Origin of the sequence: Streptomyces sp. NPDC050422, assembly GCF_044458665.1 — a bacterium.
Taxonomy (GTDB): domain Bacteria; phylum Actinomycetota; class Actinomycetes; order Streptomycetales; family Streptomycetaceae; genus Streptomyces.
In genome coordinates, this window is the sequence record NZ_JBITIE010000015.1 from 1 (window position 1) to 56,568 (window position 56,568).

Sequence of the window (56,568 nt, forward strand, 5' to 3'; positions counted from 1 at the left end):
GATGATGACCGTGGTGGGCGTCCGAGCGGTGGGTTCGAGCGTCGTGACGACCGGCCGCGCGGGCCCCGTCGCGACGACGACAACCGCGGCGGTACGTCCGGTGGTGGCTTCCGCCGTGACGACAACCGCGGTGGTTCGTCCGGCGGTGGCTTCCGGGGTCAGCGGGACGACCGGGACAGGGGCGGCTACCGCGGGCGTGACGACCGCGGTGGTTACGAGCGGCGGGACGACCGGGAGCGTGAGCCCATCAAGCGGCTTCCGATTCCTGAGGACGTCACCGGTCACGAGATCGACAAGGACGTCCGCCAGGAGCTGATGAGCCTCCCGAAGACGCTCGCCGAGGACGTGGCCAGGAACCTGGTCATGGTCGCCCGCCTCATCGACGAGGACCCGGAGCAGGCGTACGCGTACTCGCGTATCGCCCTGCGGCTGGCCTCGCGTGTGGCCGCCGTGCGGGAGGCGGCCGGCTTCGCTGCCTACGCCACCCAGAAGTACGCCGAGGCCTTGGCGGAGTTCCGGGCGTCCCGGCGGATGACCGGGTCCGTGGAACTGTGGCCCGTCATGGCCGACTGCGAGCGCGGACTCGGCCGGCCCGAGCGGGCGATGGCCATGGCCGGTGAGCCCGAGGTCCAGAGGCTGGACAAGGCCGGTCAGGTCGAGATGCGTCTGGTGGCCGCCGGGGCCCGCAGGGACATGGGGCAGATCGATGCCGCCATCGTGACGCTGCAGAGCTCCGAGCTCGCTTCCAGCGCCGTGCACCCGTGGACGCCGCGTCTGCGGTACGCGTACGCGGACGCACTGCTGGCAGCGGGGCGCGAGGACGAGGCGCGTGAGTGGTTCGGGAAGGCCCTGGAGGCCGACAAGGACGGCTCCACGGACGCGTCGGACCGCCTTGCCGAGCTGGACGGTGTCGAGTTCGTCGACGCCCTTGGTGACGACGATGGCGATGCCGCCGCTCCCGCGGGCGTCGAGGCACCGGTCGTGGCCGATGCCGACGACGATATCGACGAGGACGACGACGAGGACGAGGACGACGACGGTCCCGTCAAGGCGTAACGCATAGGAAGAGGGCGGCACCCCCGGGGTGCCGCCCTCTTCTGCGTTCGGGAGGTTCAGCCGAGAGTGAGGCTGCGCAGGACCAGGCCCGTGGCGGGCTTGGGGCCGAAGGAGGTCGACTTGCGCGGCATGGTGACGCCCTGCCGGGCCAGGTCCCGTACGACTTCTTCGCGCACCGGGTGCATCAGCACCGCCGTGGAGCCGTGGCGCTCGGCCTGTTCGACCGCCGCCTCCGTGTCGTGGATGTAGGCGATGCGGGCCGGGTCGTCGGGGATCCGCCAGACGTGGTCGAGCAGGACCGAGTGCAGGACCGTCGCGTCGAGGGTGCGCCAGGCGGCCGGCCGGTCCGAGGGGACGGTACGGGCCAGGAGGGCCTCGTCCGGGCGGTCGACCAGATGGAAGCCGCCGTCGCCCGCGAGCAGGAAGGCGTTGCCCTCGGCCACCGCGTCGGCCAGAACGTCCAGGGCGTGGGGGAGCGGCCCTGCGACGGCGCGGACGCGGAACAGACCGCCCAGTGAGTCGAGCGCGTCGGCGACGGGCAGGCCGTGCAACAACCGGTGGATGGAGCGGACCCGGAGCGGGTAGCGGGTGGTGTCGACCAGAAGGACCAGACCGTAGTCCCAGGGGCCGGGGTCCGTGTGCTCCCGCTGGAGCCGCAGATAGGTGGCCCAGCGGTGGTGGCCGTCGGCGATGAGGGCCTGGCGACCGGCCAGGTCCGTTTCGATCTCCGTACGGTCGGTGAGGTCGGTGATCGCCCACAGGCGGTGGCTGTAGCCGTCCTCGGTGGTGGTGGCGAGAAGCGGCGGGCGGTGGACGGTCCGCTCGATGACCGCGGTCGCACCCGTCGCGCTGCCGTCGCTGCGGTAGGTCAGCAGGAGTGGCTCGAGATGGGCCGCGGTGGTCCGCATCAGGTCGGCGCGGTCCTCGACGACATGGGCCATCACGTCCTCGTGCGGGAGCACGATGCCGTCGGCGGGTTCCGAGAGCGCGAGTGCGCCGATGACGCCGCGCTGGAGGGTGTCGCCGTTTCGCTGCTCGTACACGTACAACGCCCGTTCGGGGTCGGGGGCCAGGACTCCCTCGGCCAGCCAGCGGTTCAGCGTCGCGGCGGCCTGTTCGTGCCGGGCGGCCGCGGAGTCGGCCTGGGGCAGGATCAGACGCACGATGTTGTGCGGATCCGCCGACTCAAGGTGGTGCAGCCCGTCGGGGCGTACGACGACGTCGTACGGGGGCGAGGTCACCGCGGCGAGACTGCCGACCTGCTCGGGGACGTAGCGCAGTCCACGGAACGGAATCAGACGCAGTCCCTGGTCCGCAGGGCCTCGTTCGTTCATCTTTTCCTCCTGTGTGGATACCCCGTGCTTTGGCCTGGGATTCGCCGCCAGGGCGGATCCCAGTGCTGTGACCCGCAGTTTTGATCCTAAGTCGCAGCCCCGCCAGCTCGTGAGCGTGATCACGAATCGGGTGAAGCGGGCGTTCAAGTACCGCTTCGTCAACTACAACGCGACCTCCGCGATGCTCACCTCGTGGAAGAAGTCCGTGCCGTTGCAGCAGACGCTGCGGCATCTGCAAGGCGCGTTCGGGAACTTCTGGCAGAAACGGGCCAAGTACCCGACCTTCAAGTCCCGGAAGAAGTCCGGAAGTCCGCTGAGTGCACCACCAGTGCTTTCCGCTTCCGCGACGGCAAACTGACCCTCGCCAAGATGCGTGCACCGCTCGACATCGTCTGGTCCCGTTCCCTTCCCGGAGGTGCGACGCTCTCAGGACGCGGCCGGGCGCTGGTTCGTCTCGCAAGATGCCACTGCACGTCCGGGGGGCGACCCACGACCGGGACGTGAACGCCGCGGAGAATGTGCCGGCCGAGGTGCTCTCGGTGACAGTCTGTGGAGCCGGTGTAAGACCTCAACGGAGTTCTCCGGGCGGGCAGTCGGCGACGAAGCAGAAAACCCCACGGCGCGAGCCGTGGGAATCCGCCTCCCGCGGGAGGGGGAGGACGTCGATTCCGCATCGTATGCGCATGTCCGGGATGCGCGATGATCGGGGGATACGCAGGCAATGAGGAGCGCGGGATATGAGTCAGGCGAGCAGGACCAGGCCGAGCGGGAGCAGCACCGCGCTGAGCGAGGCGTACGACACGGCGCTGCTCGATCTCGACGGGGTGGTGTACGCGGGCGGGCAGGCGATCGACCATGCCGTCGACGCCCTCGGCACCGCGAGGGACGGCGGGATGCACCTGGCGTACGTCACCAACAACGCGCTGCGGACCCCGGCCGCGGTGGCGGAGCACCTGACCGAACTGGGGGTGCCCGCCGAGGCCGCCGACGTGATCACGTCGGCGCAGGCCGTGGCACGGCTGGTCGCCGATCAGCTGCCGGCCGGGGCGCGGGTGCTCGTGATCGGGGGCGAGGGGCTGCGGGTGGCGCTGCGTGAACGCGGGCTGCAGCCGGTGGAGTCGGCGGACGACGACCCGGTCGCGGTGGCGCAGGGATACGGCGGGCCCGACATGACGTGGGGCCGGTTCGCCGAAGCCTCGTACGCGATCAACAGCGGGCTGCCGTGGTTCGCGTCCAACACGGATCTGACGATTCCGGGCGCCCGGGGCATCGCGCCGGGCAACGGGGCGGCCGTCGAGGTCGTACGGATCGCCACCGGGGCCGAGCCGCAGGTGGCGGGGAAGCCGCTGCCGCCGATGCACCGCGAGACGGTGCTGCGGACGGGGGCCGAGCGGCCGTTGGTGGTCGGGGACCGGCTCGACACGGACATCGAGGGGGCGTTCAACGGGGGAGTGGACTCCCTGCTGGTGCTCACCGGGGTGACGGACGCGGCGCAGTTGGTGGCCGCGGTGCCCGAGCACCGGCCGACGTACGTGGACGCCGACCTGCGCGGTCTGCTGACGGGTCAGCCCGAGGTGACGCGGACGGACGAGGCGTACGCCTGCGGCGGCTGGACGGCCTCCGTACGCGGCGAGGCGCTGGTGCTGGAGGGCGACGGGGACGCGCTCGACGGTCTGCGGGCGCTGTGCGGGGCCGCGTGGTCGCACGCCGGGGACGGCTCGTGCGCACTGGACGCGGGGAAGGCGGTGGCCCGGCTCGGGCTGTAGACCGAAGCGGCGGGCCGGCTCCGTCGGCTCGACCGTTTACAGGTCCCTGGAAGGCCGAGCTCATAGTTGGCTAGGCTAACCTAACCACGTGTTGGTTGAGAGTCCTCCGAACCCGAGCGCAGGCCCGATAGCCGCGCCGGACAGTGCCGCGCCCCCCAGGCGCCACGCGGTACGTGCCGCAGGGCTCCTGGTGGCGCTGGCCGCCCTGGTGCTCGTGTGCCTGGCGAGTATCGCGATCGGGGCCAAGGGGCTGCCGCTCGCCGATGTGTGGCACGGCCTGTTCCACTACGCGGGGAGCGGCGACGACGTCCTCGTACGGAAGGTGCGGATCCCCCGGACCGTGCTCGGGCTGATCGTGGGCGCCGCGCTCGGGCTCGCCGGGGCCGTGATGCAGGCCCTGACCCGCAACCCGCTGGCCGAGCCGGGGCTGCTCGGTGTCAACGCGGGGGCCTCGGCGGCCGTCGTCTCCGCCATCAGCTTCTTCGGCGTCACCTCGCTGACCGGTTATGTCTGGTTCGCCTTCGCCGGAGCCGCGATCGTCTCGGTCGCCGTGTACCTGCTCGGCGGGAGCCGGTCGGCGAACCCCGTACGTCTCGCGCTGGCCGGGACGGCGGTCACCGCCGCCCTGTACGGCTACGTCAACGCCGTACAGCTGCTGGATTCGGCGGCGCTGGACCGGCTGCGGTTCTGGACCGTCGGCTCGCTGGCCTCCGCGAACACGGAGACCGTCGGCAAGGTGTGGCCGTTCATCGCGGTCGGCGTACTGCTCACCCTGCTCATCGCGCGGCCGCTCAACGCCCTGGAGATGGGCGACGACACGGCGCAGGCCCTCGGCGCCCATCTGACCCGGACCCGGGTCCTCGCGATGCTCGCCGTCACCCTGCTGTGCGGCGCCGCGACGGCCGCGTGCGGGCCGATCGTCTTCATCGGGCTGATGATCCCGCACCTGGTGCGCTCGATCACCGGCCCCGACATGCGGTGGATCCTGCCGTACGCGGCCGTGCTCTCCCCGGTGCTCCTGCTCGGCGCGGACGTGGTCGGCCGGATCGTCGCCCGCCCGGCCGAACTGCAGGTCGGCATCGTCACCGCGCTGATCGGCGGGCCCGTCTTCATCCACCTCGTACGACGCAAGAGGATGTCCCAGCTGTGAAGGCCACCAAGGACGAGACGGCTGGGATCGTGGGGACGGCGCGGTCGGTGCGGGCCGTCCGGACGGCCGGCGGGTACTCGTTCCGGATGAACGTCCGGGCCTCCCTCGTCATCCTGCTGCTCGCAGCCGTGGCCGCGGGCGTGGCCGTCGTCCTCATCGGCAGCGGCGACTTCTCGATGACGCCGGGCGAGGTCGTCACCACGCTCTTCGGACACGGCACCTTCCAGCAGGAGTTCATCGTCACGGACCTGCGCCTGCCGCGGGTGCTCGTCGGACTCCTCGTCGGCGCGGCGCTCGGTGCCGGAGGCGCCGTCTTCCAGACCATCTCGCGCAACCCGCTCGGCAGCCCCGACGTGCTCGGCTTCGGCCAGGGCGCGACCGTGGGGGCGCTCACTGTGATCGTCCTGTTCCAGGGCGGTGCGGCGGCGGTCGCGGGCGGTGCGGTGGCCGGCGGTCTGCTCACCGGGGTCGCCGTCTACCTGCTGGCGTGGAAGCGCGGGGTGCACGGATTCCGGCTCGTCCTGGTGGGCATCGGCGCCGCCGCCATGCTCACCGCCGCGACCCAGTACCTGATCACCAAGGCCAACCTGGTCGACGCGACCCGCGCCGTGGTCTGGATGACCGGCTCGCTCGACGGCCGGGACTGGGCGCAGGTCTGGCCCCTGCTCGCGGTCTGCGCCGTGCTACTCCCGCTGGTGTTCGGGCACGGGCCCGCGCTGCGGGTGATGGAGATGGGCGACGACGCCGCGTACGCGCTCGGGGTACGGGTCGAGCGCACCCGGCTCGTCCTGATGGGCTCCGCCGTGCTGCTCGTCGCCGTGGCCACGGCCGCCGCCGGGCCGATCGCGTTCGTCTCGCTCAGCGCTCCGCAGCTCGCCCGCCGGCTCACCCGCTCCACCGGCCCCAACCTGGTGGCCGCGACCTTCATGGGGGCGGCGCTCCTCCTCGTGGCCGACTGGGTCTCGCTGGAGGCGTTCGGCGACCGGCAACTGCCCGTCGGCGTCGTCACCGGGGTGCTCGGTGGCTGCTACCTGCTGTGGCTCCTGGTCTCCGAGCGCAAGGCGGGCCGCATATGAAAGCCGGAGCACGGGGCGCGGCGCGGGCGCCCGGCGCCGTTCCCGCCCCTCGTTCGCTCACCGAAACCGATTCGACCCACCTCCGGAGTACGACCATGCAGCGCCTCACCGCCGACTCGGTGACCCTCGGCTATGACCAGCGGGTCATCGCGGAGAACCTCTCGGTCGAGATCCCCGACCACTCGTTCACCGTGATCGTAGGCCCCAACGCCTGCGGGAAGTCGACACTGCTGCGGGCACTCTCCCGGATGCTGAAGCCGGCCCGTGGCCGGGTGCTGCTGGACGGGGAGTCGATTCACGGTCTGCCCGCGAAGAAGGTCGCCAGGACCCTGGGGCTGCTGCCCCAGTCCTCGATCGCACCGGAGGGCATCACGGTGGCCGATCTCGTGGCCCGGGGGCGCTACCCGCACCAGGGGCTGCTGCGGCAGTGGTCGCCCGAGGACGAACGCATTGTCGAGGAATCGATGGCGTCGACCGGTGTCGGAACGCTGGGTGATCGCTATGTCGACGAATTGTCCGGCGGTCAGCGCCAGCGCGTCTGGATCGCGATGGCGCTCGCCCAGCAGACGCCGCTGCTGCTGCTCGACGAGCCGACGACGTACCTCGACATCCAGCATCAGATCGACGTGCTCGACCTGTGCGCCGAACTGCACGAGACGCAGGGGCGCACGCTGGTGGCGGTCCTGCACGATCTGAACCATGCCGCGCGGTACGCCACACACCTCATCGCCATGCGGGAGGGCGAGATCATCGCGGAGGGCGCGCCCGGGGAGATCGTCACCGCGGAGCTCGTGGAGCAGGTGTTCGGGCTGCGGTGCCAGGTGATCTCCGATCCGGAGACGGGGACGCCGCTGGTGGTTCCGGCTGCGCGGGTGCGCGGTGCGCGTGTTGCGGGGGCGGGGGCGAGCGCGTGACCTGCGGCCACGCCGTGTCCTCAAGCGCCGGTCGGGCTTGGAATGACGTCGTCAAGCGCCGGACGGGCTTGATTCGACTACAGCAGCGATCTGAGTTTCAGCAGGTCGCGGAAGCCGGCCTCCAGGCGGACCCGGCCCGAGCCCCACGCCTTGCCGAAGTTCAGTTCGCCGTCCACCATCGCCACCAGATCGTCCCCGGTCATCGCGAGGCGGATCTCCGCCTTCTCCCGGGGCGGTCCCTCGACCGTGTCCAGGACCTGGATCCGGCCGTCGGCGAGGCGTCCGGTGAACGTCACGTCGAGGTCCTTGATGTGGCAGCTGAGCGAACGGTCGAGCGCCGCCGCGCCGCGCACGTCGCCGTCGGCCCCCGCGAGGTTGTCGGAAAGTTTGTCGAGTGCGCTGCGGCACTCCGCCATGGTCGCCATCGCGAACGACGGTACCCCAGCCCTTCGCGGTAGCGTTTCCCACATGAGCGACTCGACGCCGGGGCCGGACACGGCCGCCGCGACCGCGCCCGGTCAGATGCCGGAGGACTCACCGCAGGAGCCGTCCCCCGCGGTGTCGCACGAGCCCGCGGGCCCGGCACCCCTCGGTGTCGTACGCACGCCCACGGACGACGCCGACGTGGACGCGCACCTGGAGCGTCTGGCCGATGCGGACCACCTCCCGGCGGACGGACACATCGAGGTGTACGAGGATGTACACCGTGGCCTGCGCGAATCGCTGACCGCGCTGGACGACTCGTACGACAACAGGAGCTGAACCGAACGTGGCAGGAGTGGCCCGTCGCCGCCTCGACGCCGAGCTGGTACGCCGAAAGCTCGCCCGCTCACGCGAGCATGCGAGCCAGCTGATCGCCGCAGGACGGGTGACCGTCGGCGGCAACACCGCGACCAAACCGGCCACCCAGGTCGAGACGAGCGCCGCCGTCGTCGTCACCAAGGACGACAGTGACCCCGAGTACGTCTCCCGGGGCGGCCACAAGCTGGCGGGCGCCCTCGCCGCCTTCGTCCCTCTCGGGCTGAAGGTGGAGGGGCGGCGGGCGCTGGACGCCGGGGCGTCGACCGGTGGCTTCACCGATGTGCTGCTGCGGGCCGGAGCGGCCCGCGTCCTCGCCGTGGACGTGGGTTACGGGCAGCTCGCCTGGTCGCTCCAGTCCGATGAACGCGTCACCGTCAAGGACCGTACCAATGTGCGGGAACTGACCCTGGACGCGATCGACGGCGAGGCGGTGGACCTGGTGGTGGGCGATCTGTCGTTCATCCCGCTCGGTCTCGTGCTGCCCGCCCTGGCGCGCTGCGCCGCCCCCGACGCGGACCTGGTCCTCATGGTCAAGCCGCAGTTCGAGGTCGGCAAGGAGCGCCTCGGCAGCGGCGGGGTGGTGCGCAGCCCCGATCTGCGCGCCGAAGCGGTACGGGAAGTGGCGCGCCGGGCCTGGGCACTGGGCCTGGGCGTCCGGGGTGTGACGGCGAGCCCGCTGCCCGGGCCGTCGGGGAACGTCGAGTACTTTCTGTGGCTGCGGGCCGGAGCACCGGAACTGGATCCCGCAGATGTCGACCGTGCAGTGGCGGAGGGGCCTCGTTGACGACGAATGCGGCACGAACAGTCTTTCTTTTGGCGCACACCGGCCGGCCGGCCGCGATCCGCAGCGCCGAGCTCGTCGTCCAGGGGCTGCTCCGCAGCGGCCTGGGCGTACGGGTCCTGGCCCATGAAGCGGCCGATCTGCCGCTGCCGCCCTCGGTGGAGACGGTCACCGATGCCACCCCCGAGGCGGTCAACGGCTGTGAGCTGCTGATCGTGCTGGGCGGCGACGGGACGCTGCTGCGGGGCGCGGAGCTCTCGCGCGCCTCCGGGGTCCCGATGCTGGGCGTCAACCTCGGCCGGGTCGGCTTCCTCGCCGAGGCCGAGCGTGACGACCTCGACAAGGTCGTCGACCGGGTCGTCACCCGGGCGTACACCGTCGAGGAACGCATGACGATCGACGTCCTCGTGCACAGCAACGGTGACGTCGTCCACACCGACTGGGCGCTCAACGAGGCGGCCGTGCAGAAGGTGTCGCCCGAGCGGATGCTGGAGGTCGTGCTGGAGATCGACGGCCGGCCGGTGACCGGGTTCGGCTGCGACGGCATCGTGTGCGCGACACCGACCGGCTCGACCGCGTACGCCTTCTCGGCCGGCGGCCCCGTCGTCTGGCCCGAGGTCGAGGCGCTCCTGATGGTCCCGATCAGCGCCCACGCGCTGTTCGCCAAGCCGTTGGTGACCTCGCCGACCTCGGTGCTCGCCGTCGAGGTCCAGCCGCACACCCCGCACGGGGTCCTGTGGTGCGACGGGCGCAGGACCGTGGAGCTGCCCGCGGGCGCACGGGTCGAGGTGCGGCGCGGTGCCGTGCCCGTACGGCTGGCGCGGCTGCACCAGGCGTCGTTCACGGACCGGCTGGTGGCCAAGTTCGCGCTGCCGGTGTCGGGGTGGCGCGGCGCCCCGCACTGACCCCCGGGCGGCTCCCGCACCGGTGGATCCGACGGCCCCGACCGCGACCCGTGTGCGCGCGGGCCACGAAACCTCGTATGGTCATGTCCGTGTTGGAGGAGATGCGGATACGGTCGCTCGGAGTCATCGACGACGCGGTGGTGGAACTGTCACCCGGTTTCACCGCGGTGACCGGTGAGACCGGCGCGGGCAAGACCATGGTCGTCACCAGCCTGGGGCTGCTGCTCGGCGGACGCGCCGATCCCGCCCTCGTGCGGATCGGGGCCAAGGCCGCGGTCGTCGAGGGCCGGATCACGGTGGCCGAGGGCGACGCGGCGGCGTTGCGGGCCGAGGAGGCCGGGGCCGAGATCGAGGACGGTGCGCTGCTCATCAGCCGTACCGTTTCCGCGGAGGGGCGCTCCCGGGCCCATCTCGGCGGCAGATCCGTGCCGGTGGGCGTGCTGGCCGAACTCGCCGACGAACTCGTCGCCGTGCACGGCCAGACCGACCAGCAGGGACTGCTCAAGCCCGCCCGGCAGCGGCAGGCCCTGGACCGGTTCGCGGGCGACGGCGTCGCCGTGCCCCATGCCACGTACGCGGCGGCCTACCGGCGGCTGCGCGAGGTCGCCGGTGAGCTCGACGAGCTGACGACGCGCGCCCGGGAGCGGGCCCAGGAAGCCGATCTGCTGCGCTTCGGCCTGAACGAGATCGCCGCCGTCGAACCGCTGCCCGGCGAGGACACCGAGCTCGCCGCCGAGGCGCAGCGCCTCGGCCACGCCGATGCGCTCGCCTTCGCCGCCGCACTCGCGCACACCGCGCTGGCCGGCAATCCCGAGGACCAGGAGGCCGTCGACGCGACGACCGTCGTCGCCGCCGCCGGGCAGGCCCTGGACGGGGTACGCGCTCACGACCCGGCGCTCGCCGCGCTGGCCGAGCGGGTCGGCGAGATCTCCATCCTGCTCGCCGACGTCGCGGGCGAACTGTCCGGGTACGCCGACCAGCTGGACTCCGATCCGCTGCGGCTCGCCGCGGTCGAGGAGCGCCGCGCCGCGCTCACCGCACTCACCCGCAAGTACGGCGTCGACATCGCCGCCGTGCTGGCCTGGGCCGAGGACGGGGTGGCCCGGCTGACCGAACTGGAGGGCGACGACGACCGGATCGGCGAGCTGACCGCGGAACGGGACGCGCTGCGCGCCGAACTCTCCGGCCTCGGCCAGGCGTTGAGTGATGCCCGCACGGAGGCCGCCGCCCTCTTCGCCGAAGCGGTGACCGCGGAACTCGCCTCCCTCGCCATGCCGCACGCACGCGTCTCCTTCGACATCCGGCAGACCGAGGCGGCGGACGAGGCGTCCGGCATCGAGATCGGCGGACGCAACGTGGCCTACGGGCCGTCCGGCGCCGACGAGGTCGAACTCCTGCTGGCCCCGCACCCGGGCGCCCAGCCCCGTCCGATCGCCAAGGGGGCGTCGGGCGGCGAACTGTCCCGGGTGATGCTCGCCGTCGAGGTGGTCTTCGCCGGTTCCGACCCCGTACCCACCTATCTCTTCGACGAGGTCGACGCGGGCGTCGGCGGCAAGGCGGCCGTCGAGGTCGGCCGGCGGCTCGCGAAGCTCGCCAGGTCGGCCCAGGTCGTGGTCGTCACCCACCTGCCCCAGGTGGCCGCGTTCGCCGACCGGCAGCTGCTGGTCGAGAAGACCGTGGACGGCTCGGTCACCCGGAGCGGCGTCACGGTCCTGGAGGGCGAGGACCGGGTACGGGAACTGTCCCGGATGCTCGCGGGCCAGGAGGACTCCGAGACGGCCCGGGCGCACGCGGAGGAGCTGCTGGCCACGGCACGGGCCGACGGATAGGGCCTGTGCGGGGGCGTCCCTTCCCGGCGTCCGGGGCCGTTCCGGTCCTTCACGGATTTCACCCGTGCGGGTGGTGCGCCACGCCCGGTTTGTCGCGGTGCGCACCGGCGTATCGGGCCGGCCGTGCCGGAACGTGCGTACGGACTGGCATCCTTGGCCGTGTACGTACGGTCGCGGGTGACCCCGTTACCCCCGACTCGGGAGCCCCGGGAGCCAATCAACGTGTCACAGCTGCGTACGGTCCAAGTGCTGGGCGGCGGCAGCGCGGGCAGCAGCGCCCATGTCGGTTCGCTGGCCGCCGGACTGATCGCGCGCGGTGTGCAGGTCACGGTCTGCGCGCCGGCCGCGCTGGACCGTGCCTACGCGTTCTCCGCCACGGGGGCCCACTTCGCGCCGGTGCCGCGGCGCGGTGACCCCGCCGCCGTCGCCGCGCTGCGGGCCGCCTGCGCCGGGGCCGACGTGGTGCACGCGCACGGGCTGCACGCCGCGGTGCGGGCCGCCCTTGCGCTGGGCGGCCGCCGGATCCCGCTGGTCGTCACCTGGCACACCCGGGCCCAGGCCGAGGGCGCGCGCCGACGGCTGCTGCACCTGCTGGAGCGAAGAGCCGCCCGATCGGCGTCGGTGGTGCTCGGCGCATCGTCGGACCTGGTCGACCGGGCCCGGCGCCGCGGCGCGCGCGACGCCCGCCTCGCGCCCGTCGCCGTACCCGCCCCGCACGACCCCCTGCCGGTGCCCGACGGTAAGGTGCGGGCCGAACTGGGCGCCGTGGAACGGCCGTTGATCATGGCCGTGGGCAGTCTCGTGCCGCATCACGGGTACGGCACGCTGCTCGACGCGGCACGGATGTGGCGCCGGCTCGACCCCGTACCCCTGCTGGTCATCGCGGGCGAAGGGCGGGAACGGGCGGCGCTGCGGCGCCGGATCAAGGCCGAGGACCTGCCCGTCTCGCTGATCGGCAGCCGCACCGACATCCCCGAACTCCTGGCCGCCGCAGATCTGGTCGTGCTGCCCAGCCGCTGGGAGGCGCGTTCGGTGCTGGCCCAGGAGGCTTTGCGGATCGGGGCACCACTGGTCGCCACCGCGGTCGGCGGTGTACCCGAACTCGTGGGTGACGCGGCGGAACTCGTGCCGTACGCGAACGCGGAGGCGCTCGCCCGGGCCGTGGCCCGCCTGCTCGGCGATCCGGCGGAACGGGCGCGGCTGGCAGCCGCAGGCCCCCGGCAGGCGGCGAGTTGGCCGACCGAGGACGACACGATCGCCCAAGTGCTCAGCGTGTACGACGAGTTGGTTCAGCCGCTCGCGGTGGCCCGTACCCGCTGAGGCCGCCCGTCACGTCGCGTGGCGGCGGGCGCGCAGGGCCAGGCTCAGCGCCAGGACGGCCTGCGGGTCGTCCAGATCGGTGCCGAGCAGCTCACCGATGCGGGCCAGGCGGTTGTACAGGGTCTGACGGTTCAGATGCAGCTCGCGCGCCGTCTCCGCCTTGCGGCCCGCATGGGCCAGATACGTCTCCAGCGTGGGCAGCAGCGGCGGGCGCGAGGTGCGGTCGTGATCGCGCAGCGGGCCGATCGCCCGCTCGACGAACGCCGCCAGATCCGGATGGTCCCGCAGCCGCCACAGCAGCAGGTCGATGTCGAGACGCCGGGCGTCGTACCAGGGCCGGTCGTCCAGCCCCTGCGCAGCCGTGGCCGTCTCCGCCGCATGCCGCAGCCCCGCACCGGCCGCCGCCCAGCCGCCCGCCACCCCGACCACCACGACGGGGGGATGGGAACCCGCCCGCTCCAGACCGGCCCGCTCCACCCCGGCCCGCAGCGCCGCGGCCACCCGGTCGGCCACCGCCGTACGCTCCGTCTCCGTACGCAGCCCCAGCAGCAGCGGCACCCGGCCCTCCACCGGCCGCACCCCGAGCAGCACCGGCACCCCCACCGAGGACAGCTCCTCCAGGACCGCGCGCGCCAGCAGCGCCCAGTTGCCGGAGGGGGAGAGCTCCGGGGCCAGCCGCATCACCACGGGCAGCAGCGGCATCTCGCCCGGCTTGAAGCCCAGTACGCGGGCCTGCGCCGGCGCGTCCTCGGGGGGGATCCGGCCCTCCGCCAGATCGGTGAGGAAGTCGCCCCGGCCCCGTGCCGCGAGCTCCTCCTCCTGACGGGCCTGCATCAGGACCACCGCGAGGATGCCCGCCGCCCGCTCCGCCGCCATCCGGTGCACCGGCACCAGCGGCCCGTCGACCGCCAGCAGGACCAGCCTCGCCCGCACCGAGCCGGTTCCCGGGCCACCGCCCGGCACATCCACCAGCACCGCGCCGACGGGGGGCGACTCGCGGGCCGCCCGGCCGCCGCGCATCCCGTCCCAGACCTGGAGCGGATCGGGGGAGGCCGGGCCCGACTCGGTGCCCGCCGCGTACAGCAGCTGACCGTCCGCCGTCTCCAGGAAGACCGGGTTGGCCGTGAAGTCCGCCAGGATGCCGAGCACCTGGGGCACACCGCCGCCACCGAGCAGCGCCTGGGTGCAGCGCCGGTGGACCTCCTCGGCCTGCTGCAGGAGCGCGTAGTGACCGTTGACGATCTCGGTGTGGATCTCCTCCGTCACCGTCACGAACGGCACCTCGCGGTGCAGCTGGACCAGGGGCATCCCGGCCGCGCGGGCGGCGTCCACGATCGAGGACGGCAGTCTGCTGAAGCGCGGCCCGAGCTCCACCACGAGCGCGGCGATGCCGCGGTCGGCGAGCCGGCGGACGAACGCGCGCTGCTCGGCGGGGCGGGTGCCGAGCCCCAGACCGGTGGTGAGGAGCAGCTCACCGCCCTTGAGCAGCGACGCGATGTTGGGGACCTCGCCGGCGTGCACCCAGCGCACGGTGCGGCCGAGCCGGTCCGCGCCGGTCACCACTTCGGGGAGTCCGCTGCGCAGCCCCGGCAGCTCAAGGGCTCGCTGCACGGTGATGCCGCCTTGGGTCTCCACTGGCTCTGGCCTCGCGCTTCGCTTCGGTCGGACCGGGCGGCCGCATGCTTGCGGTCACCCTGGTCAGGAAGGTACCGGCCCGGAGCGGCGGGGGCGTCGTCGGGGCGGCGGGCCGTTGACAGGGGCCGGACCCGCTGCGATCTTGAAATTTCTGTACCCGGACGAGTGGGAGAAACCATGGGCGTCGATGCGTCGCCGCACGATGAGCCCCTGCCCGGCCCGCTGCCCGGCCCCCTGGTCGGCGCCGACTGGCTCGCGGGGAGGCTCGGCTCTCCGGGGCTGCTGGTGCTCGACGCCTCCGTCGGCGCGCACCGCGCGTCCCCGCGGCGAATCCCGGGGGCGCGGCCGTTCGACATCGACGGGGCGCTCTCCGACCACACGGGGGCGTTGCCCCACACGATGCCCGATGCCGCGCGGTTCACCGACGAGCTGCGCTCCCTGGGCCTCCACGACGGCGACACGGTCGTGGTCTACGACGCGGTGGGCATCTACTCCGGCCCCCGGGCCTGGTGGATGCTCCGGGCCATGGGCTTCGACCGGGTCGCGGTGCTCGACGGGGGCCTGCCCGGCTGGGCGGCTGCCGGGCTGCCGGTGGAGAGCGGCGCGCCCGCCGCCGCCCCGGAGCGCGGTGACTTCACGGCGGTGCCGCGCGCGGGACTGCTCGTGGGTGCCGACGAGGTGGCGGCGGCCCTCACGGACCCGGCATCCGCCGTCTTCGACGCCCGGTCCCGGGAACGCTTCCGCGGCATGGCCCCCGAGCCGCGTGCGGGCCTGCGCGGCGGCCATATGCCCGGGGCGGTCAACCTGCCCTTCGGCGAGATCCAGCACGAGGGCCGGATGCGCCCGGCGGCGGAACTGCGGGCCGCTTTCGGCGACCTGGCGCCGGGCCGGGAGCGGCTGTTCTTCAGCTGCGGATCGGGTGTCACCGCCTGCGTCCTGACGCTGGGCGCCGCGCTGGCCGGCTACCGCGACCTGGCGGTGTACGACGGCTCCTGGAGCGAGTGGGGGCTGCCGTCGGAGCTCCGCCCGGTCGTGACGGACCGGGCGGCTCAGGCCGGCTGACGAGAGTGCCACAGTGAGCCGTCCGGCCCACCGCGGCCCGTGTAGGTTCCGGCGAGCCGTGTCCTCTGGAGCTGCAGTGACCTGCACTTTCAGGCCGGATTCCGTGGTCGTGTCAGTGAGACAGTCCCGCTTTCGTGTCATTTTCCTCAGCGAACGGAAGAGCCAACGGCCGCTCACTGATGGCGGCTCCAGTCGGCGGACCTCGGCCCGTGACGCCGCAGCCGCTGGTCATTGACCTGAACCTCTAGATGAGGCCAGGCTGTGGCCAGGCGCGAAAGATCGGCATCCTCAGGCAAGGGCACCGAACCCAGCGACTCGTCCGGCTTGAAATGGGCCGGCGTCCCGGTCGTGCCATCGACCTCGACGGGTTCAAGGTCACTGACGGGAACGCCGTGTTCGTAGCGCTGGGTCCAGGCCCCATTGAGGCGACGGTTGGTATGGACTAGGGCGTGTCCTGTAGGTCGGCACGCAGCCATAACACGATGGCGGCGATGATGATTTCTGAGCGGTAGTAGCTGCGTTCCGGGCTGGTGAGCGCGATCCCGCGAGCTCAACAATCGACCGGCTCCGCTGATCGACATCCACGCCGTTTGAACAGAGTCCCGAATTCACCCACCTCGCCAGACCGCGCGGGGTTACACCGAGTGACCGGCCTCGAACGTCGAAACGATGCCGCCGACCGCAGATCGGCAGGTCCGATCTGTCCGAGCATCGGTGCCGTTCCCATTCCCGGCTTCCCAGCGTCGTGCGCGCATAACGCTAGGCTGACCGGCAAAAGAGACACTCATTCATGCGATCACGAAAACCACGCGCGATCCTCGCTGCCGCGTTCTTTGCGGCGGTGACTGCGGTGGTGCTCACCAGACGTTACCGGCCGGCGCTCAAGATGACGGGGCTTCGCAACCCGGTACCCGGCCGGCGGTTATGGGTGTCGGCAGGCTGGCCGTCACAGCCGCGTCCACCGGCGGACTCCAGTTGACCGCCAACGAGCGTGAACGCATCTCGAAGTCCATCGCGGCGGTTACCACCGATTCCGATATCGGTGCTGCGCTCACCGTTCGGCGCCGTCGGTCGCCGGCGCGACTGAGCCGTCCACCGCGTGCACCAGAGCCTGGTAGAGCAGATGCGGGCCGGCGCCGCTGTAACCCCCCGCCGAACAGGTGCCTGAGGAGAAGTGTCGCCGTTATCATTGACCGGTGATCGGCAACCTTGAGTCGTTTCAGGACGAGCTGGCCGCCAGCGGGTTTCCGCCGCTGGTCAACAAGCTGGCCGGGGCCGGCTTCCGGGGCGGGATCGCCACCCGTGACCTCGGGCCGCTGCGGCTGGTCTCCCTCGACACGCCCGAGAGCGCCTGCATCGGGCGGGAGCGCGACGCCACCGACGGCGAGAACCTGGCGGTCAAGGTGATGACCCGGGGCCGGACGCGGATCGAGCAAGGGCGCGGCGACGCCGAACTCGGGCCGACCGACCTGGTACTGCTCGATCCCACGCGTACGCTCCGGTTCGAGAGCACCGCCGCGGCGCACGTCACCATCCTGGTTCCGCGCCGGGAGCTTCGGATCCGGCCCGCGCAGATCGACCGGCTCATCGGCGTACGCATCGACGGCAGCCACGGCCCGGGCGCTCTCGTCTCCGTGCTGGCCCGGGAGTCGGCGTGGTCGGCGACGGAGTTCCGCGAGGCGGAGGCGCTGCGGTCGGCGGCGGCCGTCGTCGAGCTGATCGCGGTCGCACTGGAGGCCCGGCTCGGCGACGAACAGCCGGCCCCGGACGAGTGGCTGCGGAGCCGGATCGCCGGCTACATCGAGACCCGGCTGGCCGATCCCGATCTGTCCCCGCCTGGCATCGCCGCCACCCACAACATATCCGTACGCCGGCTGCACAAGCTGTTCGAGGACCAGCCGCTCACCGTCGCGGCCCTGATCCGCTGTCGCCGCCTGGAGCGCTGCCGGGCCGAGCTGACCGGAAGCAAACGTACGGTCACCGCCGTGGCCGCCCGGTGGGGATTCTCCGATCCCACCCATTTCAGCAAGCTCTTCAAGGCGACGTACGGCTACAACGCCCGTGCACTGGTATCCAGCAACCGTGCACAGACGACCAAGACGCGCACAGCCGGCCCGGACAAGGATGGTGGTGACCAAGGCAGGCAATAGCAATAGGAGAAGTCGTGGCGAAGGTAAACATCGTCCGCCCCGGTGAGGGCGAGATCCTCGGCAGCGGGGCGCAGCAGATCCGCATCCTGGAGAACGGCGAGCACACCGACCACCGGCTGGGGTTCGCCGAGGTCACCATTCCGCCGGGCACCCCGAGCCCGTTGCAGCATCGCCACGCCCAGCATGACGAGGGCTTCTACGTGCTGGCGGGAACTTTCCGGTTCACCGTCGGCGAGGACCAATACGACGCCGGGCCGGGCACCTGGGTCATCGTGCCGACCGGGGCGCCGCACACGTTCGCCAACGTCGGCGACGAGAACGCGGTCATGCTGAACACCTTCACGCCGGACCTGTATGTGCAGTACTTCCGCGACTTCAAGGCCATGATCGATTCCGGGCAGCCGGTCAACGCCGAGACCATGCAACCGCTCTGGAAGAACTACGCCACCGAGATCTCGAACGAATACGCCTCGTGAAGCGCCTTCAATACGACCGCTACGGCGGCCCGGAGGTGATGCGGCTCGCTGAGTTCGAGCCACCACGCCCGGGTCCGGACGAGGTTCTCGTCCGCGTCCGAGCGGCGGCTTCCAACGCGCTGGACTGGAAGATGCGCAACGGCGAGATGAAGTTGATGACCGGTCGCTCCTTTCCCCGGGCGATGGGGCACGACTTCGCCGGAGTCGTCGAGGCGGTCGGCGCCGGCGTCACCCGCTTGAACGCCGGCGACGCGGTACTCGGCGGGGCTCGTTTCCGGCAGGCGGGGGCGTTCGCCGAGATGGTGACGGTCCCGGAGAAGGCGGTCGTGCTCAAACCGGTGGACCTTTCGTACGAGCAGGCCGCCGCGCTGCCGACCGTGGGCGTGACCGCCTACCAGGCCACGGCGGAGGTCCGTCCCGGGCAGGCGGTCTTCGTCAACGGGTGCCTGGGCGGGGTGGGCCGGGCCGCCGTCCAGTTTGCCCGGGCGCGGGGAGCCTCGGTCGCCGGCAGTTGCCGCAACCCTGCGGCTGACGAGGCCCACGAGCTCGGCGTCGAGCCGGTCGTGGGTTTCGGCTTCGACCCGGCCGCCCTCGCGGAACGGTTCGATCTCGTCCTCGACACGCCCGGCATGCTTCCCTTCGCCGCGGCCCGAACGCTGCTGAAGCCCGGCGGAACCATCGTCGACATCGTCCCAACCCCGGCCAAAATGATCAGAAGCGCACTGCCCGGCCCGTTCCGGGCGATGATCGGCCGACCGGTGACCGCCGACCTGGAGGAGGTGGCCCGGACCCTGCGCCTGCCCATTGCCCGTACGGTCCCGTTGGCCGAGGCGATTCCCGCCCTGACGGAGCTGGAGCGCGAGCAGCGCCCGAAGGGCGGCAAACTGGTCATCGCCATGGCCGGAAGCTAAGCCGGGCCGAGCTCGGGCGTGTCCTGTAGGTCGGCACACAGCCATCCTTGGTTCCGTGGCCCCGTGGCGTGGATCGCTGCGACTACGGCTTCACCGATCTGGGTCAGTTTCATCGGTGATGCCGTGGTTGTACGAGTGAGAAGTGGGTGTCCGATCTCGCGACGCAGTCTTCCAACTCTCGTGATCAGGGCCGTGTGGTGGGTTCCGAGTGCTTCGGCGGCTTCCTTGAGCGTCCGATAGCGGGACACTGCGGCAAACTCGCGGAGGCGGTCCCATGCGCCGGGCCCCGTGAAGGCAGGACGGAGGATTTCCGGTGCCTCTCTGGCCTGAGCGGCCAGCTGCGCAAGTTCGGGGCGGGTGTGTCCGTTCACCTTGGTCACGGGGATGCCGTGCAGCTTGGCCCTTCGGGTCATGGTCGTGGGGCAGACGGCATTTTCTCACGCCCGCTTCGGAAGTCATGATGGCCGGGCAGTGATCCGCTGACGAGCTGAGTCCCAGACCTCCTCGAACTCCTCGGAAGTCAGCTGCTCCGGATCATGGCCTTCCCACTCCGAGACGGGCAGTTCTGCTGTGATCCCGAACCTGCTGTCGTACTCGTCGAGGCGGCCTGCGTCGTAGGCCCGCTGCCATTCCGCGAGGGAGGCTGCTGCGACCGGGGTCAGCGCAGGCCCTTCGAGCTCGATCTGTCGGGTCACCCAGCCTTCGGTGTCGACCTCGAAGTAGAACCAGACGTCTTCCTCGTCCCAATGGCAGCGCATCCATGTCGTCACCAGCCCATGATGGCGAAGCCCTCTGGCTACTCGTCGAGTCGATGTCAGAGCCGTGTTGGAGGATCACGCCATGCTGATTGCAACTGACGAGGCGGGGCGCGTGGGGAAGAAGCCCACGAAACCGGCGATAGGCAGGATGCTGGCCAACCTCCAGCGCGGGAACGCGCACCTGGTCCTGGAACGCGTGGAGGAGGGTATGGAGGGCAGCTGGTATGTCCAGGTACTGCTGCGCGACGACAACACGTACCAACTCGAATTCCGGGACGGCGTGGCGGCCGAGCACTATCAGACTCGGACCATCTTCCAGGAGAAGGTGCAGACCGCCATGCTCGGCTGGGCAGCCATCAAGGCGGACTGGAAGAACGGCTTCATGTGGAACAACATCGGCTCGCAGTTCGGAGCAGAAGACGCTCAGCAGCCGGGCTGACTCGACTTGCTTGTCTCACGGCCGCTTCATAAGTGCAGCCGATATGAAGCGGAGCGTGAGACTGCGCAGCGAAATCTGAGACCCTACAAGAACAGGAGGCATGAATCCCGCTAACATGTCGGATCCGACACGGCTACGACATCTCCGCGTGGTATCCGACGCGGGAAACGGGATCCCACAGCAGGTGTAGGTTCCTATGAATTGCGTCATTCCGTGACTCGCTGACCAGGGAGTCTGCGGTTCAGTACCACTGCTGTGTCCTGAGATTTGTCCTGCGGTGGTGTCCTTTTCCGCGACTGCCAGGGGCTGCTGAGCAGATCGCCGATCGGGATCTGACGAGCTGGTGCGGTCAGCGAGTAGTAGATGCGGCATCGGCCGCCGTGCGGACGTTCTTCACGGGGTTCATCGCGAGCGGCGAGCCAGCTGGCTTCAGCAAAGCGCTTGAGCTGGTTCTGGATGGTGGCGCGAGACATTCCGGTGCGGGTCTGGATCTGCGCCGCGTAGGTCTCTTGGCCAGCGTATTCAAGGAGGTGTTTCAGTAAAGGAACTATGGTCGGCGGGATATGAAAGTGAGCGAGTGCTGGTAGGTCAGAATCCAGGGAGGCAAACGCGCATCCATACCATCGGCTACCGCCTCCGCAGATTCGATTTCAGCACGGCTCGGCATCGGCTCGAACTTCGGCCCGAGGGCTTCACACATGAGATTCTGAACCTGTGGATCATTCACATCTCGCAGCAGCGAAGCTCCGCGCCTGGTTGGGTGTTGGGCTGAATGGCGAACCGAGCGGTGGAACAGTTCAGCGGCGAGGTCGACTTCCAGGCGATTGAACTGCCCGGTGAGCGCGCTGGGTCTGACCTTGAGGTATGCGGCGGCAGTTGTGAGCGTGGGAAAGGTCATGAGGATCTGGAAGCGCCGCAGGCGGAGCCATCCGTGCAGGTTCCCTTCCGTTACTTTCCTGATGTCGGCTGGGACGGAACTGTCTAAGGGCTGTCCCGCAATTCCTGGCGGGCGCACGACGACAGCTACGGCACCTCGCCGCGTTGTCGAAACGCCCGAATACATCCAGTATGCGGGCGCCTCTCCGCCTTGCGATGCACCGCATCTGACGCCGCGCGCTGATCCACCAGGAATTGCGGGACAGCCCTTAGTTTCCTATTCATGATGGGCCAGCTGTGAACGCCGAACAGGCGGCGCGGGATTCCGAGGTGATCGAGTCTTCGGCGGACGACATCACCTTTTGTTCCTAGTTCTTGTCCGAGGTCATCAGCAGAGCGGGCCCGGTTGACCTTCTTCCTGGAGGATGCGACGGTGGAGTTTCCGGGAGAAAGCGAGCACGGCTGTGGTCTTGCCCAGCCCGGGAAAGGCGTCGAGTGCGATACCGCCCTTGACCTTGTCGCTGTCCTGGTCGTTGCTGTCGAAGATGTCCGAGAGATCTACGTGCAGCTCTTCCATCTGCGGTGTCACCAGCGGGCCGAGATTCGCATGCCACTTTCGGCGCCCGCGGTTGTATTCGGCAAGGGCCGCCTCTCCCAGCGACTTCAACTGCCGACGGGACAGAGGTTCCGGACGTGGCCGGGGCGGTGCGTCTGCCAGGCGTCCGAAGCCCTCCTTGCGGGACAGCGTGAGGTGGTCCAGTCGCGAGCGCAGATCGGCTTCCTCGCCCTGGGCCCGGGGCCGCTTACTCGTCGTCATCGATGTCCTTCAGGGCGGTGGCGTAGAAGTCGAGTTCCTCTTCCAGTTCCTCCAGGCCGTCGGCGTCGTCATCGCCCGCCTCCGGCTCCCGGTCCTGGACGGTCTCGATCGGCGGAGGGGCCAGCTGCTCGGGTAGGGACAGCACGCGGGCGACCGACGGCAGCGACCGCACGTCGTCGGCCGGCGTTCCTGGGAGGTCCAGGGCCGTCTGTTCACGGGAGAGCCGCAGCGCCATCCGCCGTTCGACCAGGGATGTTCCCAGGCCGAGGTTCCATCGCTTCAGCAGCAGGGCGATGGCGAGCCGGTCGTCGGGGTAGGTGTGTTCCTTCGCGGCCAGGCGCCGGGCGAACTGCAGAGCCTCCTCGCTCAGCGGCATGTTCAGGCTGGGGGCGTGCCTGCGGTGATACGTCACTGCGGTCCACTCGCGGATGATCGCCTCCAACTCGTGGTGAAAGAAGAAGGCGTCCTTCTCCGGGTTCAGCCCACGCGAGTGGATGTCCGGTCCCTTGTAGCCGGGCAGCCGCTGCAGCAGGTCTTCCCGCAGGGTGCGGAAGAACCGCTCCACCGGCCCCTTGTCCCGGCCCGTCCGCAGCCTCGCTGGTTGCACCGAGATCCCCATCCGGCGGCAGACGCTGGTCAGATGCGCCGACACGTAGATCTTTCCGTGGTCGACGATCAGCGTCTCCGGCGCCACCTTCGGCCCCCATACCCCGGTGACGGGCCCGTGGACGGCCTCGGCCTCCACCAGAACCCCGCGCGGAATCCCGTGCTCGGGCCAGGCGGCCTCTCTCGGCCAGCTCTCCGGAACCAACTGGGGACGGTATGCCTGATAGAGAACGGCCGCGGCATCGATCGCCTTCGTCGACACCGGTGTCACCCGCAGGCCGATGATGCAGCGGGTGTACCAGTCCATCGCAACGGTCAGCTCCGCTTGCATCCACCGCAACGTCACAGGGTCGAGGGCGAACACATCGAGCCGGGTGGTGTCCATCAGCACGTACTCGCCCGGCCGCGTGGGCCGCAGCTTGCCGTAGACCTTCCGCGGGCGGTCGGCGATGTCCCGGTTGCGCTGGGTACTCAGCCGGAAGGTCGGATGGCGCCGTTCCAGCTCCTGCATCCACCGATATGCCGTCGTCCGCGGTGGCACCGGCACCTTCACCAGCTTGAACGTGGATTTGACGCGGGCCTCGACCTCTTCCAGCACCACCTTCACCGAGGGCCGCGACTCCCGCTCGTACTCCTTCAGCACCTCTACCGCGGCCTCAACCCAGCGCGGGTCGGCGTTGCCCAGCCCGCCGTCCGACTGCGCGGTCTTCGGCACCAGCCCCGCCTCGCCGAATTCGCGGAAGGCGCGGGCCCACCGGCGCACCGTGCGCTCGGTTACTCCCATCTCCACCGCCTTGGCCTCATACCGGGCCTTCAGCGGCAACCCGGCGGCGTACTGAGGGCGCGGTTCATTAGGCTGCGGAAGGTGCTCGCTGCCAGAGCGATAGCCCGTCAGCATTTCCCGGACGTGCGCGGTCCGCTTCAGGACGTCCTTCTGCTCGTCCTTGGTCAGCCGGCTCAGCACCACCGCGGCGACGTCCTCGTCATCGGCGGCAGACGGGCCCGACCTGTCGTGGATCAGCTCGACGCGATCGGAGGTCAGCAGTTCGCGCAGCGACATCCGGGCCAGTCGGTTGCGTCCGTCCTTGAGGACGACCTCCATGCCCGTGGCCAGGCTGGCGAACTCCACAACCTCGACCGTCTCGCCGTCCAGCCGGAAGTGCGTGCCGACCCCCAGCTTCGTCGCCGCCCCGCTCATGCGGCCCTCCGCAACACGTGCGCAGCGCTCAGCGGCCGGTCCAGTGCGGTCGTCACATGCCCGGACCACAACAGGTGCAGCACCGCGGACTTCACCAGCGGCTGGGGACACTCCGGCAGCAGCCGGAAGGCATCGCCCAGCGGCATCCCGTCCAGATCAGCGGTCCGCAGCGCGGCCACCAGATCAGGGTCGAACAGTCAGTCGCGGCGGTAGCCGGCCAGAAACCGGATGTTCTCCAGCACGTGAGGATCCGGCTCGCTCCACACCTCGTACTGCCACCCGCGCGACGCGACCGCCTCGCGCGTCCAGGCGAAGGTGAAGGCGACCTCCGGCTTCTGAAGCCAGCGGCGCGGCTTGACGTCCACGACCACCGGGCCGTCGTCTGTCAGCAGCAGGTAGTCCGGGATGTGCTTGCGGATCTTGCCGTCAACATCGGTCTTGAGCAGGAACGGCTGGGCGACGATGTGCCGCACCTCTGGGGCGAAGTCAGCGAACAGCAGCCGCCCCAGCTCCAGCCGCGACTCGTAGATCACGTGGTCGCCCATGGTGGCCGACCAGTACGTGCCCGAATAGTGCTGCTGTCCCTTGAACCAGCGGAACGTCCGCCAGGGCCGAGCCTCCCGCAGCAGCCCGAGCGGCACCGACGACCACTCCAGGTCATCCACCACGGCCACGTCATCACGCCGGACACTCAGCCGTACCGGTGCGGCCACCGCTGTACCCATCAGACCATCAACCCCGTGCGTTCCGAGGCGCCCCACTGGCCGCCGGACGCCGAAGTCCTGCCCCTGCCGCGTACGCAGACGACGACCGGGGAGGTCCTGTACACAAAGAGGGGAACTACTCGCACACTGGGCATGAATCCCATCCCCCTGTCCTATTGGCCACGCGGTGGACACCACCGCTGGGACGAGGACAGGGGATCTGGGATCCCACAGCCCGTCAGCCCACGTACGCCCCGCTCGCCGTCAGCCGCAGCGCCGTGTCGATCAGCGGCACATGGCTGAACGCCTGCGGGAAGTTGCCCACCTGCCGCTGCAGCCGCGCGTCCCACTCCTCGGCCAGCAGGCCCAGGTCGTTGCGCAGGGACAGCAGGCGCTCGAAGAGCTGGCGGGCCTCGTCGACCCGGCCGATCATCGCCAGGTCGTCCGCCAGCCAGAACGAACACGCCAGGAACGCGCCCTCGTCGCCCTCCAGGCCGTCCACACCCGCGTTCTCACCCGAGGTGGGGTAGCGGAGCACGAAGCCGTCCTCGGTGGACAGCTCCCGCTGGATCGCCTCGATGGTGCCGATGACCCGCTTGTCGTCGGGCGGCAGGAACCCCATCTGCGGGATCAGCAGCAGGGACGCGTCCAGCTCCTTCGACCCGTAGGACTGGGTGAAGGTGTTGCGCTCCTTGTCGTAACCCCGTTCGCAGACGTCGCGGTGGATGTCGTCGCGCAGCTCACGCCACTTCTCCAGCGGGCCGTCCGTGTCGCCCGACTCGATCAGCTTGATCGTCCGGTCGACCGCGACCCAGGCCATCACCTTGGAGTGCACGAAGTGCCGGCGCGGACCGCGCACCTCCCAGATGCCCTCGTCCGGTTCGTCCCAGTGCTTCTCCAGGTACTCGATCAGCTTGAGCTGGAGCCCGGTCGCGTAGTCGTTACGGGTCAGCCCCGTCATGTGCGCGAGGTGCAGGGCCTCGGTGACCTCGCCGTACACATCGAGCTGGAGCTGGCCCGCCGCGCCGTTGCCGACGCGGACCGGGCCGGAGTTCTCGTAACCGGGCAGCCACTCCAGCTCGGCCTCGCCCAGCTCCCGCTCGCCCGCGATGCCGTACATGATCTGGAGGTTCTCGGGGTCGCCCGCGACCGCACGCAGCAGCCACTCGCGCCAGGCACGGGCCTCCTCGCGGTAGCCCGTGCGCAGCAGCGAGGAGAGGGTGATCGCGGCGTCGCGCAGCCAGGTGTAGCGGTAGTCCCAGTTGCGGGAGCCGCCGATGTCCTCCGGCAGGGAGGTGGTCGGCGCGGCGACGATGCCGCCGGTCGGCGCGTACGTCAGAGCCTTCAGGGTGATCAGCGAGCGGACCACGGCCTCGCGGTAGGGGCCGTGGTACGTGCACTGCTCGACCCACTCGCGCCAGAAGTCCGCGGTGGCCTCCAGCGAGCCCTCCGGGTCCGGGAGCGCGGGCGGCTCGTGGTGCGAGGGCTGCCAGCTGATGGTGAACGCGATCCGGTCCCCGGGGGCGACGGTGAAGTCGGAGTACGTCGTCAGGTTCTCGCCGTACGTCTCCGCAGGGGTGTCGTACCAGACCGAGTCGGGGCCGGCGACGGCCACCGTACGGCCGTCCACCTTGTGCACCCACGGGGTGACGCGCCCGTAGCTGAACCGCATCCGCAGCTCCGAGCGCATCGGCACCCGGCCGCTGATTCCCTCCACGATCCGGATCAGCTGGGGCGCGCCGTCGCGCGGCGGCATGAAATCGGTCACTCTGACCGTGCCGCGCGGCGTGTCCCATTCCGATTCCAGGATCAGTGAGTCCCCGCGGTAGCGGCGACGGTCCGCCGGCGCCGGTTCCGCGCCCTCCGCGCGGGCCGGTGCCAGGCGCCAGAAGCCGTGCTCCTCGGTGCCCAGCAGCCCCGCGAAGACGGCGTGTGAGTCGAAGCGGGGCAGGCACAGCCAGTCGGCCGTGCCGTCCCGGCAGACCAGGGCGGCGGTCTGCATGTCTCCGATGAGTGCGTAATCCTCGATGCGCCCGGCCACGTGCATCTCCAGTCGAACGGCCATGTCGCCCCGTGGGGCGCTTACTGCGGGTCAAGAGGTCGTTGCAAGGGGTTGATGTGGGGGACCTGCGAGCTCTTACCTCGCCCGGAGCGAGTGTCCGAGCAGGATACGACGCACCCGGGTGATCCGCGCGACGCACTTGACAACAGAGGTGAGCCGAACGGGTGGGGTGTGAGGGACGTGCGTGGATCCCGTGCCCCGGGAGTGGCCGGAAGCAGGCTCCTCTCGTCGCTGTTACCCTGGTAGCCCGTGGACGGTGGTCGTCAGCGAGAGCAGACGAGGCCCCCGAACCGCAGCGACGGCACCTCCGGATTCTTCCGGATGGGAATGCCGGTACGCACCTCACGATCGCGACCACGGGAGCCCCCTTTGGCTATGCAGCCCACATCCACGACGACCAAGCACATCTTCGTCACCGGGGGTGTCGCCTCTTCCCTCGGCAAGGGTCTGACTGCCTCCAGCCTCGGTGCCCTGCTCAAGGCGCGCGGCCTCCGGGTCACCATGCAGAAGCTCGACCCGTACCTGAACGTCGACCCGGGCACGATGAACCCCTTCCAGCACGGCGAGGTGTTCGTCACCAACGACGGCGCCGAGACCGACCTGGACATCGGCCACTACGAGCGCTTCCTGGACGTGGACCTCGACGGTTCCGCCAACGTCACCACCGGCCAGGTCTACTCGCAGGTCATCGCCAAGGAGCGGCGCGGCGAGTACCTCGGTGACACCGTGCAGGTCATCCCGCACATCACCAACGAGATCAAGCACCGCATCCGCCGCATGGCCACCGACGACGTCGACGTCGTCATCACCGAGGTCGGCGGCACGGTCGGCGACATCGAGTCGCTGCCGTTCCTGGAGACCGTCCGCCAGGTCCGCCACGAGGTCGGCCGGGACAACGTCTTCGTCGTGCATATCTCGCTGCTGCCCTACATCGGGCCGTCCGGCGAGCTCAAGACCAAGCCGACCCAGCACTCGGTGGCGGCGCTGCGCAACATCGGTATCCAGCCGGACGCCATCGTGCTCCGCGCCGACCGCGAGGTGCCGACCGCCATCAAGCGCAAGATCTCGCTGATGTGCGACGTCGACGAAGCCGCCGTGGTGGCCTGCCCGGACGCGAAGTCGATCTACGACATCCCGAAGGTGCTGCACTCCGAGGGCCTGGACGCCTACGTCGTGCGCAAGCTCGACCTGCCGTTCCGCGACGTCGACTGGACCACCTGGGGCGACCTGCTGGACCGCGTCCACAACCCCGACCACGAGGTCACCGTCGCGCTGGTCGGCAAGTACATCGACCTGCCCGACGCCTACCTCTCGGTCACCGAGGCCATCCGGGCGGGCGGCTTCGCCAACAAGGCCCGTGTCAAGGTCAAGTGGGTCGCGTCCGACGACTGCAAGACCCCGGCCGGAGCCAAGAACCAGCTCGGTGACGTCGACGCCATCTGCATCCCCGGCGGCTTCGGAGAGCGCGGCGTCATCGGCAAGGTCGGCGCCATCCAGTACGCCCGTGAGAACAAGGTGCCGCTGCTCGGCCTGTGCCTGGGCCTGCAGTGCATCGTGATCGAGGCGGCGCGCAACCTCGCCGGCATCCCCGACGCCAACTCCACCGAGTTCGACGCCGCCACCGCCCACCCCGTCATCTCGACGATGGAGGAGCAGCTGGCGTACGTCGAGGGCGCGGGCGACCTGGGCGGCACCATGCGCCTCGGCCTGTACCCGGCGAAGCTCGCCGAGGGCTCGCTGGTCCGTGAGGCCTACGACGACCAGCCGTACGTGGACGAGCGTCACCGTCACCGCTACGAGGTCAACAACGCCTACCGCGCCGAGCTGGAGAAGAAGGCCGGTCTGGTCTTCTCCGGCACCTCCCCGGACAACAAGCTCGTCGAGTACGTCGAGTACCCGCGCGAGGTCCACCCCTACCTGGTCGCCACGCAGGCGCACCCCGAGCTGCGCTCCCGCCCGACCCGCCCGCACCCGCTCTTCGCGGGCCTGGTGAAGGCGGCCGTCGCACGCAAGACGGGCGCCGAGCCGCGCAAGTAACGGCATCCCCGCAGGCGTTACGGTTGACCGGGGTACGCATCCTTCGAGGACGCGTACCCCGGTCACTGTTTTTTGTGGGAGGACGTAGATGGGTTTCCAGGACACGCCCGAGGAATGGCCGGTCACCGCGACCGAGACTCCGTTCCGGGGCAACAAGACCAGCGTCCGCACCGACGACGTGGAGATGCCCGACGGCACGGTCGCGCGCCGTGACTACCAGGTCCACCCCGGCTCGGTCGCCGTGCTCGCGCTCGACGACGAGGACCGCGTCCTCGTGCTGCGCCAGTACCGCCACCCGGTGCGTCACAAGCTGTGGGAGATTCCGGCCGGGCTCCTCGACGTCCCCGGCGAGAACCCGCTGCACGCCGCGCAGCGCGAGCTCTACGAGGAGGCGTACGTCAAGGCCGAGGACTGGCGCGTGCTGACCGACGTCTACACGACGCCCGGCGGCTGCGACGAAGCCGTACGGATCTTCCTCGCCCGGAACATCTCCGAGGCGGACGGGGAGCGCTTCGCCGTCTCCGAGGAGGAGGCCGACATGCAGCTCGCCCGGGTGCCACTCCAGGAACTCGTGCGGGGTGTCCTCGCCGGGGACCTGCACAACAACTGCCTGGTGGTGGGGGTGCTCTCGCTCGCGGCGGTGCTCGCGGGTGACGGAACCGACTCGCTGCGGCCCGCGGAGGCGCCCTGGCCCGCCCGGCCGTTCGAGGCCTGACGGGCCGTCGGGACCATCCGCACGGGGCGGCGCTCTCGCGACTCGTGCGGACACTCCCCGGTATCCCCCGATCGGAAAAGATGCTGATCCGATCGGGGGACCTCCCCGTCGCGCTCCACCCGGTTCGCTCACTCGCCTGAACTACGCTCTGAATGCCCTGACCGGAGTCCCGGCGGGCGACGCGTGCAGCGAAGTGGAGCGTGGCCCGTGACGGATCAGGCGGTGGACACCAGCGGCCCGGCCGAGGCAGCGGGGACCGAGGAGCCGGCCGCCGTCGAACCACCCCGATTCTTCGGTCGCGAGCGCGAGTTGAAGGAACTGCGGGCCGATATCGAACGGGCCGGACTGGACACCATGGCCGGTCGCAAGAGCGGCCGGGCCCGGGTCCTGCTGATCGCCGGACGCCCCGGTTCCGGCCGCAGCGCACTGGCCGGTGAACTCACCCGCCGGCTGCTCTGCACGGGCGACTACCCCGACGGAATGATCCGGGTCCGGCTCACCGAACCCGGCGGCACCCCCGTCCCCGCCGAACGCGCCGCGCGTGAACTGCTGCGCGGACTGGGCGTGGCCGGACCGCCCGGAGCGGACGCGGACGAACTCTCCGAGATGGTCCGCGAGGCGCTCGCCGTACGCCGCGTCCTGCTCCTGCTCGACGACGCCCCCGACGCGGAGCAGGTCGACCCGCTGCTCCCGGACAACCCGGACTGCCTCGTCATCGCCACCGCGCAGGGCCCGCTGACCGGCATCCCCGGCGTCCGGCCCTGCACCATCGGCGGTCTGGACGCCGGCTCCGCTGTCGCACTGCTCGCCCGTGCGATCGGCCAGGTGAGGATCACCGTCGACCCGTTGACGGCCGAGACGCTGGCGGAGGAGTGCGGTGGGCAGCCCGCCGCCCTGGTCATGCTCGGGGGCTGGCTGGCCACGCACCCGACGGCCTCGGTCGCCGATGTCACCAAGCAGCTGCGGGAGCTGCCGGACGACACCGAGCAGCCCACCGGCGCCCGCCCGCTGGCCCGTGCCTTCCGGCTGGTCCACGACTCCCTGCCGACGACCGCCGCCCGGATACTGCGTCTGCTCGCCCTCGCCCCGGCCGGGCTCGCCGACGCCCACACCGCCTCGGCGCTGGCCGGCTGCTCCGTCTCGGCCGCCCGGACCACCCTCGACGACTTCGTGCGGCTCGGGCTGCTGCGCAGCGACGGGGCCGAGCAGCCGCAGTACGAGGTGCCCGGCTGCCTCTCGGCGCTGCTGCGGGCGCTGCTGGAGGACCGGGACCGCCCGGCCGAGATCCAGCTCGCCCGGGCCCGGATGCTGGAGCGCACCGTGCGTCTGCTCCAGTCCTGCCGGGCGGTCACCGAACCGGAGGGCTCCCCGGCCCGGCGCAAACTGGCCGGGCTGCCGCGCTCGTTGCGGTTCCCGGCCCCCGAGGCTGCCGCCGCATGGCTGCGGAGCCGTCGGCCCGCGCTGCTCGCCTCCGCCCGGATCGCCGTCGAGGACGGTGAACTGGACACTCTGGCGCGGCGGTTGGTGGCCGCGCTGGTGCGGGCGCTGGCCGCGCACGAGGGCACCGAGGCGGCCGCCCCCGAGCTCTACGGACTGCACGGTCTGGTGCTGGCCGTCGCCGAGCGCCGCGATCTGCCCCGGGAGCGGGCGGCCGCCCTGCTCAACCTCGCCGATCTGGACGCCGGGACCGGCCGGACCCGGGAGGCGCTGGCCCGCTACCGGGCCGCACTGGACGCCGGACGGGCCGCGAAGGATCCGTACGCCACCGGCCGCGCCATGGAATCCGTAGGCGGCGCCTACGCGGAGCTGGGCGACTTCCACCGGGCCTCGGACTGGTACGGACGGGCGCTCGCCCAGCGGCTCACCCAGGGTGAGCGGGCCGACGAGGCGCGGCTCTACGGGCGGCTCGGCACCGTCCACACCTACGCCGGACGGTACGGCGAGGCGCTGCGGAACTGGCGGGCGGCGGCGGCCGGCTACCGCAGGCTCGGCGATCTGCCCGCGCAGGCGCGGGCTCTCAGCGAGGTCGCCCGGGTCCAGGAGTACGCGGGCCGTCCGCAGGAGTCGCTGCAGACGTGCCGTGAGGCCGTGCAGTGGGCGCGCCAGGCCAAGGACCTGCGCCTGCAGGCCGCCCTGGAGCTCCGGCTGGCCGACACCCTCGACCGCCTCGGTGACCCCGCAGCTGCGGGGCTGCACAGGGGTGCGGCCGAGAGATTGCTGGGCGAGGAGAGCGCAGCCTACGAAATCCGTAGTGCGGCGACAGAAAATTAATGCTTTGTAAGGCTAGACAGCGAGAACCCCTTCATTAGACTGGCTCTGCCGCGGGTGTTCGCGGTGTCTCCATTTACGCTGCGTCTGTCCGGGTATGTATAGCCATGCCCGGATAACCCTCTGAGTCAAGGACCGTGATCGACGTGAAGGTCGGCATCCCCCGCGAAGTCAAGAACAACGAGTTCCGCGTGGCGATCACGCCTGCCGGTGTGCACGAGCTCGTCCGCCACGGCCACCAGGTCGTCGTCGAGGAGAACGCAGGGGCCGGCTCCTCCATCACGGACGAGGAGTACGTCGCCGCCGGGGCGCAGATCCTGCCCACCGCCGACGAGGTCTGGGCCACCGCGGACCTGCTGCTGAAGGTCAAGGAGCCGGTCGCCGAGGAGTACCACCGGCTCCGCAAGGGCCAGACCCTCTTCACGTACCTGCACCTCGCCGCCTCCCGGGCGTGCACGGACGCGCTGCTGGAGTCCGGCACCACCGCCATCGCCTACGAGACCGTCGAGACCGCGAACCGCGCGCTGCCGCTGCTCGCCCCGATGTCCGAGGTCGCGGGCCGGCTGGCCCCGCAGGTCGGCGCGTACCACCTGATGCGTTCGGTCGGCGGCCGCGGTGTGCTGCCCGGCGGCGTCCCGGGCACGGCGGCGGGCAAGGCCGTCGTCATCGGCGGCGGCGTCTCCGGTTGGAACGCCACGCAGATCGCCGTCGGTCTCGGCTTCCACGTCACGCTGCTCGACAAGGACATCAACAAGCTCCGCGAGGCCGACAGGATCTTCGGTACGAAGGTGCAGACCGTCGTCTCCAACGCCTTCGAACTGGAGAAGGCCGTCATCGAGGCCGACCTCGTCGTCGGTGCCGTGTTGATCCCCGGCGCGAAGGCCCCGAAGCTGGTCACCAACGAGCTCGTCGCCAAGATGAAGCCCGGAAGTGTACTTGTCGACATTGCAATTGATCAGGGCGGTTGCTTCGAGGACTCGCACCCGACGACGCACGCCGAGCCGACCTTCATGGTTCACGACTCGGTCTTCTACTGCGTCGCGAACATGCCGGGCGCGGTCCCGAACACCTCCACGTACGCCCTCACCAACGCGACGCTGCCCTACATCGTGGAGCTCGCGAACCGCGGCTGGGCCGAGGCGCTGCGCCGGGACGCCGCGCTCGCCAAGGGCCTCAACACCCATGACGGGCAGGTCGTTTACCGCGAGGTGGCCGAGGCGCACGACCTCGACCACGTCGAACTGAGCACGCTTCTCGGCTGAGGGGGGCAACCCTTTCCGTCAACCTCGTGCGTCCGGCCGGACCTTGCCGAGCAAGGTCCGGCCGGACGTGTGCGGGGCCCTGTGAAGGCCCCGCGCAACTCGCCTCGAACGTAACCCTTTAACCGATTCGTGCCCCCGCGAAAAGTGCGCCCGAGGGGCTGCGTGCCCTTGACAGCGGGGTGTTCGATTGCCGACACAACGGGCCGGGTCCGGCGGATTGTGTTGCTGCGGACCGGTGACACGCCATAGAGTCGCCAATCGTCGGCATGGTGCCACGCTGACCTATCGATAAGTTTCCTGGTCACGTCCAAGGAGGTAAGACGACTTGTGAATGAGTCGACATTTACTCCCGGGGGTGTTCATCCAGGGATGCCGGCGCGGGGCCAGAGCCCGAACGGGCTGGAGGCTGTCGGCTCCGTCGCTGTCCGCACCTTCGCCACCCACCAGCACATGACGACAGCCCCCCAGATGATGGACGGCCTACACGTGAACGCCATGGCCGGCAACGAGAGTGGCCGGGACACCGCCCACTTCGCCGACTTCGACGAAGCGCCCCAGGGGCACTTCTACGACCCAGACGCCGAGTACGAGCCCGATCCGGAGTACGCGGCCACCCTCGCGCCCGACGCCGCCCGGCAGCGCCGTGAGCGGATCGGCCCGACCGGCCGGCCCCTGCCCTACTTCCCGATTCCGGGCCCGCTGACCGATCACGGTCCCGCGAAGATCATCGCGATGTGCAACCAGAAGGGCGGCGTCGGCAAGACCACGTCGACCATCAACCTGGGCGCCGCGCTCGCGGAGTACGGCCGGCGTGTCCTGCTCGTCGACTTCGACCCGCAGGGAGCCCTGTCGGTCGGCCTCGGCGTCAACCCGATGGAGCTCGACCTCACCGTCTACAACCTGCTCATGGAGCGGGGCATGGCGGCCGACGAGGTCCTCCTGAAGACCGCCGTGCCCAACATGGACCTGCTGCCGAGCAACATCGACCTGTCGGCCGCCGAGGTCCAGCTGGTCAGCGAGGTGGCCCGCGAGTCCACGCTGCAGCGCGCCCTGAAGCCGCTGATGGCCGACTACGACTACATCGTGATCGACTGTCAGCCCTCGCTCGGCCTGCTCACGGTGAACGCGCTGACCGCCGCGCACAAGGTGATAGTGCCGCTCGAGTGCGAGTTCTTCGCGCTGCGCGGTGTGGCGCTGCTCACCGAGACCATCGAGAAGGTCCAGGAGCGGCTCAACCCCGACCTGGAGCTCGACGGCATCCTCGCCACCATGTACGACTCCCGCACGGTGCACAGCCGTGAGGTCCTCGCACGGGTCGTCGAGGCGTTCGACGAGCACGTCTACCACACGGTCATCGGGCGTACGGTCCGCTTCCCGGAGACCACGGTCGCCGGTGAGCCCATCACCACGTACGCCTCCAACTCGGTCGGTGCCGCCGCCTATCGCCAGCTCGCCAGGGAGGTGCTCGCCCGGTGTCACGCCGAGTGAGTCTGCCCGGGGCCGACGAACTGTTCCGTACCACCGGGGGGATGGGGCTGCAGTCCTCGTCCCCCGCGGAGCGACGGCGCAAGGCGAACGGCGAGGCCCGGGTCCCGGCTCCGGCCGGCGAAGGGGATTCCGGGGCCGGCACGCAGGGGGAGGGCTCCGAGGCCTCCGCAGGCGCGGCCCCCTCCTCGCAGGAGGAGCACTCCGCGGCGGACACCGACGCCGGCGCCGGAGCCTCGCGCAGCCGCGGCGGTGAGAACGACCGTGTCGCGGTGGCCGCACAGGCCGGGCGTCGGCCGCAGCCGCCGTCCTCGCAGGAACCGGTGCCCGCCCCCGTCGTACAGCAGCAGCGCAGACGGGGCGGCGGACGCGGGGCGAACCGGCGGCCCAGCGGCCGGGAGCGCCACGACGAGAAGATCACGGTCTACGTCTCCGCCGAGGAGCTGATGGACCTCGAACACGCGCGGCTCGTGCTGCGCGGCGAGCACGGCCTGGCCGTCGACCGCGGACGCATCGTCCGTGAGGCCGTCGCCGTGGTTCTCGCGGACCTGGAGTCACGGGGCGACGCGAGCATCCTCGTACGGCGGCTGCGCGGCCGCTGAGCGGTGCGGCGCCGGTAGCCTGCCCGGAGGGCGGCCGTCGGCCGAGCGGTGCGGCCCGTCCCGTACCGTACTGTTCGGGCCGCCGCCGTCCGTTTCCCGTCGCACCCTGGATCTCCATGCCGACACCCGACCAGCCCGCCCGCACCTCCCGCCGCTCCCTGGGCCGCGGGCCGGGCGGTGGGCCCGTCCCCGGGGACGGGCCGGGCACGGACGGTCTCGCCGCGGATCCGGTGGTGGACGCAGCCCCGGCGGTGGGGCCCGGCGCCTCGGATCCCGCCCCTGCTGCGGCCCCCACTCCTGCTCCCGCCCCCGCCCCCGCCCCCGCCCCTGCTCCCGCCCCCGGCGACGGGCGTTTCACCGTCCGGCTGGCGAACTTCGAGGGGCCCTTCGATCTCCTGCTCCAGCTCATCTCGAAGCACAAGCTGGATGTGACCGAAGTCGCCCTGTCGAAGGTGACCGACGAGTTCATGGCCCACATCCGGGCCATGGGTCCGGACTGGGACCTCGACCAGACCACCGAGTTCCTCGTCGTCGCCGCGACCCTCCTCGATCTGAAGGCCGCCCGGCTGCTGCCTGCCGCCGAGGTGGAGGACGAGGGCGACCTGGCGCTCCTGGAGGCCAGGGACCTGCTGTTCGCGAGGCTGCTGCAGTACCGCGCGTACAAGCGCATCGCCGAGATCTTCAGCGCCCGCCTCGAATCGGAGGGCCGGCGCTATCCCCGTACCGTCGGCCTGGAACCGCACCACGCCGAACTGCTGCCCGACGTCGTCATCAGCATCGGCGCCGAGGGCTTCGCACGACTCGCCGTGAAGGCGATGCAGCCGAAGCTCAAGCCGCAGGTCTACGTCGACCACATCCACGCCCCCCTGGTCAGCGTCCGCGAGCAGGCCGGGATCGTGGTGGCGCGGGTGCGCGAGGCGGGGGAGCTCAGCTTCCGGGTGCTCACCGAGGACGCCCCGGACACCCTCACCGTCGTCGCGCGGTTTCTCGCCCTGCTGGAGCTCTACCGGGAGAAGGCCGTCGCCCTGGACCAGGACGAGGCGCTCGGCGAGCTCATGGTGCGCTGGGTGGGGGAGCGGGGGGCCGAGCCCGTCGTGACGGACGAGTTCGACCAGGAGACACCGGACGTGCAGGACGTGCAGGACGAGCGGCAGGATGTGAAGGCATGAGCGAGCAGGACGTCACCGGTCCCACCGTCGTGGCGGACCTCGATCTGAAGCCCGCGCTGGAGGCCGTCCTCATGGTCGTCGACGAGCCGGCCACCGAGGAGCACCTGGCCAAGGTGCTGGAGCGGCCCCGGCGGGCCGTCGCGGACGCGCTGCGGGAACTGGCCGACGAGTACACCGTGCAGCGCCGCGGTTTCGACCTCAGGCTGGTCGCGGGCGGCTGGCGCTTCTACACGCGCCCGGAGTACGCGCCGGCGGTCGAGGGCTTCGTCCTGGACGGCCAGCACGCCCGTCTCACGCAGGCGGCGCTGGAGACCCTCGCGGTGGTCGCGTACCGCCAACCGGTGAGCCGGTCGAGGGTCTCCGCGGTGCGCGGCGTGAACTGTGACGGGGTCATGCGGACCCTGCTCCAGAGGGGTCTGGTAGAGGAAGCGGGCGCGGAACCCGAAACAGGTGCGATCCTGTACAGGACGACGAACTACTTTCTGGAGCGAATGGGCCTGCGTGGCCTGGACGAGCTCCCGGAGCTCGCGCCCTTCCTCCCCGAGGCGGACGCGATCGAGGCTGAGACGCTAGAGGGTGTGCCGTCGTTCGATCCGGACGCACCGGACACCCCGGATACTCACGCACACGACAAGACGGAATTTTGATGCGAAGCAGTGGCAGGAACAGCGGCAGCAGCGGCGCCGGCGGCAGGAGTGGCGGCAACAGCGGCGGCGGCGCCAGGAGCGGCGGCAGCGGCGGCGGCAGGAGCAGCAGGAACAACTCCGGCACGGGCAGGAACAGCAACCCGAACGCCCGGACCCCCGGCTCCGGGCGCGACGACAATCAGGAGCAGCGCCCCCGCCGCCCCCGCCCCGAGGAGCGCCGCTACGACGTCGGCAACGACAAGCCGGGCGGCGACGGCGGCACCCGCAAGGGCCGCGGCGAGTCCGCCCGCGGCGGTGCCAAGGGCGGCCCGAAGGCGGCGTCGGCCGGGTCCAGGGGTGGCGGCCGGCGTGCCCCGTACGGCTCCCCCGCCCGCTCGCGCGAGCTCGACGCCAAGATCGAGCAGCGCAACCGCGACAGGTACGCGGACAAGCCCGAGATCAAGACGCCCAAGACCCACCCGGGCGCCGAGCAGGAGGGCGAGCGGCTGCAGAAGATCCTCGCCCGGGCCGGCATGGGCTCGCGCCGCGCGTGCGAGGAGCTCATCGAGCAGTCCCGCGTCGAGGTGAACGGCGAGATCGTCGTCGAGCAGGGCATGCGCGTCGACGTGAACCACGACGAGATCAAGGTGGACGGCCTGACCGTCGCCACCCAGTCGCACCTCTTCTTCGCGCTGAACAAGCCGGCCGGCGTCGTCTCCTCCATGGAGGACCCGGACGGCCGTCAGTGCCTCGGCGACTACGTCACCAACCGTGAGACGCGTCTCTTCCACGTCGGCCGGCTGGACACCGAGACCGAGGGCATCATCATGCTCACCAACCACGGCGAGCTGGCCCACCGTCTCACCCACCCCAAGTACGGCGTGAAGAAGACCTACCTCGCCGCCATCCAGGGCCCGCTCCCGCGCGACCTGGGCAAGCGGCTCAAGGACGGCATCCAGCTGGAGGACGGGTACGCCCGCGCCGACCACTTCCGTGTCGTCGAGAACACCGGCAAGAACTACCTCGTCGAGGTGACTCTCCACGAGGGCCGCAAGCACATCGTCCGCCGGATGCTGGCCGAGGCCGGCTTCCCCGTCGAGCGGCTCGTGCGCACGTCCTTCGGGCCGATCCCGCTGGGCGACCAGAAGTCGGGCTGGCTGCGCCGGCTCACCAACACCGAAGTGGGCATGCTGATGCGCGAGGTCGGTCTGTAGACCACCCCGCAGGGTCCGCAGGTTCTGCGGACCGTACCGCTCACGGCCCGCGGCCGGTTCTGGTTTTCGATTTTCGATTTTCGAACAGGAACCGGCCGCGGGCCTTTTGCTGCCCTCGTTCTACCTTTATAGTCAGAGTGACTATTAAGGAGGTGGGTGTGAGTCTCGCGGATGTACTCGATCCCCTGCAGCAACCCCTGGTGACGGTTCTGGACACCCCGGTCAGCTGGACCGAGGTGCTGGGCTTCGGCAGCGGAGCGCTGTGCGTCTGGCTCGTGGCCCGCCAGCACCTCGCCAACTGGCCGATCGGCATCGCCAACAACGTCTTCTTCATCCTGCTGTTCGCCCAGTCCGGTCTGTACGCGGACGCGGGCCTCCAGATCGTCTTCATCGCCCTTGCCGCGTACGGCTGGTGGACCTGGACCCACGGGGGTGGACCAGGGACGGACGGCCTGCCGGTGCGGCGCACCATCCGCACCGAGTGGACCGGGCTGCTCGCGGCAGGGGCGGTGGGGACCCTCGCACTGACCGTCCTGCTCGACCGGGCCACCGACTCGACGGTGCCGTTCTGGGACGCCCTGACCACGGCCCTGTCACTGGCGGCGACGTACGGGCAGTGCAGGAAGCTCGTCGAGTCGTGGTGGCTGTGGATCGCCGCCGACGTGGTCTACATCCCGCTGTACGCGTACAAGGAGCTCTATCTGACCTCGCTGCTGTACGTGGGCTTCCTCACGCTGTGCCTGATCGGCCTGCGCAACTGGAGACGGGATCTCACCGTCCGCGCCCCGGAGCCCGTGGAGGCCGTGGCATGAAGCGTTTCGCACACGGCCTGGTGCTCGGGAAGTTCTATCCGCCGCACGCCGGCCACCACCACCTCGTCCGCACCGCCAGGGACCGCTGCGAGCGGCTGACCGTGCTGGTCTGTGCCGCCTCGGTGGAATCCGTCTCCCTCGCGGACCGGGTCGCCTGGATGCGGGAGGTGCACCCGGACGTGGCGGTGGTGGGCGCCGTCGACGACACCCGGATGGATCTCCACGACCCGGCGATCTGGGACGCCCACATGGCCGTCTTCACCGCGGCCGTGCCCGAGCCTGTGGACGCCGTCTTCACCTCGGAGTCGTACGGGGACGAACTCGCCCGCCGCTTCGGCGCCGAGTCCGTCTGCGTGGACCCCGGCCGCACGGTCTTCCCGGTCTCCGGCACCGCCGTCCGCGCGGACCCGGCCGGCTGCTGGGACTTCCTCGAACCCCCGGTCCGGGCGGCGCTCACCCGCCGGGTCGTCGTCCTCGGCGCCGAGTCCACCGGCACCACCACCCTGGCCCGCGACCTCGCCGCGCACTACCGGCAGCGCGGCGGCATCTGGGCGCACACCGGCTACGTCGCCGAGTACGGGCGCGAGTTCAGCGAGCAGAAGCTCGCCGCGCTGCGTGCCCGGTGGCCCGAGGCCCAGTGGGAGGACGTCTCCTTCACCACGCACGACTTCCCCCTCATCGCCGAGACCCAGAACGCCCGCGAGGAGGCCGCCGCCCGCACCGGCTCCCCGCTGCTCGTCTGCGACACGGACTCCTTCGCCACGACCGTGTGGCACGAGCGGTACGTCGGCGGACGCAACCCCCTGGTCGAGCGGACCGCCGACCGGGTCGCCCACCACCTGTGGCTGCTCACCGACCACGAGGGCGTCGCCTTCGAGGACGACGGACTGCGCGACGGCGAGGAGCTGCGGCCCTGGATGACCGACCGGTTCCGGGCCGAACTCACCCGCACCGGAAGGGCGTTCACCGAGGTCACCGGCAGCCGGCCGGAACGGCTGGCCGCGGCCGTCACGGCCGTCGACGCCCTGCTCGCCGACGGCTGGGACTTCGCCGCACCCCTTCCGGAGCGACGATGAGCGACGCCGCAGCCCCCGAGGGGTACGACCCGCACGCCTTCGAGCCCTTCGCCGTCACCGTCGACCTCGCCGTCTTCACCGTCCGCGAGTCCCGGCTGAACGTCCTGCTCGTCGAACGCGGCGAGGACCCGTACAAGGGCCACTGGGCACTGCCCGGCGGCTTCGTGCTGCCCCGGGAGTCCGCCGGGACCGCGGCCCGCAGGGAGCTGGCCGAGGAGACCGGGCTGACCGAGGACACCGTCTCGGGCCTCCACCTGGAGCAACTGGGCACCTACAGCGAGCCGGACCGCGACCCGAGGATGCGGGTCGTCTCCGTCGCCTACGCCGCACTCGTCCCCGACCTGCCCGAACCGCGCGGCGGCGGCGACGCGGCCAGCGCCCGGTGGTGGGACGCCGGAGAGCTCGGCACGCTCGCCTTCGACCACGACCTGATCCTCGCCGACGCCCGGGCCCGGATCGGCGCCAAGCTCGAGTACACCTGTCTGGCCACCGCGTTCTGCCCGCCCGAGTTCACCCTGGGCGAGCTCCAGCAGGTGTACGAGACGGTCTGGGACGTCGAGCTGGACCGGCCCAACTTCCGGCGCAAGGTCCTCACCACGCCCGGCTTCGTCCAGGCCGTGGAGGGATCACCGCGCCGCACCGGCGGGCGGGGAAAGCCGGCCGCCCTCCACCGGGCGGGCGCCGCCACCGCTCTGCACCCCCCACTGCTGCGACCGGAAGGAAGAAGCACATGATCGTGACCAGGACCCTCACCAAACAGGCCGCCACCGGCGCGCTGACCGGGCTCGCGCTCGGCGACGCGCTGGGCTTTCCGACCGAGTTCAACAACGTCCCGTCGATCCTCGCCAAGTGCGGCCCGTGGCGCCAGATGCGGCTGCCGAAGCCGGCGATCGTCACCGACGACACCCAGATGACCCTGGCCCTCGGGCGCGGGATCCGCACCGCCACGGACCGCGGACTGCTCACGCCGTTGCGCCTGGTGCGGCCGGTGCGCGACGAGTTCGTCGACTGGTACCACTCTCCCGACAACAACCGCGCCCCCGGCCGCACCTGCATGACCGCCTGCCGGATGCTCGACAGCGACCGCCTGTGGCAGGAGGCCAGCCAGACCGGTTCCAAGGGCTGCGGCGCCAACATGCGCGTCACGCCCGTCGGACTCGTCCCCGGCCTGAGCGAGGAACAGCGCGCCGGAGCCGCCCAGCTCCAGGCCGCCCTCACCCACGGGCACCCCACCGCGCTCGCCGCGTCCGACCTGACGGCCCGCGCGGTGTACCTGCTGGCGCAGGGCGCGGAACCGATGGGCCTGATCGGACAACTGCGCAGCTACGCGTACGAGAACAGCAACCGCTACCTCACCCGCTGGCTCGGCGACCTCTGGCGCCACGCGGGCGACTCCTCCCCGGAGCTGTACATCCAGCGCGGCTGGGACGAGTGCCTCACCGCCCTGGCCCGCGTCCAGGACGCCCTGCGCCACCCGTCCCCGGAGACCGACCCCTGTGAGAGCACCGGCGACGGCTGGATCGCCGAGGAGGCCCTCGCCACGGCCCTGCACTGCTTCCTGCTCTTCCCCGACGAGCCCGTCACCGCCCTGCGCCGGGCCGCCTGCACCCGGGGGGACTCGGACTCGCTCGGCTGTCTGACCGGCGCGCTGGCCGGGGCGCATCTGGGCTCGGCGGCCTGGCCCAAGGAATGGTCGGAGCGGATCGAGTACCGGAGCGACCTGCTGTCGCTGGGGGCGCTCTGGGACGCTTGAGGGATGCATACGAACACCGCACTCCTCCGGGACGCCGGGCTGCCGGTCACCGACCTCGGCCCGGTCCTCGCCGGGGAACGCCACCCGCTGCTGTTCGCCACGGTCTCCGGGGCGCATCTGTACGGGTTTCCCTCCCGGGACTCGGACGTGGACCTGCGGGGGGTCCACGTCCTGCCCGCCGAGGACCTCGTCGGGCTCCGGGAGCCCGACGAGACCCGCTCGCGCATGTGGGACAGCGACGAGGGAGTGGAGATGGACCTGGTCACCCACGACCTCCGCAAGTTCGTCCGGCTGATGCTGAAGCCGAACGGCTACGTGCTGGAGCAGCTGCTGTCGCCGCTCGTCGTGCACACGACCGCCCTGCACGCGGAACTGGTGTCCCTCGCCCCGGCCGTCCTCACCCGCAACCACGCCCACCACTACCGCGGATTCGCCAACACCCAGTGGCGGCTCTTCGAAAGGACCGGCGAGCTGAAGCCGCTCCTCTACACCTTCCGGGCACTGCTCACCGGCATCCACCTGATGCGCAGCGGTGAGGTGCTGGCGCATCTGCCGACGCTGCTCGCCCGGGTGCAAACGCCCTCCTACCTCCCGGGGCTGATCACGGCCAAGGCCGCGGCCGAACACGGGGGAGCGGAGGGAGTGGACACCGTGGCGGTGGCCCGGGACATCGAGTCGCTGCACCGGACGCTCGACGGGGCCCAGGCGGACTCGGGGCTCCCTGACGGGGCGAGCGGCTTCGACGCTCTGCACGAGCTGGTCGTGCGGGCACGCCTCGCCCCCGTCCCGGCAGGCTGAGCCGCGCCGCTCGCCCCCGCCTCAGCCCGCTGAACCGGCCTCGGACGCCAGGGCCGACGCCTGCCGGGCGCGGATCAGGAAGTCCTCGACCCGCGCCCGGTCAGGCAGCGCCGGCAGCGGGGACACGGCGGCCGCCTCGTCGTTCTCCTCGGCCAGGCGCGTCATACGCCGCTCCACCTCCGCCCAGGTGACCTCGCCGCGCCTGACCGCCAGCAGCTCCTCCCGGGCCGCGCCCACGTCGACCGTGAGCTCTCCCGTACGCAGCAGATCCCGGCCGCTCGTCAGCAGCCGCAGCAGATGCATCGCGTGCTTCCAGCGCGGCGCCCCGTGCTGCCGGACGTCCGCCTCCAGCTTCCGGCGCTGCCCCAGCGCGTACCGGACGAAGGTCTGATGGGCCTGCCGGGACAGGAACGCCCCACGCAGCGAGAGCAGTTCCCGGCCCGTCGCGTCGATCCGCTCCACCAGCGGCGAGTGCAGGCACTCCAGCACATTGGGGTTGGCCCGCAGTGCCAGTTCGCAGAACCGCTCCAGCTCCCAGGAGAACTGCTCCTCGGCCGGTCCGTCGACATGTGCCGGTGGCTTGTCGAACCGCCAGAACAGCGGGGTCGGGGCGAGGAACACCCCGCGCCGGTCGGTGTCGCTGCCGTCCGTGGCGAGCCCGAAGGCGCGCGAGCCCATCACGCAGGAGTAGACCGTGTGGTCGCGGACCAGGGCCTCGTCGCCGGGGGAGATCATGCGGGGAGGGTACGCGCCCTGCCCGGGCACGCGCCGCCGCCGCGTCTCACGGACAGGGCGCCCGGGCGCGCGACGGCGCCGCCCCTCTAGGCTGAAACACAAGCGCAGACGCGGCAGGCACAGGCAGGGAGCACGACGTGGCGGTACGAGCGGTCCGTGGAGCAGTCCAGCTGGAGCGGGACGAGGCCGGGCACATGGACGAGCAGGTCAGCGCCCTGCTCACCACCGTCCTGGAGCGCAACAGCCTGGTCCCGGACGACCTGATCAGCATCTGGTTCACGGCCACACCCGATCTGCACTGCGACTTCCCGGCTGCCGCGGCGCGCGGGATCGGTATCGTCGACGTACCGCTGATCTGCGCCCAGGAGCTGGACATCGAAGGGGCCATGCCCCGGGTGGTCCGGATCCTCGCTCATGTCGAGACGTATCTCGCCAAGTCCGAGATCGCCCACGTCTACCTCGGCGCCACCGCCTCCCTCCGCAAGGACATCGCCCAGTGAGAACCGCCGTCGTCATCGGAACGGGCCTCGTCGGCACCTCCGCGGCCCTCGCCCTCGCCGGGCGCGGCATCAAGGTCCACCTCGTCGACCACGACCCGGAGTCGGCCCGTACCGCGGCCGCACTGGGAGCCGGTACGGACGAGCCGCCCGAGGGCCGCGTCGACCTGGCGATCATCGCCGTGCCGCCGGCCCACACCGCGACCGTGCTCGCCACCGCCATGAGCGGCGGCGTCGCCCGCGGCTACCTGGACGTCGCGAGCGTCAAGGGCGGACCGCGCCGCGAGCTGGAAGCACTCGGCGTCGACCAGACGCCCTACATCGGTACGCACCCCATGGCGGGCAAGGAGCGCTCCGGTCCGCTCGCCGCCACCGCCGACCTGTTCGAGGGCCGCCCCTGGGTCCTCACACCCACCCGGGACACCGACACCGAGGTCCTGAACCTCGCGCTGGAGCTGGTCGCGCTCTGCCGTGCGGTCCCGGTCGTCATGGACGCCGACGCCCATGACCGGGCCGTCGCCCTCGTCTCCCACACCCCGCAGCTGATCTCGTCGATGGTCGCCGCGCGCCTGGAGGAGGCCGACGAGACCGCGGTGCGCCTGTGCGGCCAGGGCATCAGGGACGTCACCAGGATCGCGGCCTCAGACCCCCGGATGTGGGTGGAGATCCTGTCCGCCAACCCCGGCCCCGTAGCCGACGTCCTCAGTGGGGTCGCCGCCGATCTGGAGGAGACCGTACGGGCGCTGCGCGGGCTGCAGTCCGCCGACGAGGACAAGCGGCGCGAGGGCACCGAAGGCATCCAGGACGTCCTGCGCCGCGGCAACGCCGGCCGGGTCAGGGTGCCCGGCAAGCACGGCGCCGCCCCCGCCTCGTACGAGGTCGTGGCCGTCCTCATCAGCGACCGCCCCGGCGAGCTGGCCGGGATCTTCGCGGACGCGGGCCGGGCCGGGGTCAACGTCGAGGACGTACGGATCGAGCACGCGACCGGGCAGCAGGCGGGCCTCGTCCAGCTCATGGTCGAGCCGAGCGCGGCCCCCGCACTGAGCGCGGCCCTGCGCGAGCGGGGCTGGTCGATCCGGCCGTAGTAGCCGCAGTAGCAGTAGCAGTAGCAGTAGCAGTAGCAGTAGCAGTAGCAGGAGCAGCCGTAGCGGCCGGCCCGTCTCCCGGGCCCTTGGGACACCGGGCCGGGAGGCACTTTTCCACAGGGGTGGTCGGGCCCGCCCCGGCACTCGGTAACCTTGTGCGGGGCGGGTTCACGCGTCCCGTCCCGCCCACCCCGTGTACCAGGAAGGTGTCCACCACCGTGGAAACCGTAAGCGCCGCCGCCCGGACCGCCCCGGCCGCAGTGATCGTCGCCATCGACGGCCCCTCCGGCACCGGCAAGTCCAGCACGTCCAAGGCCGTCGCCGCCCAGCTCGGCCTGAGCTACCTGGACACCGGTGCCCAGTACCGGGCGATCACCTGGTGGATGCTGAACAACGGCATCGACGTGCACGACGCGATGGAGGTGGCGACCGCGGCCGCCAAGCCGGTCATCGTCTCCGGCACCGACCCCACCGGCCCGACGATCACCGTCGACGGCGAGGACGCCTCCGGCCCGATCCGCACCCAGGAGGTCACCTCCAAGGTCAGCGCCGTCAGCGCCGTCCCCGAGGTGCGCACCCGGATCACCGAGCTGCAGCGCACCATCGCCGCCGGAGCGGAGAGGGGCATCGTGGTCGAGGGCCGCGACATCGGCACCACCGTGCTGCCCGACGCCGACATCAAGATCTTCCTCACCGCCTCGCCCGAGGCCCGTGCGGCCCGCCGCAGCGGCGAGGTCAAGGGATCAGATCTGGCCGCCACCAAGGAGGCGCTGATCAAGCGGGACGCCGCCGACTCCGGCCGCAAGACCTCGCCGCTCGCCAAGGCGGACGACGCGGTCGAGGTGGACACCACCGAGCTGACCCTCCAGCAGGTCATCGAGTGCGTCGTCACCCTCGTCGGGGAGAAGCAGGCCGCGAAGTGACACCTGCCACGGGCGCGCCCACGCTGCGCGGAGCGGCGGTCGGACGCGGCATCGGGATCGGGCTGATGTACGGGCTGTTCAAGCCCCGTGTCCTCGGCGCGTGGCGGGTCCCCGCCTCCGGACCCGTCATACTCGCGGTGAACCACTCGCACAACGTCGACGGGCCGATGCTGATGGGCACCGCGCCCCGGCCCGTCCACTTCCTGATCAAGAAAGAGGCGTTCGTCGGCCCCCTGGACCCGTTCCTGCGCGGAATCGGTCAGGTGAAGGTGGACCGCACGACCGTCGACCGCACCGCCATCACCCACGCCCTCGGCGTGCTGGAGGACGGCGGGGTGCTCGGGATCTTCCCCGAGGGCACCAGGGGCGAAGGAGACTTCGCCTCGCTGCGCGCCGGACTCGCGTATTTCGCGGTACGCAGCGGGGCGCCGATCGTGCCCGTGGCCGTACTGGGAAGCACTGAGCGCCGCGGACGGTTGATATCGGCACTGCCGCCGTTGCGCAGCCGTGTCGATGTCGTCTTCGGCGAAGCGTTCGACGCGGGCGATGGCAGCGGCAGACGGACGCGCAAGGCGCTGGACGAGGCGACGTTGCGGATCCAGGGACGGCTGACCGGCCACCTGGAGCAGGCCGGGCGCCTCACCGGGCGCACCGGGTAAGACTTGAGTAGTGGATCGCGTGCTGCGTGGTCCATCGATGATGATGCAAAGAGGAACGGACTTCATGAACGACCAGATTCACTCCGGTGGCTCGGACCACGAGCACGGAGCACTTGGCGATGCCGAGTACGCGGAGTTCATGGAGCTCGCCGCGCAGGAGGGGTTCGACCCCGAGGACGTCGAGGGTGCCATCGGCGCGGCCGGTCACGGCCCGCTTCCCGCTCTCGCCGTCGTCGGCCGTCCCAACGTCGGCAAGTCGACGCTGGTGAACCGGATCATCGGCCGTCGCGAGGCCGTGGTCCAGGACAAGCCCGGCGTCACGCGTGACCGCGTCAGCTACGAGGCCGAATGGGCGGGCCGCCGCTTCAAGGTCGTCGACACCGGCGGCTGGGAGCAGGACGTGCTCGGGCTGGACGCCTCGGTCGCCGCCCAGGCCGAGTACGCGATCGAGATGGCCGACGCGGTCGTCTTCGTGGTTGACTCCACGGTCGGGGCCACCGACACCGACGAGGCCGTCGTCAAGCTGCTGCGCCGGTCCGGCAAGCCGGTCGTGCTCTGCGCCAACAAGGTCGACGGGCAGAGCGGCGAGGCGGACGCCACCGCGCTCTGGTCGCTGGGCCTCGGCCAGCCGCACCCGGTCTCCTCGCTGCACGGCCGTGGCACCGGCGACATGCTGGACGCGGTGCTGGAGGCGCTTCCCGAAGCCCCGGCCCAGTCGTTCGGCACGGCGGTCGGCGGCCCGCGCCGCATCGCGCTGATCGGCCGTCCGAACGTCGGCAAGTCGTCGCTGCTGAACAAGGTGGCCAACGAGGACCGCGTGGTCGTCAACGAGCTGGCAGGCACCACCCGTGACCCGGTCGACGAGCTGATCAACCTCGGTGGCATCACCTGGAAGTTCATCGACACGGCCGGTATCCGGCGCCGGGTCCACCTCCAGGAGGGCGCGGACTACTACGCCTCGCTGCGTACCGCGGCCGCCGTGGAGAAGGCCGAGGTCGCCGTGATCCTGATCGACTCCAGCGAGTCGATCAGCGTCCAGGACCAGCGCATCGTCACCATGGCCGTCGAGGCCGGGCGCGCGATCGTCCTGGCCTTCAACAAGTGGGACACCCTCGACGAGGAGCGCCGCTACTACCTGGAGCGCGATATCGAGACGGAGCTCGCGCAGGTCGCGTGGGCCCCCCGGGTCAACGTCTCGGCTCTCACCGGCCGCCACATGGAGAAGCTGGTCCCGGCGATCGAGACCGCGCTGGGGGGCTGGGAGACCCGTATTCCGACGGGCCGGCTGAACGCGTTCCTCGGTGAGATCGTCGCCTCGCACCCGCACCCCATCCGCGGTGGCAAGCAGCCGCGCATCCTCTTCGGCACCCAGGCGGGCACCAAGCCGCCGCGCTTCGTGCTCTTCGCCTCCGGCTTCCTGGAGCACGGCTACCGACGGTTCGTCGAGCGCCGGCTGCGTGAGGAGTTCGGCTTCGAGGGCACGCCGATCCACATCTCGGTGCGGGTCCGCGAGAAGCGCGGCCGCAACAAGTAGGCACCCGTGAGGCCGCCCGCCGCCCTGCGCGGTGAGGCGCCGGGACGGCGTCCGGCGGGCGCACACGGCTCAGGACACGGCCCAGGACGCGGCCCAGGACACGGCCCAGGACGCGGCCCAGGACACGGGCCCAGGACACGACAGAGCCCCGGACCACTCGCCTCAGCGAGCGGTCCGGGGCTCTGTCGTGTCGGTCAGGCTCCCCGCGAGCCCGGTGGCAGCGCCGCGGGCCTGCCCCCTCCCGCATGCCGTCCGACCCGCTGCCACGAGCCGAGGCCCCCGGTGTGGCTGCTAGGGCCGCTGCCGTGCCCGCCCGGCCCACCGGCGGTACTCCCCGCCCCCCCGCTCCCGGAGTGCGCCGAGTGGACGCTCAGCGGGGCGCGGGAGCCGGAGCCGAAGAACCCGGAACCGAAGGACGGCAGGACCAGACTCTCCTCGCCACTGCGATCACCCGGCAGCGCCCTGAACGACCTGCGGTACTCGGAGTACAGCGCGTCGTAGATCGGGGTGTGGGACGGGCCGCCCGAGGGGTCCTGCGCGGGACGCATGGCAGGGATCGGGCTCGGACGCTGGTGGGAGGGGTCGTATGAGTGCACGTAGGTGCCAACGACCCCGCCGTCCGTCGGATGCGGGCCTGCGGGAGAAATCGCTGTTCGCCGTGGGCGCGCGGCAGGTTCGGCCATGATCAGGTCCCGGCCAGCGGCATCGCGGCCGCCACCAGGAACCCACCGGCCGCGGCCTTCTCCAGGGCGTCGCGCAGCAGGTCCTCGCGGGGCTGCTGGCCGATCGAGCCGGCCGGGGCGGCGTAGACCAGCACGGTCTGGGACTTGTTGGCCGCGGTCCGCCAGCCCTCGGTGACCTGAAGGGGCGCGTGCGCCTGCCACCAGGCCACGGGGGCGCCGCCGCCCGTGCCCGGCTGGAGCACCGCGTGCAGCTGGCCCATGGCGAGCAGGATCGACCAGCCGTGCAGCACCTCGGGCACCTGGTCCATCCGGTGGACCGGGCGGAAGTCCTGCTCCAGCAGCAGCTGGAGGAACTCGTCGCCCCCGCTGCCGTCGGTTCCGGGGCGGGCGATCGCCCCGGTCGGCTCGACGACCAGGGCGGGGTGGAGCTCGTCGTCGATCAGGACGAGGCCGCTGGTGATCCCGAGCACCGCCTGCTCGGGCGTCAGAGGGTCCGGGGCGTCCTGCTCGCTGCCGGTGATGCTGCGTACGGCTCCCTGGAGCTGTTCCTCGGCGACCTGGACCACCTGTGACGGGATACAGGTCGCGTGGGCGAAGGCGAGGACGGCGGTCTCGTCGCCGACGAACAGCACCGTGCTGGTGCGTTCCTGCTCGGAGTCGCCGGGGGTGCGGCAGGAGGTGCAGTCGTAACTGCCGGGGGCGTTGTCGCCGACGAGCAGCCGGTCGGCTTCGGCGTCGCCGATCTCGGCGCGTACGTCCTCGCTGACGTCGAGCATGCGCGGCACGGGTGGCTCCTCGGACTCGGTACGTGCGCCGGGCGGTTCCCGGCTCATGAAGAAGACAACGGGTGAGCCGCTGCCGGGGTCACGCGAGAAGGGGAACGGAATCGAACCGAGCAGTGCGGCCGGCTCGAATGTGACCGGACAAATGCTGACATGAGGAAACGTGCCCTACGCATGTGAGTCACCCCGCGGGGCGAGGTGGGGCAGGGCCTGCAGTGCCTCGGCGGGGGAGTGCGGGTGGACCGGAGCGGCGCCATGACGGGGGTGCGTGCCCCGGCTGTCCGGGCTCCGCGCGAGGCCGTAATACGGATGATCCGGGTGCCCGCTATACGGGCGGAACGGGGGCCCGGGCGGGGTGGTGGTGGGATGGTGTGGATATCGTCACCTACGGATAAGGGTGCGATAAGGAAGGGTGAATTCCTGGTGGTGTGTTCATTTACGGGTGGTCATTTCGACGGGAAAGCGACGTCACCCGGTAGTGGCTATTCCGCTTGTTTTCGGGACCATTTCGGCCCGCTGCGGTGATCGTTTTCGGGCCTGTGTGATTACTGTGCGTCCGATGCCGAATCGTGCGTCCGAACGAATGACTCGGCGGAGAACGCGTGTAGTGATCCTGTGACACAAGTGTGACCGGTGAGGTACGTGAGGATGCGATGCGACCGGGTGGCTCCCCGGCTTCCGTCGTGGTCGGGAGCGGCCTACGGTGAGAGGCATGGCACCCGTACCGACTCCTCCCGCCCAGCCCGACGACACCCCCGGCACCTATGTCGGCCTCGCCGCCGAGTCCGCCGAACGGCGGGCCCGGGAGCGCGGCTGGGCGACTGTCAGGGCCCTGCCGCCGGGCACCGTCATCACCATGGAGTTCCAGAGCGGCCGGATCAACTTCGAGGTCGAGGCAGGCGTCGTCAGGCGCTGCTGGACCGGCTGAGGGGCCGTCCCGGCCGCCCCGCCCCCTGTAGTGCATGACTGAAGGCCCCGACATCTGTGTCGGGGCCTTCAGTCATGCACGGGTGGCTGTGCGCGCCGTTCCCGGAGTCCTGCGGGGTCAGCCGCCGGCCACCGGCCGGGCCGGTGCGGTGCCGCCGCGCGGTGTGCGGTCCGCGTGCGGCGGGCGGCGGCTGCCGGCCGGGGTGACCGGGGTCCGCTCCGAACGTGCGGGGTGGGCGGGTGGCGCGGTGTACGCCCGGGGGCGGCCGCCGGTGGCCGTGATCACCGGCGCAGGCGCTCCGGTTCCGGCCGGCTCGCGGGCCGGGCTCCGTGCCGCGTCACCCGTGGCCGCCAGGCCGGCCGGCACGGGGTGCGGAGCGAGGGGAACGACGGGCTCCGGCGCCACGGTCCTGCCGCGCGCGCTCAGCCACTCGCGGGCCGCGAAGATCCAGTTCTCGGCCCGGGTGATCAGCGGCTCGACCCAGGGCAGGCCCAGGAGGATCAGCAGACCCGCCGCCCAGCCGAGCACCACATCGCTGAGCCAGTGCGTACCGAGGTAGACCGTCGTCAGGCCGACCCCGAGCGAGACGATCGCGGACATGGCCGACAGATAGCGCCTGGCGCGCGGAGTGGCGGCCAGGTAGGCAAGGATTCCCCAGGTCACGACGGCGTTGGCGGTGTGGCCCGAGGGAAATATATCGCCGCCGGCGAAGAGCTCGGCCGATCCGATCTGCGTCGCGTAGTGCGGGCCCAGCCGGCCGAGGCCGATCTTGACCGCGCCCACCGTCACGTTGAGCAGCAGGAGGGAGGCACCCAGTGTCAGCAGGGGCCGCAGGGTGTGCTGCCGCCAGGAGCGCCAGCCCAGCCAGCAGGCGACCATGACCGCCGTGGGCCCGCGCTGGCCGAGGACGACGTAGTAGTCGAGGAAGGCGTGGATGCCGGGCCACTGCTGGTACGGCCGGAAGAGCATGACCTTCCAGTCCAGGGCCACCAGCCAGGACGACATGAGCACGGCAATGACGATGGCCAGATAGAACGCCAACGTCCCGCCGAAGAGAGCGATGCGGTGAGGGCTCATCCGCGGTGTCTCTATCTTCGGCGGTTCCGGCTCCCGGTCCAGACGGGCAAAGATGTCGGTACGCACCCAATCGACGTTACAGCGAGTGAGTGGGTGACCCGGTCGATCCGGCCGCTTTGTGATGACGATGTGATGTGGACTATGTCTCAGTCCAACCTGATTTTCTGAGTTTCCGGGAGCCCGGGATTCCTTTCGTTCCTTTTCTTCAGCGGGCTTTCCGTAAACGCATTCGGTTATTTGTGGAAAGGTGAACCGGGCGGCGAGGGGAATGTGCCCCGACCGCCCGCGAGGTCGAACGGACGGTATCGGTCCGGTTACTGGATGCCTCCGTCCGGCCCGCCCGGGAGGGCCCTCGCGGCCCCCGGATCCCGTCGCCGGCGCGGCTGGGCGGCCGGTTGTCGCAGGTCGGCGTGGTGCCCCGGAGGGGGGTGGGGCGGGCGTCCGCAGTGGCGTACGCCACACTCGACGGCGTCGGCAGGTATGAGATGGGCCACGTGTGGCCCTGTCGAACTCGCGTACGCTGACGGCTCACTCGCCCGTCGATGCCGGGCCCGAGGGACAGCGGACGCTGAATCCCCGGAGGGCCTGCCGAGCGCGAGGGACCTTTTGGGAGGTAGATGCATGTCCGGGACGACCACAGCCCGAATCCGTCTGCGCGAAGCCGCCGACGGGGCCAATCGATGGGTCGTCCTGGTCGTCCTCTGCCTCAGCCTGCTGCTCGTGGCACTCGACGCGACCGTGCTGCACGTCGCCGTCCCCGCCGTCACCGAGGACCTGCGGCCCAGCGCCGTCGGTCTGCTCTGGATCGTGGACGTCTACCCGCTGGTCTGTGCGTCCCTGCTGATCCTCTTCGGCACACTCGGTGACCGTGTCGGACGCCGGCGCGTCCTGCTGCTCGGCTACGCGCTCTTCGGTGTCGCCTCCGCCGTCGCCGCCATGGCCGACAGCGCGGGCGTACTCATAGCGGCCCGGGCTCTGCTCGGAGTCGGCGGCGCGATGATCATGCCGGCGACCCTGTCGATCCTCCGGCAGGTCTTCCCCGACCGCCGCGAGCGGGCCGTGGCCATCGGTGTGTGGTCCGCCGTGGCCGCCGTCGGCGCCGCCACCGGACCGGTCATTGGCGGCTTCCTCGTCGAGCACTTCTGGTGGGGCTCGGTCTTCCTGATCAACATCCCGCTGATGGCTCTGATCCTGCCGCTCGGCCGGCTGCTGCTCCCGGAGTCCCGCGGCAGCGACGACGGGCCCTGGGACGTGTTCGGCGCCCTGATGGCCGCCGCCGGTGTCCTCGGCGTGGTCCTCGGCGTGAAGCGCGCGGGGACCGGTGAGGGGCTGCTCGTCCCGGGCACGCTCGTGCCGCTGCTGGCCGGGGCCGTGCTGCTGGTCGCGTTCGTCCGCCGCCAGAAGCGCCGGACGCATCCGCTGATCGACATCGGGATGTTCGCCAGGCCCGCCTTCTCCACCGCGGTGGGCTGCATCGTCCTCGCCATGCTGGCCCTGGTCGGCCTGGAGCTGATAGCCGTCCAGTACCTCCAACTGGTCCTGGACCTCAGCCCGCTGGAGACCGGTCTGCGGCTTCTGCCCCTCACCTTTGCCGCCATGGCCGCGGGGGCCACCGGCTCGTACACCCTGCGCCGCATCGGGCCGCGCAGAATGGTCGGCTGGGGCTTCGTCCTGACGGCGGCCGCGGTCCTGATGCTGACCGCGATGGGCGAGCACGACCGGCCCGGCCTGCTGACCGTGTCCTTCGTCGTGCTCGGCTTCGGCCTGCAGTCCACGCTCTTCGGCGCGTACGAGTCCATGCTCAGCGAGGCACCGGCGGAGCGGGCCGGCGGTGCGGCGGCGATAGGCGAGACCTCGTACCAACTCGGCGCCGGCATGGGGATCGCCCTGCTCGGCAGTGTGATGAACGCCGCGTACGCCCCCGGTCTGGCCAAGCTCCCCGCAGAGGGGGTTCCCGCCTCGGCGGGCGCCGCCGCCTCGCATTCGCTCGGCGAGGCCTACCAGGTCGCCGCACAGTTGGGCGGTCCGCTCGGAGCCGTACTGCGCTCCACCGCCCGGGACGCCTTCGTCGGCGGGCTGCACATCACCCTGCTGGTCAGCGCGGGTCTGCTGCTGCTCGGGGCGCTCGCCGCGCTGAAGCTGCCGCGGGTGATGGAGTGCCCGCCGCTGCTCTGCGAGCCCCGCGAGTCCGTGGAGGGCCACGAGGTGCCCGCCCCCCGGGACGAGGATGGCCACCGTGAGCACCCGTATCCGTGCGAGCTGCCGGTCCAGGAGCGGCCCGAGGTGCTCCTCCGGCTGCCCGTGCGGCGCACGCCTGCCGAGGCGACGGGCTCTGGACGCACGGCACACTGAGTCGTAACGTCGGCACGGCGCCGTAACTAACACTGCTAGTTTTTGGCGCTCCCCACCGACATCGGTACCGTGCGAGCCGCCGGAGGCGCCCCCTCATGTCCACCGCTCAGTCCTCGAAACTCCCGCCCTTCGACCCCCGTGACCCGATCGGCATCGACGATCTCCTGGGCGCCGAGGATCTCGCGATCCGCGACGCCGTCCGGGTCTGGGCCGCCGACCGCGTCCTGCCGCACATCGCCGAGTGGTACGAGAACGGCGAGCTGCCCGGCATCCGCGAGCTCGCCCGCGAACTCGGTTCGCTCGGGGCGCTGGGCATGTCCCTGCAGGGCTACGGCTGCGCGGGCGCGACCGCCGTCCAGTACGGACTGGCCTGCCTGGAGCTGGAGGCCGCCGACTCCGGAATCCGCTCGCTCGTCTCCGTGCAGGGCTCCCTCGCCATGTACGCCATCCACCGCTTCGGCTCCGAGGAGCAGAAGCAGCGGTGGCTGCCCGGCATGGCGGCCGGCGAGATCATCGGCTGCTTCGGGCTCACCGAACCCGACCACGGGTCCGACCCCGCCGGCATGCGGACGTACGCCAAGCGCGACGGCGACGACTGGGTCCTCAGCGGCCGCAAGATGTGGATCACCAACGGTTCGGTCGCCGGGGTCGCCGTAGTCTGGGCGCAGACCGACGGGTCCACCGCAGGCAGCGGCATCCGCGGATTCGTGGTGCCCACCGACGCCCCCGGGTTCTCCGCGCCGGAGATCAGGCACAAGTGGTCCCTGCGCGCCTCGGTCACCAGCGAGCTGATCCTCGACGAGGTGCGGCTGCCGGCCGACGCCGTACTGCCGGACGTCACCGGGCTGCGGGGCCCGCTCAGCTGTCTCAGCCATGCCCGCTACGGCATCGTCTGGGGGGCGATGGGCGCCGCCCGCTCCAGCTTCGAGGCGGCCGTCGACTACGCGAGGACACGTGAGCAGTTCGGGAAGCCGATCGGCGGCTTCCAGCTCACCCAGGCCAAGCTCGCCGACATGGCCGTCGAACTGCACAAGGGCATCCTGCTCGCCCACCACCTCGGCCGGCGGATGGACACGGGCAGGCTCCGTCCGGAGCAGGTCAGTTTCGGAAAGCTGAACAACGTGCGGGAGGCCATCGAGATCTGCCGGACCTCGCGCACGATCCTCGGCGCCAACGGGATCTCGCTGGAGTACCCGGTGATGCGCCACGCGACGAATCTGGAGTCGGTGCTCACCTACGAAGGAACCGTGGAGATGCACCAGCTGGTGCTGGGCAAGGCGCTCACCGGCCTGGACGCGTTCCGGTGAACCGGAACGACGGCCCGACCGATCGGTGAGCGTCCCGCTCAGCTCTGGTTGAAGAAGCCGTCGGCCGGCCGGCCGGCGGCTTCGCCGGTGACGACCTGCGTGTCGGCGGGGCTCAGCAGGAAGACCCGGGTGGCCACGCGCTCGATCGACCCGCGCAGTCCGAAGATCAGTCCCGCGGCGAAGTCCACCACGCGCTTGGCGTCGGCGGAGTCCATGGACGTGAGGTTCATGATCACCGGGACGCCGTCCCGGAAGAGCTCGCCGATGGCCCGGGCGTCCCGGAAGCTGTCCGGGGTCACCGTGGCGATCCGGCGGCCCGTCTCCTGCGCCGCCTCCGTGGCGACCCGCACCCGCGGATCGGTCACCCAGGCCTGACCGGTCCCGGTCCGTGCACCTTCGGCGTACTCGTCGTCGTCGTAGTACCGCTCGTCGTTGTCCTCTACGAGGCCCAGCCAGGCACTCGCCTTGCGCACCGATCCCATGGACGCCTCCTCTCACCGCGGTTCCTTGGCGTTCCGCATGTCTTTCGTATCCCTATGGTCGTCCATCATGCGGATCGTGCGCCAAGGGGATACGCGGCGCGCAGGGCTTTCGTGACGGTACTGGTGCAGAAGATGTGGCGATTCGTCAAGGTTCCTCCTGCATAAGGGCCCTGGAGATAAGAAAATATGCTCCTCCGGTCCGTACGGGTGACATGGGGGACGTACGGGTGAACGGGTCACTCGATACGATGCACGTCGCGCAGGCGCCCGAGCGCCGCGCACAGCTGAACGACTCCCGGGGGATGGCCGTGTTCGGAATCGTCAGGCCCTGCACTCACCGCTTGTCGGAGGGGCTCAAGGCCGAGTGGATGGCCCATCTCTGTGGGCTCTGTCTGGCACTTCGCTCCGATCACGGACAGTTCGCCCGGATCGTCACGAACTATGACGGCCTGATCGTCTCGGTCCTGACGGAGGCTCAGACCGGGCGCACCCCCGGGCAGCGGCGCACGGCGGGGCCCTGCCCCCTGCGCGCCATGCGCACCGCCCCGGTCGCGCGCGGTGAGGGAGCCAGGCTCGCGGCCGCCGTCTCGCTGGTGCTGGCCTCCGCCAAGGTGCGCGACCACGTGGCCGACCGGGACGGCCTGTTGGCGCGCCGCCCGGTGGCCGCGGCCGCGCGCAGGGTGGCCGCGGGCTGGGACAGGGCCGGCGCGCGAACCGGCGCACAGCTCGGCTTCGACACCGCGTTGCTCGTCGACGCCGTCGACCGGCAGACCGGCATCGAGCTGCTCGCGGGGCCCGGCACCCCGCTGCTGACGGTCACCGAGCCCACCGAGACCGCCACCGCCGCGGCCTTCGCGCACACCGCCGTACTCGCGGGCAAGCCGCAGAACGCCGAGCCGCTCGCGGAGGCCGGACGGCTCTTCGGACGCCTCGCGCATCTGCTGGATGCCGTGGAGGACCAGGAAACTGACGCCGCGTCGGGTGCCTGGAACCCCCTGACGGCGACGGGCACCTCGCGCGCCGAGGCCCGGCGGCTGTGCGACGACGCCCTGCGCGGCGTACGGATGGCGCTGCGGGACGC

General features: G+C 71.0%; 54 protein-coding genes and 1 pseudogene (1 of these 55 only partly in view). 39 read left to right on the top strand and 16 right to left on the bottom strand.

Annotated elements, in window-relative coordinates:
- The first annotated feature begins 315 nt into the window (after positions 1-315).
- A complete protein-coding gene (locus ACIBJG_RS23740) occupies positions 316-1,056 on the top strand; it encodes a tetratricopeptide repeat protein (RefSeq protein WP_399310472.1) in 741 nt (246 codons plus the stop codon).
- 56 nt (positions 1,057-1,112) lie between these two features.
- On the opposite strand, the gene ACIBJG_RS23745 is transcribed toward ACIBJG_RS23740, so the two are convergent.
- Positions 1,113-2,390 carry a DUF1015 family protein gene (locus ACIBJG_RS23745; RefSeq protein ID WP_399310183.1) on the bottom strand — a complete coding sequence of 426 codons (1,278 nt, stop codon included), beginning with the start codon at positions 2,388-2,390 and terminating at the stop codon, positions 1,113-1,115.
- A gap of 109 nt (positions 2,391-2,499) precedes the next feature.
- On the opposite strand from ACIBJG_RS23745, the pseudogene ACIBJG_RS23750 reads away from it, so the two are divergent.
- From ACIBJG_RS23750 to ACIBJG_RS23770, 5 genes and pseudogenes are all read left to right on the top strand, one after another.
- Positions 2,500-3,019: pseudogene (locus ACIBJG_RS23750) on the top strand (hypothetical protein); the annotation flags it as partial.
- A 108-nt stretch (positions 3,020-3,127) separates the two neighbouring features.
- Positions 3,128-4,156, top strand: a complete 1,029-nt coding sequence (locus tag ACIBJG_RS23755) for an HAD-IIA family hydrolase (protein WP_399310185.1) — start codon at positions 3,128-3,130, stop codon at positions 4,154-4,156.
- A gap of 190 nt (positions 4,157-4,346) precedes the next feature.
- The gene (locus tag ACIBJG_RS23760) at positions 4,347-5,306 is read left to right on the top strand and encodes a FecCD family ABC transporter permease (protein ID WP_399310473.1); all 960 of its coding nucleotides are present in this window, start codon (positions 4,347-4,349) and stop codon (positions 5,304-5,306) included.
- On the top strand, positions 5,303-6,382 hold the full coding sequence (locus tag ACIBJG_RS23765; RefSeq protein ID WP_399310186.1) for a FecCD family ABC transporter permease: 1,080 nt from the start codon (positions 5,303-5,305) through the stop codon (positions 6,380-6,382). Before ACIBJG_RS23760 ends, ACIBJG_RS23765 begins: the two co-directional genes overlap by 4 nt.
- Before the next feature lie 95 nt (positions 6,383-6,477).
- Positions 6,478-7,296: an ABC transporter ATP-binding protein gene (locus ACIBJG_RS23770; RefSeq protein WP_399310188.1), complete on the top strand. Its 819-nt coding sequence runs from the start codon at positions 6,478-6,480 to the stop codon at positions 7,294-7,296.
- A 77-nt stretch (positions 7,297-7,373) separates the two neighbouring features.
- On the opposite strand, the gene ACIBJG_RS23775 is transcribed toward ACIBJG_RS23770, so the two are convergent.
- Complete coding sequence (locus ACIBJG_RS23775) at positions 7,374-7,721, bottom strand: SCP2 sterol-binding domain-containing protein (RefSeq protein WP_399310189.1); 348 nt, start codon at positions 7,719-7,721, stop codon at positions 7,374-7,376.
- Positions 7,722-7,818: 97 nt separating this feature from the next.
- Between ACIBJG_RS23775 and ACIBJG_RS23780 the strand changes: the two genes are divergently transcribed.
- The 5 genes from ACIBJG_RS23780 to ACIBJG_RS23800 all read left to right on the top strand — a co-directional run bounded on the left by ACIBJG_RS23780 (position 7,819) and on the right by ACIBJG_RS23800 (position 12,932).
- Positions 7,819-8,058 (top strand): hypothetical protein, encoded by a 240-nt coding sequence (locus tag ACIBJG_RS23780; protein WP_399310475.1) that lies wholly within the window; start codon positions 7,819-7,821, stop codon positions 8,056-8,058.
- 7 nt (positions 8,059-8,065) lie between these two features.
- A complete protein-coding gene (locus ACIBJG_RS23785; protein WP_399310191.1) occupies positions 8,066-8,881 on the top strand; it encodes a TlyA family RNA methyltransferase in 816 nt (271 codons plus the stop codon).
- Complete coding sequence (locus ACIBJG_RS23790) at positions 8,878-9,783, top strand: NAD kinase (protein WP_399310193.1); 906 nt, start codon at positions 8,878-8,880, stop codon at positions 9,781-9,783. Before ACIBJG_RS23785 ends, ACIBJG_RS23790 begins: the two co-directional genes overlap by 4 nt.
- An 83-nt stretch (positions 9,784-9,866) precedes the next feature.
- A complete protein-coding gene (gene recN, locus ACIBJG_RS23795; protein ID WP_399310194.1) occupies positions 9,867-11,612 on the top strand; it encodes a DNA repair protein RecN in 1,746 nt (581 codons plus the stop codon).
- Positions 11,613-11,834: 222 nt separating this feature from the next.
- A complete protein-coding gene (locus ACIBJG_RS23800; protein WP_399310196.1) occupies positions 11,835-12,932 on the top strand; it encodes a glycosyltransferase family 4 protein in 1,098 nt (365 codons plus the stop codon).
- 9 nt (positions 12,933-12,941) lie between these two features.
- Here ACIBJG_RS23800 and ACIBJG_RS23805 read toward each other — a convergent pair whose 3' ends face one another.
- Positions 12,942-14,567 (bottom strand): PucR family transcriptional regulator, encoded by a 1,626-nt coding sequence (locus ACIBJG_RS23805; protein ID WP_399310198.1) that lies wholly within the window; start codon positions 14,565-14,567, stop codon positions 12,942-12,944.
- 177 nt (positions 14,568-14,744) lie between these two features.
- Between ACIBJG_RS23805 and ACIBJG_RS23810 the strand changes: the two genes are divergently transcribed.
- The 4 genes from ACIBJG_RS23810 to ACIBJG_RS23825 all read left to right on the top strand — a co-directional run bounded on the left by ACIBJG_RS23810 (position 14,745) and on the right by ACIBJG_RS23825 (position 19,166).
- Positions 14,745-15,629 (top strand): sulfurtransferase, encoded by an 885-nt coding sequence (locus ACIBJG_RS23810; protein WP_399310200.1) that lies wholly within the window; start codon positions 14,745-14,747, stop codon positions 15,627-15,629.
- 1,196 nt (positions 15,630-16,825) lie between these two features.
- Entirely contained in the window at positions 16,826-17,779 is a 954-nt protein-coding gene (locus tag ACIBJG_RS23815; protein ID WP_399310202.1) for a helix-turn-helix domain-containing protein, read from the top strand.
- A 14-nt stretch (positions 17,780-17,793) separates the two neighbouring features.
- Positions 17,794-18,255, top strand: coding sequence for a cupin domain-containing protein (locus ACIBJG_RS23820; protein ID WP_024494953.1), 462 nt, complete (start codon positions 17,794-17,796; stop codon positions 18,253-18,255).
- Positions 18,252-19,166: an NADP-dependent oxidoreductase gene (locus ACIBJG_RS23825; RefSeq protein ID WP_399310204.1), complete on the top strand. Its 915-nt coding sequence runs from the start codon at positions 18,252-18,254 to the stop codon at positions 19,164-19,166. The genes ACIBJG_RS23820 and ACIBJG_RS23825 overlap by 4 nt, the downstream gene beginning before the upstream one ends.
- On the opposite strand, the gene ACIBJG_RS23830 is transcribed toward ACIBJG_RS23825, so the two are convergent.
- Complete coding sequence (locus tag ACIBJG_RS23830) at positions 19,163-19,579, bottom strand: LysR family transcriptional regulator (RefSeq protein ID WP_363073354.1); 417 nt, start codon at positions 19,577-19,579, stop codon at positions 19,163-19,165. The two genes, ACIBJG_RS23825 and ACIBJG_RS23830, sit on opposite strands and share 4 nt — an antisense overlap.
- Positions 19,580-19,621: 42 nt before the next feature.
- The gene (locus ACIBJG_RS23835) at positions 19,622-19,924 is read right to left on the bottom strand and encodes a hypothetical protein (protein WP_363073374.1); all 303 of its coding nucleotides are present in this window, start codon (positions 19,922-19,924) and stop codon (positions 19,622-19,624) included.
- An 82-nt stretch (positions 19,925-20,006) separates the two neighbouring features.
- Here ACIBJG_RS23835 and ACIBJG_RS23840 point away from each other — a divergent pair, with 82 nt between their 5' ends.
- The gene (locus ACIBJG_RS23840; RefSeq protein ID WP_399310206.1) at positions 20,007-20,363 is read left to right on the top strand and encodes a hypothetical protein; all 357 of its coding nucleotides are present in this window, start codon (positions 20,007-20,009) and stop codon (positions 20,361-20,363) included.
- Positions 20,364-20,910: 547 nt separating this feature from the next.
- On the opposite strand, the gene ACIBJG_RS23845 is transcribed toward ACIBJG_RS23840, so the two are convergent.
- The 6 genes from ACIBJG_RS23845 to ACIBJG_RS23870 form a co-directional block, all read right to left on the bottom strand.
- Positions 20,911-21,426: a LysR family transcriptional regulator gene (locus ACIBJG_RS23845; RefSeq protein ID WP_399310208.1), complete on the bottom strand. Its 516-nt coding sequence runs from the start codon at positions 21,424-21,426 to the stop codon at positions 20,911-20,913.
- Positions 21,427-21,627: 201 nt separating this feature from the next.
- On the bottom strand, positions 21,628-22,056 hold the full coding sequence (locus ACIBJG_RS23850; RefSeq protein WP_399310209.1) for a hypothetical protein: 429 nt from the start codon (positions 22,054-22,056) through the stop codon (positions 21,628-21,630).
- Positions 22,043-23,860, bottom strand: coding sequence for a helix-turn-helix domain-containing protein (locus ACIBJG_RS23855; protein ID WP_399310211.1), 1,818 nt, complete (start codon positions 23,858-23,860; stop codon positions 22,043-22,045). The genes ACIBJG_RS23850 and ACIBJG_RS23855 overlap by 14 nt, the downstream gene beginning before the upstream one ends.
- A complete protein-coding gene (locus ACIBJG_RS23860; RefSeq protein ID WP_399310212.1) occupies positions 23,857-24,039 on the bottom strand; it encodes a hypothetical protein in 183 nt (60 codons plus the stop codon). Before ACIBJG_RS23860 ends, ACIBJG_RS23855 begins: the two co-directional genes overlap by 4 nt.
- Before the next feature lie 18 nt (positions 24,040-24,057).
- A complete protein-coding gene (locus ACIBJG_RS23865) occupies positions 24,058-24,585 on the bottom strand; it encodes a TnsA-like heteromeric transposase endonuclease subunit (RefSeq protein ID WP_399310214.1) in 528 nt (175 codons plus the stop codon).
- Positions 24,586-24,802: 217 nt separating this feature from the next.
- Positions 24,803-26,605, bottom strand: a complete 1,803-nt coding sequence (locus ACIBJG_RS23870; RefSeq protein ID WP_399310477.1) for a glycoside hydrolase family 15 protein — start codon at positions 26,603-26,605, stop codon at positions 24,803-24,805.
- A 396-nt stretch (positions 26,606-27,001) separates the two neighbouring features.
- Between ACIBJG_RS23870 and ACIBJG_RS23875 the strand changes: the two genes are divergently transcribed.
- From ACIBJG_RS23875 to ACIBJG_RS23940, 14 genes are all read left to right on the top strand, one after another.
- A complete protein-coding gene (locus tag ACIBJG_RS23875; RefSeq protein ID WP_399310216.1) occupies positions 27,002-28,663 on the top strand; it encodes a CTP synthase in 1,662 nt (553 codons plus the stop codon).
- Positions 28,664-28,751: 88 nt separating this feature from the next.
- Positions 28,752-29,378 carry an NUDIX domain-containing protein gene (locus ACIBJG_RS23880; protein ID WP_399310218.1) on the top strand — a complete coding sequence of 209 codons (627 nt, stop codon included), beginning with the start codon at positions 28,752-28,754 and terminating at the stop codon, positions 29,376-29,378.
- 207 nt (positions 29,379-29,585) lie between these two features.
- Entirely contained in the window at positions 29,586-31,649 is a 2,064-nt protein-coding gene (locus ACIBJG_RS23885; protein WP_399310219.1) for a tetratricopeptide repeat protein, read from the top strand.
- A 143-nt stretch (positions 31,650-31,792) separates the two neighbouring features.
- The gene (gene ald, locus ACIBJG_RS23890; protein WP_399310478.1) at positions 31,793-32,908 is read left to right on the top strand and encodes an alanine dehydrogenase; all 1,116 of its coding nucleotides are present in this window, start codon (positions 31,793-31,795) and stop codon (positions 32,906-32,908) included.
- Between the two features lie 369 nt (positions 32,909-33,277).
- The gene (locus ACIBJG_RS23895) at positions 33,278-34,396 is read left to right on the top strand and encodes a ParA family protein (RefSeq protein WP_399310221.1); all 1,119 of its coding nucleotides are present in this window, start codon (positions 33,278-33,280) and stop codon (positions 34,394-34,396) included.
- Positions 34,393-34,995 (top strand): hypothetical protein, encoded by a 603-nt coding sequence (locus ACIBJG_RS23900; RefSeq protein WP_399310481.1) that lies wholly within the window; start codon positions 34,393-34,395, stop codon positions 34,993-34,995. Before ACIBJG_RS23895 ends, ACIBJG_RS23900 begins: the two co-directional genes overlap by 4 nt.
- A 116-nt stretch (positions 34,996-35,111) precedes the next feature.
- Entirely contained in the window at positions 35,112-36,164 is a 1,053-nt protein-coding gene (locus tag ACIBJG_RS23905; protein WP_399310222.1) for a segregation and condensation protein A, read from the top strand.
- Complete coding sequence (gene scpB, locus ACIBJG_RS23910; protein WP_399310223.1) at positions 36,161-36,811, top strand: SMC-Scp complex subunit ScpB; 651 nt, start codon at positions 36,161-36,163, stop codon at positions 36,809-36,811. The genes ACIBJG_RS23905 and scpB overlap by 4 nt, the downstream gene beginning before the upstream one ends.
- The gene (locus tag ACIBJG_RS23915; protein WP_399310225.1) at positions 36,811-38,004 is read left to right on the top strand and encodes a pseudouridine synthase; all 1,194 of its coding nucleotides are present in this window, start codon (positions 36,811-36,813) and stop codon (positions 38,002-38,004) included. Before scpB ends, ACIBJG_RS23915 begins: the two co-directional genes overlap by 1 nt.
- A 158-nt stretch (positions 38,005-38,162) precedes the next feature.
- Positions 38,163-38,816, top strand: a complete 654-nt coding sequence (gene pnuC, locus ACIBJG_RS23920) for a nicotinamide riboside transporter PnuC (RefSeq protein ID WP_399310227.1) — start codon at positions 38,163-38,165, stop codon at positions 38,814-38,816.
- Complete coding sequence (locus ACIBJG_RS23925; RefSeq protein WP_399310228.1) at positions 38,813-39,892, top strand: AAA family ATPase; 1,080 nt, start codon at positions 38,813-38,815, stop codon at positions 39,890-39,892. Before pnuC ends, ACIBJG_RS23925 begins: the two co-directional genes overlap by 4 nt.
- On the top strand, positions 39,889-40,626 hold the full coding sequence (locus ACIBJG_RS23930) for an NUDIX hydrolase (RefSeq protein ID WP_399310230.1): 738 nt from the start codon (positions 39,889-39,891) through the stop codon (positions 40,624-40,626). The genes ACIBJG_RS23925 and ACIBJG_RS23930 overlap by 4 nt, the downstream gene beginning before the upstream one ends.
- A complete protein-coding gene (locus ACIBJG_RS23935) occupies positions 40,623-41,645 on the top strand; it encodes an ADP-ribosylglycohydrolase family protein (RefSeq protein ID WP_399310232.1) in 1,023 nt (340 codons plus the stop codon). Before ACIBJG_RS23930 ends, ACIBJG_RS23935 begins: the two co-directional genes overlap by 4 nt.
- Positions 41,646-41,648: 3 nt before the next feature.
- Positions 41,649-42,443: a DNA polymerase beta superfamily protein gene (locus tag ACIBJG_RS23940; protein ID WP_399310233.1), complete on the top strand. Its 795-nt coding sequence runs from the start codon at positions 41,649-41,651 to the stop codon at positions 42,441-42,443.
- A 21-nt stretch (positions 42,444-42,464) separates the two neighbouring features.
- Here ACIBJG_RS23940 and ACIBJG_RS23945 read toward each other — a convergent pair whose 3' ends face one another.
- Positions 42,465-43,178 (bottom strand): DNA polymerase beta superfamily protein, encoded by a 714-nt coding sequence (locus tag ACIBJG_RS23945; protein WP_399310235.1) that lies wholly within the window; start codon positions 43,176-43,178, stop codon positions 42,465-42,467.
- Between the two features lie 137 nt (positions 43,179-43,315).
- Here ACIBJG_RS23945 and aroH point away from each other — a divergent pair, with 137 nt between their 5' ends.
- The 5 genes from aroH to der all read left to right on the top strand — a co-directional run bounded on the left by aroH (position 43,316) and on the right by der (position 47,876).
- Positions 43,316-43,678 carry a chorismate mutase gene (aroH, locus tag ACIBJG_RS23950; RefSeq protein WP_399310237.1) on the top strand — a complete coding sequence of 121 codons (363 nt, stop codon included), beginning with the start codon at positions 43,316-43,318 and terminating at the stop codon, positions 43,676-43,678.
- Positions 43,675-44,760, top strand: coding sequence for a prephenate dehydrogenase (locus ACIBJG_RS23955; RefSeq protein ID WP_399310239.1), 1,086 nt, complete (start codon positions 43,675-43,677; stop codon positions 44,758-44,760). The genes aroH and ACIBJG_RS23955 overlap by 4 nt, the downstream gene beginning before the upstream one ends.
- A gap of 206 nt (positions 44,761-44,966) precedes the next feature.
- A complete protein-coding gene (gene cmk / locus ACIBJG_RS23960) occupies positions 44,967-45,683 on the top strand; it encodes a (d)CMP kinase (protein ID WP_359355541.1) in 717 nt (238 codons plus the stop codon).
- Positions 45,680-46,342, top strand: coding sequence for a lysophospholipid acyltransferase family protein (locus tag ACIBJG_RS23965; RefSeq protein ID WP_399310241.1), 663 nt, complete (start codon positions 45,680-45,682; stop codon positions 46,340-46,342). The genes cmk and ACIBJG_RS23965 overlap by 4 nt, the downstream gene beginning before the upstream one ends.
- Before the next feature lie 64 nt (positions 46,343-46,406).
- A complete protein-coding gene (gene der / locus ACIBJG_RS23970) occupies positions 46,407-47,876 on the top strand; it encodes a ribosome biogenesis GTPase Der (protein ID WP_399310242.1) in 1,470 nt (489 codons plus the stop codon).
- 194 nt (positions 47,877-48,070) lie between these two features.
- Here der and ACIBJG_RS23975 read toward each other — a convergent pair whose 3' ends face one another.
- Both ACIBJG_RS23975 and ACIBJG_RS23980 read right to left on the bottom strand, forming a co-directional pair.
- The gene (locus tag ACIBJG_RS23975) at positions 48,071-48,424 is read right to left on the bottom strand and encodes a hypothetical protein (RefSeq protein WP_399310244.1); all 354 of its coding nucleotides are present in this window, start codon (positions 48,422-48,424) and stop codon (positions 48,071-48,073) included.
- Positions 48,425-48,561: 137 nt separating this feature from the next.
- The gene (locus ACIBJG_RS23980; RefSeq protein WP_399310246.1) at positions 48,562-49,344 is read right to left on the bottom strand and encodes a hypothetical protein; all 783 of its coding nucleotides are present in this window, start codon (positions 49,342-49,344) and stop codon (positions 48,562-48,564) included.
- A gap of 709 nt (positions 49,345-50,053) precedes the next feature.
- On the opposite strand from ACIBJG_RS23980, the gene ACIBJG_RS23985 reads away from it, so the two are divergent.
- Positions 50,054-50,269 (top strand): I78 family peptidase inhibitor, encoded by a 216-nt coding sequence (locus tag ACIBJG_RS23985; protein ID WP_359085577.1) that lies wholly within the window; start codon positions 50,054-50,056, stop codon positions 50,267-50,269.
- Between the two features lie 117 nt (positions 50,270-50,386).
- On the opposite strand, the gene ACIBJG_RS23990 is transcribed toward ACIBJG_RS23985, so the two are convergent.
- Positions 50,387-51,412, bottom strand: coding sequence for a phosphatase PAP2 family protein (locus ACIBJG_RS23990; protein WP_399310247.1), 1,026 nt, complete (start codon positions 51,410-51,412; stop codon positions 50,387-50,389).
- Between the two features lie 555 nt (positions 51,413-51,967).
- Here ACIBJG_RS23990 and ACIBJG_RS23995 point away from each other — a divergent pair.
- Positions 51,968-53,698, top strand: a complete 1,731-nt coding sequence (locus ACIBJG_RS23995) for an MFS transporter (RefSeq protein ID WP_399310248.1) — start codon at positions 51,968-51,970, stop codon at positions 53,696-53,698.
- Positions 53,699-53,793: 95 nt separating this feature from the next.
- Entirely contained in the window at positions 53,794-55,005 is a 1,212-nt protein-coding gene (locus ACIBJG_RS24000) for an acyl-CoA dehydrogenase family protein (RefSeq protein ID WP_399310250.1), read from the top strand.
- 38 nt (positions 55,006-55,043) lie between these two features.
- Here the strand turns inward: ACIBJG_RS24000 and ACIBJG_RS24005 are convergent, their stop codons facing one another.
- Positions 55,044-55,487: a cell division protein SepF gene (locus ACIBJG_RS24005; RefSeq protein WP_399310252.1), complete on the bottom strand. Its 444-nt coding sequence runs from the start codon at positions 55,485-55,487 to the stop codon at positions 55,044-55,046.
- A 308-nt stretch (positions 55,488-55,795) separates the two neighbouring features.
- Here ACIBJG_RS24005 and ACIBJG_RS24010 point away from each other — a divergent pair, with 308 nt between their 5' ends.
- Positions 55,796-56,568, top strand: partial view of a DUF5685 family protein gene (locus ACIBJG_RS24010; RefSeq protein WP_399310483.1) — the 5' portion only. It continues 466 nt past the right edge of the window; 773 of the gene's 1,239 nt are visible here — the first part of the coding sequence; the start codon lies at positions 55,796-55,798; its stop codon lies off the right edge, out of view.

What these genes read in the sequence shown, in the direction of transcription:
- ACIBJG_RS23740 (WP_399310472.1), top strand. Translation starts at nt 316, where the DNA reads ATGAGCCTCCCGAAGACGCTCGCCGAGGACGTGGCCAGGAACCTGGTC.
- ACIBJG_RS23745 (WP_399310183.1), bottom strand. Translation starts at nt 2,390, where the DNA reads ATGAACGAACGAGGCCCTGCGGACCAGGGACTGCGTCTGATTCCGTTC.
- ACIBJG_RS23755 (WP_399310185.1), top strand. Translation starts at nt 3,128, where the DNA reads ATGAGTCAGGCGAGCAGGACCAGGCCGAGCGGGAGCAGCACCGCGCTG.
- ACIBJG_RS23770 (WP_399310188.1), top strand. Translation starts at nt 6,478, where the DNA reads ATGCAGCGCCTCACCGCCGACTCGGTGACCCTCGGCTATGACCAGCGG.
- ACIBJG_RS23775 (WP_399310189.1), bottom strand. Translation starts at nt 7,721, where the DNA reads ATGGCGACCATGGCGGAGTGCCGCAGCGCACTCGACAAACTTTCCGAC.
- ACIBJG_RS23780 (WP_399310475.1), top strand. Translation starts at nt 7,819, where the DNA reads ATGCCGGAGGACTCACCGCAGGAGCCGTCCCCCGCGGTGTCGCACGAG.
- recN (WP_399310194.1), top strand. Translation starts at nt 9,867, where the DNA reads ATGTCCGTGTTGGAGGAGATGCGGATACGGTCGCTCGGAGTCATCGAC.
- ACIBJG_RS23810 (WP_399310200.1), top strand. Translation starts at nt 14,745, where the DNA reads ATGGGCGTCGATGCGTCGCCGCACGATGAGCCCCTGCCCGGCCCGCTG.
- ACIBJG_RS23830 (WP_363073354.1), bottom strand. Translation starts at nt 19,579, where the DNA reads ATGACCCGAAGGGCCAAGCTGCACGGCATCCCCGTGACCAAGGTGAAC.
- ACIBJG_RS23835 (WP_363073374.1), bottom strand. Translation starts at nt 19,924, where the DNA reads ATGCGCTGCCATTGGGACGAGGAAGACGTCTGGTTCTACTTCGAGGTC.
- ACIBJG_RS23840 (WP_399310206.1), top strand. Translation starts at nt 20,007, where the DNA reads ATGCTGATTGCAACTGACGAGGCGGGGCGCGTGGGGAAGAAGCCCACG.
- ACIBJG_RS23845 (WP_399310208.1), bottom strand. Translation starts at nt 21,426, where the DNA reads ATGTATTCGGGCGTTTCGACAACGCGGCGAGGTGCCGTAGCTGTCGTC.
- ACIBJG_RS23850 (WP_399310209.1), bottom strand. Translation starts at nt 22,056, where the DNA reads ATGACGACGAGTAAGCGGCCCCGGGCCCAGGGCGAGGAAGCCGATCTG.
- ACIBJG_RS23855 (WP_399310211.1), bottom strand. Translation starts at nt 23,860, where the DNA reads ATGAGCGGGGCGGCGACGAAGCTGGGGGTCGGCACGCACTTCCGGCTG.
- ACIBJG_RS23865 (WP_399310214.1), bottom strand. Translation starts at nt 24,585, where the DNA reads ATGGGTACAGCGGTGGCCGCACCGGTACGGCTGAGTGTCCGGCGTGAT.
- ACIBJG_RS23875 (WP_399310216.1), top strand. Translation starts at nt 27,002, where the DNA reads ATGCAGCCCACATCCACGACGACCAAGCACATCTTCGTCACCGGGGGT.
- ACIBJG_RS23880 (WP_399310218.1), top strand. Translation starts at nt 28,752, where the DNA reads ATGGGTTTCCAGGACACGCCCGAGGAATGGCCGGTCACCGCGACCGAG.
- ACIBJG_RS23895 (WP_399310221.1), top strand. Translation starts at nt 33,278, where the DNA reads ATGCCGGCGCGGGGCCAGAGCCCGAACGGGCTGGAGGCTGTCGGCTCC.
- ACIBJG_RS23905 (WP_399310222.1), top strand. Translation starts at nt 35,112, where the DNA reads ATGCCGACACCCGACCAGCCCGCCCGCACCTCCCGCCGCTCCCTGGGC.
- scpB (WP_399310223.1), top strand. Translation starts at nt 36,161, where the DNA reads ATGAGCGAGCAGGACGTCACCGGTCCCACCGTCGTGGCGGACCTCGAT.
- ACIBJG_RS23915 (WP_399310225.1), top strand. Translation starts at nt 36,811, where the DNA reads ATGCGAAGCAGTGGCAGGAACAGCGGCAGCAGCGGCGCCGGCGGCAGG.
- ACIBJG_RS23925 (WP_399310228.1), top strand. Translation starts at nt 38,813, where the DNA reads ATGAAGCGTTTCGCACACGGCCTGGTGCTCGGGAAGTTCTATCCGCCG.
- ACIBJG_RS23930 (WP_399310230.1), top strand. Translation starts at nt 39,889, where the DNA reads ATGAGCGACGCCGCAGCCCCCGAGGGGTACGACCCGCACGCCTTCGAG.
- ACIBJG_RS23935 (WP_399310232.1), top strand. Translation starts at nt 40,623, where the DNA reads ATGATCGTGACCAGGACCCTCACCAAACAGGCCGCCACCGGCGCGCTG.
- ACIBJG_RS23940 (WP_399310233.1), top strand. Translation starts at nt 41,649, where the DNA reads ATGCATACGAACACCGCACTCCTCCGGGACGCCGGGCTGCCGGTCACC.
- ACIBJG_RS23945 (WP_399310235.1), bottom strand. Translation starts at nt 43,178, where the DNA reads ATGATCTCCCCCGGCGACGAGGCCCTGGTCCGCGACCACACGGTCTAC.
- der (WP_399310242.1), top strand. Translation starts at nt 46,407, where the DNA reads ATGAACGACCAGATTCACTCCGGTGGCTCGGACCACGAGCACGGAGCA.
- ACIBJG_RS23975 (WP_399310244.1), bottom strand. Translation starts at nt 48,424, where the DNA reads ATGCGTCCCGCGCAGGACCCCTCGGGCGGCCCGTCCCACACCCCGATC.
- ACIBJG_RS23985 (WP_359085577.1), top strand. Translation starts at nt 50,054, where the DNA reads ATGGCACCCGTACCGACTCCTCCCGCCCAGCCCGACGACACCCCCGGC.
- ACIBJG_RS23995 (WP_399310248.1), top strand. Translation starts at nt 51,968, where the DNA reads ATGTCCGGGACGACCACAGCCCGAATCCGTCTGCGCGAAGCCGCCGAC.
- ACIBJG_RS24000 (WP_399310250.1), top strand. Translation starts at nt 53,794, where the DNA reads ATGTCCACCGCTCAGTCCTCGAAACTCCCGCCCTTCGACCCCCGTGAC.
- ACIBJG_RS24005 (WP_399310252.1), bottom strand. Translation starts at nt 55,487, where the DNA reads ATGGGATCGGTGCGCAAGGCGAGTGCCTGGCTGGGCCTCGTAGAGGAC.